This is a genomic window from Neglectibacter caecimuris, assembly GCF_034335015.1.
Lineage (GTDB): Bacteria > Bacillota > Clostridia > Oscillospirales > Acutalibacteraceae > Acutalibacter > Acutalibacter caecimuris_A.
Genome location: NZ_JAWXXK010000008.1, coordinates 113,590 through 170,555, shown reverse-complemented (window position 1 = coordinate 170,555; position 56,966 = coordinate 113,590). Strand labels below are relative to the sequence as shown.

Annotated in this window: 54 protein-coding genes, 1 tRNA gene and 1 pseudogene (2 of these 56 only partly in view); 37 read left to right on the top strand and 19 right to left on the bottom strand. The window is 52.9% G+C overall.

Annotation, left to right across the window (positions count from 1 at the left end; all coding sequences use genetic code 11):
• From U8T64_RS12020 to eda, 6 genes are all read left to right on the top strand, one after another.
• Positions 1–701, top strand: partial view of an MATE family efflux transporter gene (locus U8T64_RS12020; RefSeq protein WP_322183769.1) — the 3' portion only. 682 nt of this gene lie to the left of the window's left edge; the window shows 701 of its 1,383 coding nt (coding positions 683–1,383); the start codon falls outside the window, past its left edge; its stop codon occupies positions 699–701.
• 90 nt (positions 702–791) lie between these two features.
• Positions 792–2,204, top strand: coding sequence for a glucuronate isomerase (gene uxaC, locus U8T64_RS12015; protein ID WP_322183767.1), 1,413 nt, complete (start codon positions 792–794; stop codon positions 2,202–2,204).
• Positions 2,201–3,259 carry a mannonate dehydratase gene (gene uxuA / locus U8T64_RS12010; protein WP_322183765.1) on the top strand — a complete coding sequence of 353 codons (1,059 nt, stop codon included), beginning with the start codon at positions 2,201–2,203 and terminating at the stop codon, positions 3,257–3,259. Before uxaC ends, uxuA begins: the two co-directional genes overlap by 4 nt.
• Before the next feature lie 344 nt (positions 3,260–3,603).
• The gene (locus tag U8T64_RS12005; RefSeq protein ID WP_367575422.1) at positions 3,604–3,861 is read left to right on the top strand and encodes a transposase; all 258 of its coding nucleotides are present in this window, start codon (positions 3,604–3,606) and stop codon (positions 3,859–3,861) included.
• 54 nt (positions 3,862–3,915) lie between these two features.
• Complete coding sequence (locus U8T64_RS12000) at positions 3,916–4,767, top strand: SDR family oxidoreductase (protein ID WP_322183761.1); 852 nt, start codon at positions 3,916–3,918, stop codon at positions 4,765–4,767.
• 13 nt (positions 4,768–4,780) lie between these two features.
• Positions 4,781–5,422 carry a bifunctional 4-hydroxy-2-oxoglutarate aldolase/2-dehydro-3-deoxy-phosphogluconate aldolase gene (gene eda, locus U8T64_RS11995; RefSeq protein WP_322183759.1) on the top strand — a complete coding sequence of 214 codons (642 nt, stop codon included), beginning with the start codon at positions 4,781–4,783 and terminating at the stop codon, positions 5,420–5,422.
• Between the two features lie 649 nt (positions 5,423–6,071).
• Here the strand turns inward: eda and proC are convergent.
• The 5 genes from proC to U8T64_RS11970 all read right to left on the bottom strand — a co-directional run bounded on the left by proC (position 6,072) and on the right by U8T64_RS11970 (position 10,954).
• Positions 6,072–6,893: a pyrroline-5-carboxylate reductase gene (gene proC, locus U8T64_RS11990; protein WP_322183757.1), complete on the bottom strand. Its 822-nt coding sequence runs from the start codon at positions 6,891–6,893 to the stop codon at positions 6,072–6,074.
• 97 nt (positions 6,894–6,990) lie between these two features.
• Complete coding sequence (locus U8T64_RS11985) at positions 6,991–8,241, bottom strand: glutamate-5-semialdehyde dehydrogenase (RefSeq protein WP_322183755.1); 1,251 nt, start codon at positions 8,239–8,241, stop codon at positions 6,991–6,993.
• Positions 8,238–9,062, bottom strand: a complete 825-nt coding sequence (proB, locus tag U8T64_RS11980; protein WP_322183753.1) for a glutamate 5-kinase — start codon at positions 9,060–9,062, stop codon at positions 8,238–8,240. The genes U8T64_RS11985 and proB overlap by 4 nt, the downstream gene beginning before the upstream one ends.
• A gap of 181 nt (positions 9,063–9,243) precedes the next feature.
• The gene (locus U8T64_RS11975; RefSeq protein WP_322183751.1) at positions 9,244–10,077 is read right to left on the bottom strand and encodes an alpha/beta hydrolase; all 834 of its coding nucleotides are present in this window, start codon (positions 10,075–10,077) and stop codon (positions 9,244–9,246) included.
• Positions 10,078–10,123: 46 nt separating this feature from the next.
• Positions 10,124–10,954: an alpha/beta hydrolase gene (locus U8T64_RS11970; protein WP_322183750.1), complete on the bottom strand. Its 831-nt coding sequence runs from the start codon at positions 10,952–10,954 to the stop codon at positions 10,124–10,126.
• Positions 10,955–11,152: 198 nt separating this feature from the next.
• Here U8T64_RS11970 and U8T64_RS11965 point away from each other — a divergent pair, with 198 nt between their 5' ends.
• The 10 genes from U8T64_RS11965 (at position 11,153) to U8T64_RS11920 (ending at position 21,386) form a co-directional block, all read left to right on the top strand.
• Positions 11,153–11,854, top strand: coding sequence for a gamma-glutamyl-gamma-aminobutyrate hydrolase family protein (locus U8T64_RS11965; RefSeq protein WP_322183748.1), 702 nt, complete (start codon positions 11,153–11,155; stop codon positions 11,852–11,854).
• A gap of 96 nt (positions 11,855–11,950) precedes the next feature.
• The gene (locus tag U8T64_RS11960; RefSeq protein ID WP_322183746.1) at positions 11,951–13,021 is read left to right on the top strand and encodes a branched-chain amino acid aminotransferase; all 1,071 of its coding nucleotides are present in this window, start codon (positions 11,951–11,953) and stop codon (positions 13,019–13,021) included.
• Between the two features lie 332 nt (positions 13,022–13,353).
• On the top strand, positions 13,354–14,856 hold the full coding sequence (gene malQ / locus U8T64_RS11955) for a 4-alpha-glucanotransferase (protein ID WP_322183744.1): 1,503 nt from the start codon (positions 13,354–13,356) through the stop codon (positions 14,854–14,856).
• A gap of 16 nt (positions 14,857–14,872) precedes the next feature.
• A complete protein-coding gene (locus tag U8T64_RS11950; protein WP_322183742.1) occupies positions 14,873–17,143 on the top strand; it encodes a glycogen/starch/alpha-glucan phosphorylase in 2,271 nt (756 codons plus the stop codon).
• A 149-nt stretch (positions 17,144–17,292) separates the two neighbouring features.
• Positions 17,293–17,859, top strand: coding sequence for a manganese efflux pump MntP (locus U8T64_RS11945; RefSeq protein WP_322183740.1), 567 nt, complete (start codon positions 17,293–17,295; stop codon positions 17,857–17,859).
• A 162-nt stretch (positions 17,860–18,021) separates the two neighbouring features.
• Positions 18,022–18,768 carry a YebC/PmpR family DNA-binding transcriptional regulator gene (locus tag U8T64_RS11940; RefSeq protein WP_322183738.1) on the top strand — a complete coding sequence of 249 codons (747 nt, stop codon included), beginning with the start codon at positions 18,022–18,024 and terminating at the stop codon, positions 18,766–18,768.
• 112 nt (positions 18,769–18,880) lie between these two features.
• Positions 18,881–19,819, top strand: a complete 939-nt coding sequence (gene pyrB, locus U8T64_RS11935) for an aspartate carbamoyltransferase (protein WP_322183736.1) — start codon at positions 18,881–18,883, stop codon at positions 19,817–19,819.
• A 3-nt stretch (positions 19,820–19,822) separates the two neighbouring features.
• Complete coding sequence (locus U8T64_RS11930; protein ID WP_322183735.1) at positions 19,823–20,242, top strand: aspartate carbamoyltransferase regulatory subunit; 420 nt, start codon at positions 19,823–19,825, stop codon at positions 20,240–20,242.
• A gap of 27 nt (positions 20,243–20,269) precedes the next feature.
• Positions 20,270–21,139 (top strand): NAD-dependent epimerase/dehydratase family protein, encoded by an 870-nt coding sequence (locus U8T64_RS11925; protein ID WP_322183733.1) that lies wholly within the window; start codon positions 20,270–20,272, stop codon positions 21,137–21,139.
• Positions 21,140–21,182: 43 nt separating this feature from the next.
• Positions 21,183–21,386, top strand: coding sequence for a hypothetical protein (locus U8T64_RS11920; RefSeq protein WP_322183731.1), 204 nt, complete (start codon positions 21,183–21,185; stop codon positions 21,384–21,386).
• 57 nt (positions 21,387–21,443) lie between these two features.
• Here the strand turns inward: U8T64_RS11920 and U8T64_RS11915 are convergent, their stop codons facing one another.
• The 5 genes from U8T64_RS11915 to U8T64_RS11895 form a co-directional block, all read right to left on the bottom strand.
• Complete coding sequence (locus U8T64_RS11915) at positions 21,444–22,406, bottom strand: RluA family pseudouridine synthase (RefSeq protein ID WP_322183816.1); 963 nt, start codon at positions 22,404–22,406, stop codon at positions 21,444–21,446.
• A gap of 235 nt (positions 22,407–22,641) precedes the next feature.
• The gene (locus tag U8T64_RS11910; protein ID WP_322183729.1) at positions 22,642–23,103 is read right to left on the bottom strand and encodes a threonine/serine exporter family protein; all 462 of its coding nucleotides are present in this window, start codon (positions 23,101–23,103) and stop codon (positions 22,642–22,644) included.
• Entirely contained in the window at positions 23,100–23,885 is a 786-nt protein-coding gene (locus U8T64_RS11905; RefSeq protein WP_322183727.1) for a threonine/serine exporter family protein, read from the bottom strand. Before U8T64_RS11905 ends, U8T64_RS11910 begins: the two co-directional genes overlap by 4 nt.
• A 67-nt stretch (positions 23,886–23,952) precedes the next feature.
• A complete protein-coding gene (locus U8T64_RS11900; RefSeq protein ID WP_322183725.1) occupies positions 23,953–24,933 on the bottom strand; it encodes an ATP-binding protein in 981 nt (326 codons plus the stop codon).
• A complete protein-coding gene (locus U8T64_RS11895) occupies positions 24,934–25,947 on the bottom strand; it encodes a DnaD domain protein (RefSeq protein ID WP_322183723.1) in 1,014 nt (337 codons plus the stop codon).
• Positions 25,948–26,154: 207 nt separating this feature from the next.
• Between U8T64_RS11895 and U8T64_RS11890 the strand changes: the two genes are divergently transcribed.
• The 3 genes and pseudogenes from U8T64_RS11890 (at position 26,155) to U8T64_RS11880 (ending at position 28,770) form a co-directional block, all read left to right on the top strand.
• Positions 26,155–26,230: transfer RNA gene (locus tag U8T64_RS11890), tRNA-Thr, on the top strand.
• A 202-nt stretch (positions 26,231–26,432) separates the two neighbouring features.
• Positions 26,433–26,854, top strand: a pseudogene (gene tnpA, locus U8T64_RS11885) (IS200/IS605 family transposase).
• A 530-nt stretch (positions 26,855–27,384) separates the two neighbouring features.
• Positions 27,385–28,770 (top strand): MATE family efflux transporter, encoded by a 1,386-nt coding sequence (locus U8T64_RS11880; protein ID WP_322183721.1) that lies wholly within the window; start codon positions 27,385–27,387, stop codon positions 28,768–28,770.
• 300 nt (positions 28,771–29,070) lie between these two features.
• Here U8T64_RS11880 and U8T64_RS11875 read toward each other — a convergent pair whose 3' ends face one another.
• The gene (locus tag U8T64_RS11875; protein WP_322183719.1) at positions 29,071–29,526 is read right to left on the bottom strand and encodes a hypothetical protein; all 456 of its coding nucleotides are present in this window, start codon (positions 29,524–29,526) and stop codon (positions 29,071–29,073) included.
• 109 nt (positions 29,527–29,635) lie between these two features.
• On the opposite strand from U8T64_RS11875, the gene U8T64_RS11870 reads away from it, so the two are divergent.
• From U8T64_RS11870 to U8T64_RS11840, 7 genes are all read left to right on the top strand, one after another.
• Complete coding sequence (locus tag U8T64_RS11870) at positions 29,636–32,176, top strand: transglycosylase domain-containing protein (protein WP_322183717.1); 2,541 nt, start codon at positions 29,636–29,638, stop codon at positions 32,174–32,176.
• Positions 32,177–32,392: 216 nt separating this feature from the next.
• Complete coding sequence (locus U8T64_RS11865; RefSeq protein WP_322183715.1) at positions 32,393–32,833, top strand: ACT domain-containing protein; 441 nt, start codon at positions 32,393–32,395, stop codon at positions 32,831–32,833.
• Between the two features lie 53 nt (positions 32,834–32,886).
• Positions 32,887–34,134, top strand: coding sequence for a homoserine dehydrogenase (locus U8T64_RS11860; RefSeq protein ID WP_322183713.1), 1,248 nt, complete (start codon positions 32,887–32,889; stop codon positions 34,132–34,134).
• Between the two features lie 62 nt (positions 34,135–34,196).
• Complete coding sequence (gene thrB, locus U8T64_RS11855) at positions 34,197–35,093, top strand: homoserine kinase (RefSeq protein ID WP_322183711.1); 897 nt, start codon at positions 34,197–34,199, stop codon at positions 35,091–35,093.
• 15 nt (positions 35,094–35,108) lie between these two features.
• Positions 35,109–35,645 carry a dihydrofolate reductase family protein gene (locus tag U8T64_RS11850; protein WP_322183710.1) on the top strand — a complete coding sequence of 179 codons (537 nt, stop codon included), beginning with the start codon at positions 35,109–35,111 and terminating at the stop codon, positions 35,643–35,645.
• 99 nt (positions 35,646–35,744) lie between these two features.
• Positions 35,745–36,956: an aspartate kinase gene (locus U8T64_RS11845; protein WP_322183708.1), complete on the top strand. Its 1,212-nt coding sequence runs from the start codon at positions 35,745–35,747 to the stop codon at positions 36,954–36,956.
• 245 nt (positions 36,957–37,201) lie between these two features.
• Positions 37,202–37,396, top strand: a complete 195-nt coding sequence (locus U8T64_RS11840; protein WP_322183706.1) for a hypothetical protein — start codon at positions 37,202–37,204, stop codon at positions 37,394–37,396.
• A gap of 842 nt (positions 37,397–38,238) precedes the next feature.
• Here the strand turns inward: U8T64_RS11840 and U8T64_RS11835 are convergent.
• A complete protein-coding gene (locus U8T64_RS11835; RefSeq protein WP_322183704.1) occupies positions 38,239–38,712 on the bottom strand; it encodes a P-loop nucleotide/nucleoside kinase family protein in 474 nt (157 codons plus the stop codon).
• A 67-nt stretch (positions 38,713–38,779) separates the two neighbouring features.
• A complete protein-coding gene (locus U8T64_RS11830) occupies positions 38,780–39,634 on the bottom strand; it encodes a patatin-like phospholipase family protein (protein ID WP_322183702.1) in 855 nt (284 codons plus the stop codon).
• Positions 39,635–39,797: 163 nt separating this feature from the next.
• Here U8T64_RS11830 and trmB point away from each other — a divergent pair, with 163 nt between their 5' ends.
• On the top strand, positions 39,798–40,448 hold the full coding sequence (trmB, locus tag U8T64_RS11825; protein WP_322183700.1) for a tRNA (guanosine(46)-N7)-methyltransferase TrmB: 651 nt from the start codon (positions 39,798–39,800) through the stop codon (positions 40,446–40,448).
• A gap of 71 nt (positions 40,449–40,519) precedes the next feature.
• On the opposite strand, the gene U8T64_RS11820 is transcribed toward trmB, so the two are convergent.
• Entirely contained in the window at positions 40,520–42,064 is a 1,545-nt protein-coding gene (locus tag U8T64_RS11820; protein WP_322183698.1) for a response regulator, read from the bottom strand.
• Positions 42,064–43,875: a sensor histidine kinase gene (locus U8T64_RS11815; RefSeq protein ID WP_322183696.1), complete on the bottom strand. Its 1,812-nt coding sequence runs from the start codon at positions 43,873–43,875 to the stop codon at positions 42,064–42,066. Before U8T64_RS11815 ends, U8T64_RS11820 begins: the two co-directional genes overlap by 1 nt.
• Before the next feature lie 201 nt (positions 43,876–44,076).
• On the opposite strand from U8T64_RS11815, the gene U8T64_RS11810 reads away from it, so the two are divergent.
• The 4 genes from U8T64_RS11810 (at position 44,077) to U8T64_RS11795 (ending at position 49,189) form a co-directional block, all read left to right on the top strand.
• The gene (locus tag U8T64_RS11810) at positions 44,077–45,486 is read left to right on the top strand and encodes a carbohydrate ABC transporter substrate-binding protein (RefSeq protein ID WP_322183695.1); all 1,410 of its coding nucleotides are present in this window, start codon (positions 44,077–44,079) and stop codon (positions 45,484–45,486) included.
• Between the two features lie 81 nt (positions 45,487–45,567).
• Positions 45,568–46,503, top strand: coding sequence for a carbohydrate ABC transporter permease (locus U8T64_RS11805; protein WP_322183693.1), 936 nt, complete (start codon positions 45,568–45,570; stop codon positions 46,501–46,503).
• Positions 46,503–47,360: a carbohydrate ABC transporter permease gene (locus U8T64_RS11800; protein ID WP_322183691.1), complete on the top strand. Its 858-nt coding sequence runs from the start codon at positions 46,503–46,505 to the stop codon at positions 47,358–47,360. The genes U8T64_RS11805 and U8T64_RS11800 overlap by 1 nt, the downstream gene beginning before the upstream one ends.
• Positions 47,357–49,189 (top strand): glycoside hydrolase family 2 protein, encoded by a 1,833-nt coding sequence (locus U8T64_RS11795; RefSeq protein ID WP_322183689.1) that lies wholly within the window; start codon positions 47,357–47,359, stop codon positions 49,187–49,189. The genes U8T64_RS11800 and U8T64_RS11795 overlap by 4 nt, the downstream gene beginning before the upstream one ends.
• Before the next feature lie 270 nt (positions 49,190–49,459).
• Here U8T64_RS11795 and U8T64_RS11790 read toward each other — a convergent pair whose 3' ends face one another.
• From U8T64_RS11790 to U8T64_RS11775, 4 genes are all read right to left on the bottom strand, one after another.
• Positions 49,460–50,143, bottom strand: a complete 684-nt coding sequence (locus U8T64_RS11790; RefSeq protein ID WP_322183687.1) for a DUF2461 domain-containing protein — start codon at positions 50,141–50,143, stop codon at positions 49,460–49,462.
• Positions 50,144–50,160: 17 nt separating this feature from the next.
• Positions 50,161–51,012: an RNA polymerase sigma factor gene (locus U8T64_RS11785; protein ID WP_322183685.1), complete on the bottom strand. Its 852-nt coding sequence runs from the start codon at positions 51,010–51,012 to the stop codon at positions 50,161–50,163.
• 269 nt (positions 51,013–51,281) lie between these two features.
• Positions 51,282–51,422, bottom strand: coding sequence for a hypothetical protein (locus U8T64_RS11780; protein ID WP_322183683.1), 141 nt, complete (start codon positions 51,420–51,422; stop codon positions 51,282–51,284).
• Between the two features lie 74 nt (positions 51,423–51,496).
• Entirely contained in the window at positions 51,497–52,660 is a 1,164-nt protein-coding gene (locus U8T64_RS11775) for a hypothetical protein (RefSeq protein WP_322183682.1), read from the bottom strand.
• 88 nt (positions 52,661–52,748) lie between these two features.
• Here U8T64_RS11775 and U8T64_RS11770 point away from each other — a divergent pair, with 88 nt between their 5' ends.
• The 6 genes from U8T64_RS11770 to era all read left to right on the top strand — a co-directional run.
• Positions 52,749–52,979, top strand: a complete 231-nt coding sequence (locus U8T64_RS11770) for a YabP/YqfC family sporulation protein (RefSeq protein WP_322183680.1) — start codon at positions 52,749–52,751, stop codon at positions 52,977–52,979.
• A gap of 59 nt (positions 52,980–53,038) precedes the next feature.
• A complete protein-coding gene (locus U8T64_RS11765) occupies positions 53,039–54,265 on the top strand; it encodes a sporulation protein YqfD (RefSeq protein ID WP_322183679.1) in 1,227 nt (408 codons plus the stop codon).
• A gap of 113 nt (positions 54,266–54,378) precedes the next feature.
• Complete coding sequence (locus U8T64_RS11760) at positions 54,379–55,356, top strand: PhoH family protein (protein ID WP_437126005.1); 978 nt, start codon at positions 54,379–54,381, stop codon at positions 55,354–55,356.
• 40 nt (positions 55,357–55,396) lie between these two features.
• On the top strand, positions 55,397–55,897 hold the full coding sequence (gene ybeY / locus U8T64_RS11755) for an rRNA maturation RNase YbeY (RefSeq protein WP_322183677.1): 501 nt from the start codon (positions 55,397–55,399) through the stop codon (positions 55,895–55,897).
• Positions 55,890–56,405, top strand: a complete 516-nt coding sequence (locus U8T64_RS11750; RefSeq protein ID WP_322183675.1) for a diacylglycerol kinase family protein — start codon at positions 55,890–55,892, stop codon at positions 56,403–56,405. Before ybeY ends, U8T64_RS11750 begins: the two co-directional genes overlap by 8 nt.
• Before the next feature lie 89 nt (positions 56,406–56,494).
• On the top strand, positions 56,495–56,966 hold the 5' portion of the coding sequence (gene era, locus U8T64_RS11745) for a GTPase Era (protein WP_322183673.1). 449 nt of this gene lie beyond the right edge of the window; the window shows 472 of its 921 coding nt (coding positions 1–472); its start codon is at positions 56,495–56,497; the stop codon falls past the right edge of the window.

The following is a 56,966-nucleotide window of genomic DNA, read 5'->3' as shown; positions in this document are numbered from 1 at the left end:
ATGTGTGTATTTCCCCCAAAGAATTCACGCTGCGCAAGGGGATCGTAAAAGGCGTGTGTGTGGTGGGGGTGCCCGCTTCTATCCAAAACCTTCTGAATGTAGTGAGCCATATGCTGCTCAATAACCTGGCAGCACCCTACGGGGCGGCGGCGCTGGCCGCCATGGGGATCGCTTCCAAGGTGAGCATGGTTCCCTGGTATATCGGAAACGGAATTTCTCAGGGCGTTATGCCCCTGATCGGCTATACCTATGCGGCAAAGCTCCATGAGCGCATGAAAAAGACCCTGCGGTTTACCGCTCTGCTTTCCGGCTCTGTGCTGTCCGTGATGGCCCTGGTCTGCTGCCTTTGCTCTCAGCCCATCGTGCGGGCCTTTATGCAAGACCTCCAAACAGTGGAATACGGCAGCTGGTTTTTGCGGGGTATGGCGATCTCCGTCCCCTTTCTCGCCATGGATTTTCTGGCGGTGGGGGTATTCCAGGCCGTGGGGAAGGGGCCCCTTTCCCTGCTGATGGCCCTGCTGCGCAAAGCCGTGCTGGAGATCCCGGCCCTGTATCTCTTAAACTGGCTCCTCCCGCTTTACGGTCTTTCCCTGGCCCAGCTGGTTTCCGAGGTCTGCATGTCGCTGGTGGGAGTCGTTCTGTTGCTGCGGTTCCTGAAAAAGCTTCCCGCTGTTCCAAACAGCGGGAAGCTTTTGGAATAAAAGGTTTCCAAACAGAAGCGTTTTATAGTACAATAGCCCCGGAGCCTGTTTTAGAACAGACTACGGCAAACAGGGAAGGAGCCGATCGAAATGGATCGCTTTTTAGGAGAAAACTTTCTGCTGCCCACTGCGGCGGCGCAAAGGCTGTATCACGAGTACGCGGCGGAAATGCCCATTGTAGATTACCACTGCCATGTGAGCCCAAAGGAAATTTGGGAAAACAAGCGCTTTGAGAATCTTGCTCAGGTCTGGCTTTCCGGCGACCACTACAAATGGCGGCTGATGCGGGCCAACGGTGTCAGCGAGGAATACATTACGGGGAACGCGCCGGACCGGGAAAAATTCCAGAAATTCGCGGAACTTCTGCCAAAGGCCATGGGAAACCCTATGGTTCCCTGGTGCCACCTGGAGTTGAAAAATTATTTTGGCTATACCGGGGCGCTTACCGGAGAAACCGCCCAGGAGGTGTGGGAGCTTTCCGAAGCTAAGCTCCGGCAGGAGGAGCTGCGTGTCCGGGGCCTGATCCGCCAAAGCAAGGTAGCCTTTATCGGCACTACGGATGACCCTGCCGATTCCTTGAAATACCACGAAAAGCTGCAAGGGGATCCTTCCTTTAGCACCGTGGTCGCGCCCTCCTTTCGTCCCGATCAGGCCCTGAAGCCGGAAAAGGAGGAATGGCGGGAGTATCTCACCCGGTTGTCCGCTGCGGCGGGGCTTGGTATTACCGACCTTGCTTCCCTGGAGGAGGCCCTGAAGCGGCGAATGGATCGCTTCGATGCCTGCGGCTGCCGGGCCAGCGACCATGGGCTGGATAAGATGATTTTTGTCCCGGCGGAGCGCTCCGCAGTAGACGCCGCCATCAAAAAGCGGCTTGCCGGGGAAGCGCTTACGGAAGCGGAGGGCGGAGCCGTGAAAACGGCGCTGCTGCTTTTCTGCGCTGGGGAATACGCAAAACGGGGCTGGGTGATGCAGCTCCACTATAACTGCATGCGGAACCCGAACTCCACCATGCTGCGGGCAGTGGGCCCGGATACCGGCTTTGATTGCATCGGCCCCCACAACGGCACGGAAGCCCTGCGGCAGCTGCTGAACGCCATGTATGCCGGCGGATATCTGCCTCGCACCGTGTTCTATAGCCTGGACGGCAACGACAACGCCTTTTTGGACGCCCTGGCCGGCTCCTTCCAGGACGGCACGATCCCCGGAAAGCTCCAGCACGGCTGCGCCTGGTGGTTCAACGATACCAGACAGGGGATCACGGAGCATTTAACAAGCCTTGCCAGCACTGGCCTGCTGGGAAATTTTATCGGCATGCTCACCGATTCCCGCAGCTTTTTGAGCTATACCCGCCACGAGTATTTCCGCCGGATCCTCTGCGGCCTCATCGGCAGCTGGGTGGAAAGCGGGGAATGCCCCAATGATATCCCCCTGCTGGGCGGCCTGGTGCGGGATATCTGCTATTACAACGCGGTTCGCTATTTTGGATTGGAGGGAAAGCTGTGAAGGAAAAGCTGTCTTTTCGGTGGTACGGCGCGGAAGACCCCGTTTCTCTGGAATCTATCTCCCAGATCCCCGGTATGCGCTCCATCGTTTCCGCCGTGTATGACGTGAAGCCCGGGGAGGTCTGGCCGGAGGAAAGCCTGGCGTGGATCAAAAGCTCTTGTGAGGAGCACGGTCTGGTGTTTGATGTGGTGGAATCCATTCCCGTCCACGAGGATATCAAGCTGGGCAGGGGAGAAGTGGATACTTTACTGGAAAACTATTGTGAAAATGTCCGGCGCTGTGCCAAATACGGTGTAAAATGCATCACATATAACTTTATGCCGGTGTTCGACTGGACCCGTACCCAGCTGGATAAAAAAGCCGCCGACGGCTCCACCAGCCTTGTCATGTATTGGGAGCAGCTGAAGGGCCTGGATCCCCTTCACGATGATATCCATCTTCCCGGCTGGGACGCAAGCTACACCCAGGAGCAGGTGCGGGAGCTGATTTCCGCCTACAGTGAGCTGGGGGAAGAGGGGCTCTGGAAAAACCTGGAACGCTTTCTAAAAGCAGTGATCCCGGTGGCGGAAGCCTGTGGTGTAAAAATGGCCATTCACCCGGACGACCCGCCCTATCCCATTTTCGGCCTGCCCCGGATCATTACCTGCGAGGAAAACCTGGATCGTTTTCTCGGACTGGCGAACAGCCCCAGCAACTGCCTTTGCCTCTGTACCGGCAGCCTGGGCTGCGCGAAAAGCAACGATGTCCCGGCCATGGTGAGAAAATACGCCCAAATGGAGCGGATCGCTTTCATGCATATCCGAAATGTCAAAATTTTGGAGGACGGCTCCTTTGAAGAGCGGGCCCACCTTTCCTCCTGCGGCAGCCTGGATCTGTACGAGATCGTAAAAGCTCTAGCGGACGCGGGCTATGAAGGATATGTCCGCCCGGATCACGGCAGAATGATTTGGGGCGAAACCGGCAAGCCCGGCTACGGCCTTTTCGACCGCGCCCTGGGCGCCGCCTACCTAAACGGCCTTTTCGAAGCCTGTGAAAAAGTGCAAAAGAATGGGTAATGAAAAGCGGAAGGATTTAGTAAAAAGAAAATCAGCTCGCCTTCCGAACTGTGACTATAGCCAACCAGGCGCTTATTTTATAACGATATGCACACGCGAAAAGCAATGTACCCTATCACTTATCGTAGGGGAGGGGCTTAGTCTTCGCTTCGGTTGCTGTGCCCCAGTGGGGCGCGTCCGGCAATGTCTGAGCCGACAGGCGAGTTCGGTTCAGAACGATTGCCACTGACAATCTTCCCCCCTCTCCCGTGAACAGGTTATCGCAATACGGAAAAGTTGCAGAAGAGCAAATGCAAGCCTTGGAACAACGGTTTCCTTCCATAACGGTTGATAAGTATGTTATCATGCCAAATCATATCCATTTCCTTCTTCAAATCAGAAGAGAGGCGGGAGAAGCAAGCTCCTCCCCTACAGTGCCAAATGTGATAGGCGCTTATAAATCACTTACTACCCGTGTGTGTGGGCAGGACGCAAATTTGTTTCAACGCTCTTTTCACGACCATGTTATTCGCAATGAAAAGGAATATCAGAAAATATGGAAGTACATTGATGAAAATCCCATCAAGTGGACGATGGATTGCTTTTATCAGGAAGATCAGTAAACGCCCTTGTGAAATGTGCATCCATTAGAATGTCTCAAAAAGGAGTGAACGCAAATGAAACAAAATGTTCTGAATACCGATCTCTCCGGCAAGGTGGCGGTGGTCACCGGGGCGGGCGGCGTGCTTTGCAGCCATTTTTCCAGGGTGCTGGCCCGGGCCGGAGCCAGGGTAGCCCTGCTGGACCTAAATGTGGAAGCGGCCGAAGCTGTGGCGGCGGAGCTCCGGGCGGAGGGAGGCACGGCAAAGGCCTACTCCTGCAACGTGCTGAAAAAAGAAGAATGCCTTTCCGCGGCAGAGCAGGTGAAAACAGACCTTGGCCCCTGCGATATTCTGATAAACGGCGCGGGGGGCAATAATCCCCAGGCCACCACGGATAAAGAATATTATGAGCCGGGGGATCTGGACGGAGACACCAAAAGCTTTTTCGACCTGGAAGCAGAGGGCGTGGGCTTTGTGTTTGACCTGAACTTTCTGGGAACCCTGCTTCCCACCCAGGCCTTTGCCCGGCAGATGCTGGGAAGAGCCGGGTGCAGTATTCTCAATATTTCGTCCATGAACGCCTACACGCCTTTGACGAAGATCCCCGCTTATTCCGGGGCCAAGGCGGCGGTTTCCAATTTTACCCAGTGGCTGGCCGTCCATTTCTCAAAGGCCGGGATCCGGGTCAACGCCATTGCGCCCGGCTTTTTTTCCACAAAGCAAAACGCGAAGCTCCTTTGGAACGAGGACGGCTCTCCCACAGACCGTACCGGAAAGATTCTGGCGGCCACGCCCATGGGTCGGTTTGGGGAAGCGGAGGAGCTGGAGGGCGGCCTGCTGTTTTTGCTGAACGAAAAGGCCGCGGGCTTTATCACCGGTGTGGTGCTGCCCATAGACGGCGGATTTTCCGCTTATTCCGGCGTATAGGAGGAGAAGAAAAATGAATGCGTTAGATAAGAAGATCGAAGAACTGGGGATCGTTCCGGTCATTAAGCTGAACCACCCGGAGCGGGACGCTGCGGCGCTTGCCCAGGCTCTTTGCGCCGGAGATGTTCCTGTGGCGGAAGTCACCTTCCGTGCCGCCGGAGCGGATCAGGCCATTCGCCTGATGAAGGAAGCCTGCCCGGAAATGCTGGTGGGGGCCGGTACCGTGCTGACAGAATCACAGGTGGACGCGGCCCAGGCCGCCGGCGCGGAGTTCATTGTAACGCCCGGCTTTGACGGCAGCCTGGTAGAATACTGCCAAAAGAGGAGCCTTCCTATTTATCCCGGCTGCACCACGCCCACCGATTATCACGCGGCGCTGAAATACGGCCTGGAGGTGCTGAAATTTTTCCCGGCAGAGCAGTCCGGCGGGCTCCCCAAGATCAAAGCTATGAGCGCGCCCTTTTCCATGTTCCGCATCATGCCCACTGGCGGGATCTCCCTTCAGAATTTGAAGGAGTACCTCTCCTGCCCGGTGATCCTCGCCTGCGGCGGCTCCTACATGGTCACAGAAAGCCTGATCGAAGGGCAAAGCTGGGAAGAAATCACCCAGCTATGCAGGAACTCCAGAAGGCTGGTCAAAGAGGCCAGGGGGTAGGAAGAATCGGGTAAAAACGCCAAGGGACTGTTACTTTGTAACAGTCCCTTGGCGTTTTTAGATGCTGGATAGTAGATGCTAGAGAATGCAGAAAGCTATAGACAATGAGCAATTAGCAATGAAGAGGGGGGAAGAACAATAAATCGTGATGCGATAAATTGTAGTTTATCGCACACCCTTGGCTTTCTCGCCTGTCGGCTCGGTCGGGTCAGAGCGGTCTCCACTGGAGACCTTCCCCCCACCGGGACGCGCTCACCCTATCGGCGGTCCCCGCAGACTGCGAAGCAGTCTGTTTCCCCTATTCAGGGGAGGCAAGGGTTTCTGCTATTCGTTAGCCCTGCAAATTCCAGTTTACCGAACAGTCCCCTTCTCTGTCATTCTGAGGAACGCAGAAAGCTATAGCTTTCTTGACGAAGAATCTCGACCTTAATTCCAGAGCAAAAGGACAAAGGACGAGATTCTTCACTTCGTTCAGAATGACAGGTGGGAAGTGAGCGGATAATTGCTAAATTCCAATTTATTGTACGAACTGCCCTCTTGTCATTCTGAGGAACACAGAAAGCTATAGCTTTCTTGACGAAGAATCTTGCCCTTAATTGCTCATTGCTCATTTCATTCCGCTTTTCTTTTCCACATGGAGAAACCCGGCCTAGTGGTTCCGGCTGACTTCCTCCGCCGCGATCACCGCGTTTATCACCGCGCCCCGGAAGCCTGCTTCCTCCAGCTTTCGCACTCCTTGAATGGTGGAGCCGGCGGGGGAGCACACCGCGTCCTTCAGCGCGCCGGGGTGCTCTTTGGTTTCCAGCAGTAATCGGGCGGCGCCCACGGTCATTTGCGCGGCGAATTCCAGCGCTTGCTTTCGGGAAAGGCCGCAGGCTACGCCGCCGTCTGCCAGAGCCTCCAAAAAGAGATCCACAAAGGCGGGGCCGCACCCGGCCACAGCGCCTCCCGCGGCCATCAGTGATTCCGCCAGGGGAGAAAGCAGCCCCGCTTTCGACATCATTTCACGGAAGTCCGCCAGTTCCTCCGGTGTTACAGATTCGCTGCAGGCATATAAAATCATGCCTTCCCCAATGGAAACAGGGGTGTTAGGCATAATGCGGATCACAGGGTAATCTCCGCCCGCAAGCTCCTGAATCCGCTCGATGGAAAGCCCCGCCGCCATGGAGACCAGCAAAAAGCGGCCCTGCCTGGCATGGAGCGCTGGGGCGATCTCTTCCAGAAGCTCCGCCATCATTTGGGGCTTTACCCCCAGAAACAGATAGTCCGCCGTTTTGGCAACGGTCAGATTGTCGGCAGCGGCGCAGTGCAGCTCCGCTGCCAAGGTCTCCGCCTTTGCGGGGGTGCGGTTGCTCAGAAAAATGCGATCCGGGGAAACCACCTTTGCGGCTGCCCTTGCCAGCGCCCCGCCCATGTTTCCAACGCCTAGAAATCCCAGTGTTGTCTTATTCCTGTTCAAACGCTCGCCCATAACAAGCCCTCTTTTCTAAAAAAATGAATGGCAGATTGCCGTTTTGGATAAAGCAAAGGGACCAAATGCCCTTAAGCCCTTTTCCAGCATTCGGCCTCTAGCCTCTGATCTGCCCGTTCCCGTAAACCACATATTTCCAGGAGGTGAGCTCCTCCAGGCCCATGGGGCCCCGGGCGTGCATTTTTTGGGTTGAAATGCCGATCTCCGCGCCCAGGCCGAATTCCCCGCCGTCGGTAAAGCGGGTGGAGGCGTTTACATAGACCGCCGCCGCGTCCACTGCGTCCAGAAAATGCTGGGCGGCCCGGTAGCTGTCTGTTACAATACATTCGGAATGGCCTGTGCCGTGTTGGTGGATAAATTCTATGGCCTCCTCCAGATCGCCAACCAGGCGAACGGCCAGGATCTGCTCGCCATACTCCGCGTCCCAATCGCTTTCCGAGGCAGGTGCGCCCCGTTCCTTCAGAAGCGCCAGCGCCTCCGGGTCACACCGAAGCTCCACCTTGCGGCGATTCAGCAGGGGAAGAGCCTTTTCCAGAAATTCCGCCGCCCGCTCCCTGTGGATCAACACGCATTCCGCCGCGTTGCACACCGAAGGCCGGGAGCATTTTGCGTTGTAGAGGATCTCGGCTCCCATTTCCAGGTCGGCGTCTTTGTCGATATACACATGGCAAACGCCTTCTCCGGTGCGGATCACAGGCACGCTTGCCTCCTTTGCCACCGCGCGGATCAGTCCCGCGCCGCCCCGGGGGATCAGCACATCGATGAATTCATTCAGGTGCATCAGCTCTACGGCGGTCTCCCGACCGGTATCCTGCACCAGGGAAACGCAGTCTGCGGGCAGCCCGGAGTTTTCCAGCGCTTCCCGGATCAAAGCGGTTACGGCCCGATTGCTGTGAATGGCCTCGCTGCCGCCCCGCAAAATGCAGGCGTTGCCGGATTTCAGGCAAAGGGCCGCCGCGTCTACCGTAACATTGGGCCTTGCCTCGAAAATAATGCCGATCACACCCAGGGGAACCCTGCGCCGCCCAATGATAAGGCCGTTGGGCCTTGTTTCCATGCGGTCTGTTTTGCCAATGGGGTCCGGCAGGGCCGCCACCTCCCGCAAAGCGGAAACAATGCCGGAAACGCGCTCCGGCGTCAGAGTCAGGCGGTCTAAAAGGGAGGCGCTCATACCGGAAGCCTTGGCCGCGGCAATATCCTCGGCGTTGGCTTTCAGCCATTCCTCCTGCCGGGCGGTGAGCAGCTGGGCCATGGCCTCCAGGGCCCGGTTCTTTTGCTCTGTTCCGGCCAGGGCCAAAAGGCGGGAAGCAGCCTTTGCCGCCGCGCCCTGGGAATACAGGGAATTCATAGGGAAGCCTCCTTTTCTTCGGGCCGGCGCTTTGAAAACCGGGTCCCGATCTCCTTGCCCTCCACAATATCATACAATTCCTCTATCCGCGCGCCGTTGGTGATCACCATGTCGCAGCCGGCTTCCATGGCGATGCGGGCGGCGGAAAGCTTGGTGGCCATGCCGCCCGTTCCCCGCCAGGTGCCTGCGCCTCCGGCCATTTCCAGAATATCCGGGGTCAGCTCCGAAACGTGGTGGAGCAGGGTCGCCTCCGGGTGCTGCCGGGGGTCGGCGCTGTAAAGGCCGTCAATATCGCTGAACAGTACCAAAAGGCCGGCGCCGCAGAGGGCCGCCACCATGGCGGAAAGGGTGTCGTTATCTCCCAGCACCTTCTGCTGCCCGGTTTCGATCTCGGCGGAGGAAACGGAATCGTTTTCATTTACCACCGGGATCACTCCCAGTTCCAGCAGGGCGGAAAAGGTGCTTTGCAGGTGCTCTCTCCGCTCCGGAATCTCCACGTCCTCTCCGGTCAGCAGAATCTGGGCCATGGAGCGGTTATATTCCGAAAAAAGCTTGTCATAAAGGTGCATCATGCGGCATTGGCCCACCGCTGCTGCCGCCTGCTTGAACCGCAGCTCCCGGGGGCGCTCCGCAAAGCCCAAACGGGCCGTTCCCACGGCAATGGCGCCGGAGGTCACCAAAATCACCTCATACCCGCTGCCGCTGAGATCGGAAAGCACCCGCACCAGCCGCTCCATGCCCCGCAGATCCAGGCTGCCGGAGCTGTGGGTAAGGGTAGAGGTGCCCACCTTGATCACAAGCCGTTTCTTTTCTGTTTTCATAAAGTACCCCCGGCAAAATAAAAAGTTGAATCCAGTATACCGCTTTTAGAGAAAAAAGAAAAGAAAAAATCTGAAATTTTCGGGAAAAGGGAAAATTTGTGCCGGCAAAACAAACCGGCAGCTAAAAATTCAGCTGCCGGTTTCGAGCCATTTACGGAGTTCAGTTTGACAATTTCCCGCGTCAAAACGGATTTCCCTGACCGCTTTCCTCCAGCCCGAAGAACACCAGGGCCTTTTGGATAAAGAGATCCCAGAACCGCCATTCGTGGGTGTAACCCTCCGCCTCCTCAAAGGTGGCCTGAAGGCCGATCTCCCGGGCGTAGTCCTTGAATTTCTGGTAGCGGTCATACAAAAAGTCGTTTTTCCCGCAGCAGAAGTAGAGTCTGGGCAGAACGCCCGCCTTGCTGAGCTCCGGCAGACGATCCCACACATTGACAGGAGAATTCAGATATCCTTCCATGCCGCCGAAATTTTCCACCGCGTTTTTCAGGCGGCGGTCAAAGGCCGGCGTGCCGCTGGAGGCGTTCAGATCCAGCTCGTGAAGGTTTGAGGGGGCGGAGGAGAGGATCGCGGCGGCGGCAAATTTTTCCGGGCGCCCCGCGGCGTACTGCATAGCGCCGCCTCCGCCCATGGAAAGCCCGGCAATGAAATTGTCCTCCCGGCGGTCGGAAACCGGGAACCAGCCGTAGATCAGCGGCATCAGCTCTTCAAACAGATAATCCCAGGCGTTGTAGCCGGTGGCAAAGGAGGGCCAGTTTACATAATTCGCATTCAAACCACTGGGCATGACAACCACCAGATCCTTCTCGCAGGCGTACAGTTCAATATTGCTTTTTCGGAGCCAGTCGGTGTGGTCGCCGAAGGTGCCGTGAAGCAGCCAAAGCACCTTGTATCGCTTGCCATTGCCGTAAAACTCAGCGGGAGTTAAGGTACGGGGCTTATCCGGCAGGATCACGGAGATCTCGGTATTGTTTCCCAGACATTCACTTTCAAAATTAAAATGTACTAAAGCCATTGTATTCGTCCCTTTCGTCAGAGTTTATGGAAGGAAAAGCCCGGCGTTATTCCGTAACGTGTCCGGAGCTCACGCCCTGTACGGCGTTGTCTAAAGGCAGCCATTCCATGGCCCGCAGAATGTACGTGTCCCAGAATACCCAGTCATGGCCGCCGGGGCCTTCCTCCCAGGTAACGTCATAACCCAGCTCCTGCAAATGATCCCGGAAGGCGCGGTTTGGGTGGAGTAAGCCGTCCTCCGTGCCGCAGGCCATGTAGAAGCGGGGCTTTCTTTCTGCCTTCGCCACCTGCTCCGCCAGAAAATCATAGTCGTTCCGGCTTCCCCGGATCTGGTCAAGCTCTCCGAAAACAGATTCGTAATAGCCCCGGTTGGTCATGAGGAAATCGGTATATTCCTTGTGGCTCGGCACTTCATCCAAAATCAAGGCGGCGGAAAAGGCGCATACCGCGCCGAAGGTTTCCGGGTGCTGAAGGCAGTTTACGATAGCGCCGAAGCCGCCCATGGAGAGGCCGCCGATAAAAGTATCCTCTCGCTTGCGGGACAGGGGAAAGCTTTTGCGGGTAAATTCCACCAGATCCTCGGAAATAAAGGAGCCGTATAAGGCGTTCGATTTTTCGTTATTCACATAAAAGCTGTTGTCCCCGGAGGGCATTACCACCGCCAGGTTCCTGTCCTGGGCCCAGGCCTGCAGCCGGGTACCGGAGACCCAGTCCGTATAATTGCCGAAAACGCCGTGAAGCAGATACAGAGTCTTGAAGGGCTTTTCCTCCGGCTGCGGCTGGCCCGGGAACACCATTTTGTCCGTGGGCAGCACCACCTGAATGGGGACTGTGCGCATCAAGGATTCGGAAAAGAAATTGCATTGGATCAGTGCCATAAAGGTTGCCTCCTACTATAGATTACCTTAAATTATACAGAAAACCTTTGAAAATGTAAATGAAAATCGGCAAAAAGCATTGGGAACTCGTGCGAAGATCCCATTGTGGATCATCGGTTCTTGCGAAAACAGGAAAACCATGCTATGCTGAATACCGAAAATTTCATTTTGAAGCAGGAAAAAGGAAGGATCGTTATCATGAAGCCTTTGATCGGTATTGTTTCACTTTATGATGAAAACAAGGAAAGCTATTGGATGCTGCCGGGGTATCCGCAGGCGCTGGAGGAGGCGGGGGCCGCTTCTGTGATCCTGCCGCTGACGGAGGAGAAGGAGGCGCTTTTCCGCTTTGCTTCTCTGTGCGATGGCTTTTTATTCCCCGGCGGCCATGATTTGGAGCCCGCCCTGTACGGCGCTGAAAGCTCCGGGCGGTGCGGGGTGATCTGTCCGGAAAGAGATCGCATGGAGCGCCTGTTTTTCCCCCTGGCGCTGGAAACCGGAAAGCCCCTTTTTGATATTTGCCGGGGCTTGCAATTATTTAACGTAATGTTGGGGGGCGATCTGTATCAGGATATCCCAGCCGAATGCCCCAGCGAGGTGAACCATCACGAGACACCGCCCTATGATAAGCCGGCACACCGGGTAAAGGTGCTTCCCGGCACCCCCTTGTTTCAGGCGGTGGGCACGGAAGAAATGGCGGTGAACAGCTATCACCATCAGGCTGTCAAAACGCTGGGGCGGGGATTGAAAATTGCCGCCTCTGCACCGGATAGCGTCACGGAAGCGGTATACCTGCCGGAGCATCGGTTTGCCATGGCGGTACAATGGCACCCGGAATTTTCCTACCGAAGCGAGGAAAACAGCAGAAAGCTTTTCCGCGCTTTTGTAAGGGCCTGTCAATAAGCTTTTGAAAGAAAGGGAAGCCCCACTTGCATTTTTAGAGCAAAGTGCTATAATGGGAAAACAGAAAAGATTTGGAAGAAAGAGAGGTCGAGCAGGATGCAGGAAATCAAGATCACATTGACAAAGCAGCCAAAAGCAAAGCCCGCGGACCAGTCCAGGCTGGGCTTTGGAAAAATATTTACAGACCATATGTATATCATGGACTACAGCCCGGAGCTGGGCTGGCATGATCCCAGAATAGAGCCCTATCATGCCATTGAGCTGGAGCCTTCCGCCATGGTGTTCCATTACGGGCAGGAGATGTTCGAGGGCTTAAAGGCCTACCGCACGGAGGACGGGCGCACGCTGCTGTTCCGTCCCACCAAAAATATTGAGCGGGCCAACAACTCCAACCGCCGCCTCTGCATTCCCGAGATCCCGGAGGAGGATTTCCTGAACGCCCTCAAAACCCTTGTCAGCGTGGAAAAAGACTGGATCCCCACCGCGCCCGGTACCTCTCTGTACATTCGTCCCTTTGTGATCGCTACCGATCCCTTTCTGGGGGTGCGTCCCGCCGATCATTATCTGTTTATGATCATTCTGTCTCCTTCCGGAGCTTACTATGAAAGCGGTCTTGACCCGGTGAAGATCTGGATCGAGGACGATTATGTGCGGGCTGTTCGGGGCGGCATTGGCGAGGCGAAAACAGGCGGCAACTATGTGGCCAGCCTGAAGGCCCAGATGAAAGCCCACGACGAGGGCTATTCTCAGGTGCTCTGGTTGGACGGCGTGGAGCGGAAATACATTGAAGAGGTGGGCGCTATGAACATCTTCTTCAAAATCTCCGGCAAGGTGGTCACGCCCATGCTGAACGGCAGTATTTTGCCCGGCGTTACCCGCGCTTCCTGTATTGATCTGTGCAAAAGCTGGGGCATGGAGGTAGAGGAGCGCCGCGTGTCCGTAGAGGAGCTGGTGGAGGCAGCCAAAACCGGCGCCCTGGAGGAATGCTGGGGCAGCGGCACCGCTGCGGTGATCTCCCCGGTAGGCGCCCTGCGTTTTGAAGATACCGTCATGGAAATTTCAGGCGGCGGCATCGGGCCGGTCAGCCAGAAGTTGTACGATACCGTGACCGGGCTTCAAACCGGAAAAATACCGGACGACCTGGGCTGGACGGTAGAGGTTCCGTAAAAAAGCCTTATGGCGGCAGGGAATTTCCCTGCCGCTTTTGTGTTGCCCATTTTCGGAGGCTTCGCGTCCCGCATTATTTGACAAAAGACAAGGAACTGCGGCGAAATTTCCAAAAGAGTCTTTTTCTTTTTTTGAAAACTGGAAAATTTATCTAAAAAAGAGTTGCGGCTTTCCCCGGAAAAATGATATACTAAATTCTATCAGGCTGGGGCAGCATCACACAAAGATTGTGCGCTATGACGGAACATCTGCAAGCAAATCGTGTAAAAAGGTCTCTGGCCGGTCTTTGTGCGGTGTTGCCCTGGAAATTTCTGGAAAGGTATGGTCAGCGTATGGCAAAGCAGAATACATGGTTAACAAGGTCGGCGGGAATTTTGCTTCCGGTCAGCAGTCTGCCCTCTAAATACGGCATCGGCACCTTTGGAAAAGCGGCCTATCAGTGGGTGGATTTTCTGGCTCAGGCAAAGCAGAAATATTGGCAGGTGCTGCCCCTGGGTCCCACAAGCTACGGAGACAGCCCCTATCAAAGTTTTTCCGCCTTTGCGGGAAATCCTTATTTTATCGATCTGGAGCTGCTCTGCGAGCAGGGGCTGCTGAAAAAAGGAAAGTGCAAGAAGATCTCCTGGGGGAAAAGCAAGCGCCAGGTAGATTACGATACCGTTTATGAGAACCGGGAAAAGGTGCTGCGCAGGGCTTTTTCCAATTTTACCAACCAGAAGGCGCTGGAAAGCTTCCGCCGGAAAAACAAAGCCTGGGTGGAGGACTATGCCCTTTATATGGCGGTCAAGGCAAAAATGGGGCTGAAACCCTGGAACGAATGGGACGAGGAGATCCGCATGCGCCGCCCGGAAGCGCTGAAAAAATGGCGGGCACAGTGCGCGGAGGATATTTCCTATTACATTTTCGTACAGTATTTATTTTTTGAGCAATGGGGCAAACTGAAAAAGTACGCCAACAAAAAGGGCGTGAAGATCATTGGGGACGCGCCTATCTATGTGGCAATGGACAGCACCGATGTGTGGGCCAGGCCGGAGCTGTTCCAGCTGGACGAAAACAATGTGCCCACCGAGGTGGCAGGCTGCCCGCCGGATGCCTTTTCCGAGGACGGCCAGCTTTGGGGGAATCCCTTGTACCGCTGGGACGAAATGGCAAAGGACGGTTTTTCCTGGTGGCTGAAGCGCCTGAAGGCGAATCTCACCCTGGTAGACGTACTGCGCATCGATCATTTCCGGGGCCTGGAGAGCTACTATGCCATTCCCTACGGAGACGCTACCGCCAAAAACGGGCGCTGGAGAAAGGGACCGGGCAAGGCCTTTGTGGACGCCATCAACCGGGAATTCGGCGGGGCCGCCATCATTGCCGAGGATCTGGGCTATCTGACCCCGGCGGTGCGCCGTCTCTTAAAGAGCAGCGGCTATCCAGGTATGAAGGTGCTGGAATTCGCCTTTGATTCCAGGGAGGAAAGCGATTATCTGCCCCATAACTACCCCAAAAACTGTGTGGTCTATACCGGCACCCACGATAATGAAACGGTGCGGGGCTGGTTTTCCACGGCGGACCCGGCGGATATCGCCACAGCCAGGGACTATTTGGGACTTACCAGCGATAAGGACGGCAACTGGGCGTTTATCCGCGCTGCCTTGGGCAGCGTGGCGGATCTGGCCATTGTTCCCATGCAGGATTATCTGGATCTGCGCAGCGAGGCCCGGATCAATACACCCTCCACGCTGGGTGGGGATAACTGGCGCTGGCGCATGACAAAGGGCCAGGCGGAAGAAGAGCTGGCAAAGAAAATTGCCCGTCTCACAGAGCTCTATGGGCGGGCCAGGCAGTAACACAGGAGGTGCTTTTATGTCAGTCAGAGAAGAACTGGAGCAAAAGGTGAAGGAGCAGGGGGCGGAAAGCCTTTCCGCCGCAGAAGACGCCGCGATCTATCACGGTCTGCTGGCATTTACCAAGGAGCGGCTGAAAAAAGCGTCCCGCATTCAGGGGGATAGAAAGCTTTACTATATTTCCGCCGAATTTCTCATCGGCAAGCTGCTTTCCAATAATTTGATCAATTTGGGGCTCTATGAAGAGGTAAAGGAGGTTCTCCGGGAAGCGGGAAAATCCCTGGCACAGATCGAGGAGCTGGAGCCGGAGCCCTCTTTGGGAAACGGCGGTCTGGGCCGCCTTGCCGCTTGCTTTTTGGATTCCGCTGCCACCCTGGGCCTTTCTGCCGATGGGGTGGGGCTGCTCTATCATTTTGGTCTGTTCCGGCAAAGCTTTCGGGATTATAAGCAGCAGGAAGCGCCGGATCAGTGGCTGACAAAGCAGAGCTGGCTTCTGCCCACAGACGTGCGCTTTACCGTGCCCTTTCCCAGCGGAGAGCTGCGGGCCGTCTTATACGATTTAGATGTTTCCGGCTATGAAAACGGTGTGAACCGCCTGCGTTTATTTGATCTGGAAACGGTGGACGAGGGTCTGGTACGGCAGGGGATCGATTTCGATAAGAAGGATATCGCCCGCAATCTTACCCTGTTTCTTTACCCGGACGACAGCGACCGGGCGGGAAGGCTTTTGCGGGTGTATCAGCAGTATTTCATGGTCAGCTGCGGCGCGCAGCTGATCCTGAAGGAGCTTGCGGAGAAGGGCTATGCCCTGCGGGATCTGCACAAACATGCGGTGATCCAGATCAACGACACCCACCCCTCCATGGTGATCCCGGAGCTTATTCGCCTGCTGCAAAAGGACGGCATTTCCATGGACGAGGCCATTTCTATTGTAAGCCAGACCTGCGCCTACACCAACCATACCATTTTGGCGGAGGCTCTGGAAAAATGGCCGCTGGATTATTTAGAGGAAGCGGTTCCCCAACTGGTTCCCATTATTCGGGAGCTGGATCGCCGGGTGAAGGAAAAGTATCAGGCCCCCGCCCTGGCTATCATCGATGAAAACGACCTGGTACACATGGCGCGCATGGATATCCATTACGGCTTTTCCGTCAACGGCGTTGCCGCCCTGCACACGGAGATCCTGAAAAATGCGGAGCTGAAGGACTTTGCCGCCATTTACCCGGAGAAATTCAACAATAAAACAAACGGCGTTACCTTCCGCCGATGGCTGATGCACTGTGACCCGGAGCTTTCCGGCCTGATCACGGAATTGATTGGCAGCGGTTGGAAAGAGGACGCGGAGGAGCTTCAAAAGCTGTTGGCCTACCGGGAAGACGAAGGGGTGCTTTCCCGCCTGCTTGCCGTAAAGCAGCGGAAAAAAGAACAGCTGAAAACGTATTTGCTGGAAAAGAGCGGCATAGAAATAGACAGCGAGTCCATCTTCGACATTCAGATCAAGCGCCTGCACGAATATAAGCGGCAGCAGATGAACGCCCTGTACCTTATCTGGAAATATCAGCAGATCAAGGCCGGAAACAGGCCCCGGCGGCCCGTTACCCTGCTGTTTGGCGCGAAGGCCGCCCCCGCCTATATCATCGCGAAGGATATCATTCACCTGATCCTGTGCCTGCAAAAGCTCATAGAAAAAGACCCGGAGGTCAGCTCCTGGCTGAAGGTGGTCATGGTGGAAAACTACAATATCACCTGGGCCGAGCACCTGATCCCCGCCTGTGATATTTCCGAGCAGATCTCCCTTGCCTCCAAGGAAGCAAGCGGCACGGGCAATATGAAATTTATGCTGAACGGCGCTGTGACGCTGGGCACCATGGACGGGGCCAACGTGGAGATCTGCGAGCTGGTAGGAAAAGAAAACATCGCCATTTTCGGGCGCTCCAGCGACGAGGTCATTCACCTGTACGAGGAGGGGCCGGACCGCTACACGCCGGCGGCGTTTTATCCTGAAGACCCGGAGATCACGAAGCTTTTGGATTTCCTTATCAGCCCTCAGCTGATGCGGCTGGGCGACCCGGAAAACCTGGGCAGGCTGTACCGGGATATGACCCGGAAGGACTGGTTCATGGCCCTTTTGGACGTGAAGGATTATATCCGAGTGAAGGAACAGCTTTTAGAGGCCTATGAGGACAGAACGGCCTGGGCGAAAAAGATGCTCAGCAATATTGCCAGGGCCGGGTTCTTCTCCTCTGACCGGGCGGTGGCGGAGTACAACAGAGACATTTGGCGTATTTAGTTGTTAGCTTTTAGTTGTTAGATTAGAGCATGATTGCCGGGGCCGGGTTCTTTCCCTCTGACCGGGCGATGGCGAAGTACAACAGAGACATTTAGTGTGTTTAGCGGTTAGTTGTTAGTTAGGTATTTTGAATGGAAGGTTGGGAAGGAATGGGGATTGCGGAGCTTTTTATTTTGGCGGTGGGGCTCTCGATGGACGCTTTCGCCGTGGCTATTTGCAAGGGGCTGGCGCTCAAGAGAGCGCGGCCCTTGCAGATGGCTCTGGTGGGCTTGTGGTTCGGAGGCTTTCAGGCGCTGATGCCGGTGGTGGGCTACGCGGTGGGGGTCCAGTTCAAGGACGCGATCACCGCCATCGATCACTGGGTCGCCTTCGCGCTGCTTGCGGTGATCGGCGGCAATATGGTTCGGGAAGCGTTTTCCAGGGAGGAAGAGGAGGCGGATGCTTCCTTATCCTTCCGAAAAATGCTGCCCCTGGCCATAGCCACCAGTATTGACGCTCTGGCGGTGGGCGTGAGCTTTGCCTTCCTTCAGGTACATATTTGCACAGCAGCCTTCTTTATTGGCGCCATCACCTTTCTGCTTTCCGGCGCGGGCGTCAAGGTTGGAAGCCTGTTCGGCGCAAGGTACAGAAGCAGGGCGGAGCTGGCCGGCGGCGTGATCCTGATCCTGCTGGGCCTGAAGATCCTGCTGGAGCACCTGGGCCTGCTTCCTTTCTGAAAAAGAAGAAAAAAGCAGAAGCCCGCTCTTGAAATCCCACCCGAATTATGCTATGATAAGCTGAAAATCAAAGACAGAGATGGTAGAAAAAGGCAGAAAACGAGCTCCATTGCCCTTGTCTAGCGTCCAGTGTCTAGTATCTAGTATAAGGCGGTTTTAAGTATGTCAGGACATTCCAAATGGAACAACATCAAAAGAAAAAAAGAAAAGGCGGACGGCGCGAAAGCAAAGATCTTTACAAAGATCGGCCGTGAGCTGGCCGTGGCGGTAAAAGAAGGCGGCAGCGCTGACCCGGCGGCAAATTCCCGTTTGCGGGACTGCATCGCCAAGGCAAAGGCCGCCAACGTTCCCAACGACAACATTGAGCGCATTATCAAAAAGGCTGCGGGCGACGGTTCGGGGGATAATTACGAGGACGTTACCTATGAAGGGTACGGCCCCTCCGGCGTGGCCGTGATCGTAGAGGCCCTTACCGATAACCGGAACCGCACGGCGGCCGATGTGCGCCACGCTTTCGATAAATTCGGCGGGAACCTGGGCACCACCGGCTGCGTTTCCTTCATGTTCAACAAGAAAGGCGTGATCGTCATCGAGCGAGAAGGTCTTTCGGAGGATACCGTTATGACCGATGCGCTGGAGGCAGGCGCTTCCGATTTCGCGGCGGATGAGGACGTGTTTGAAATTTCCACAGAACCCGCCGATTTCAGCGGCGTTCGGGAGGATCTGGAAAAGAAGGGGTACGAGTTCGTTTCTGCCGAGGTGGAAATGGTTCCCGATACCTACACCGCCATCGCCGATTCGGAGATCGCGGAAAAAATGCAGAAGCTGCTGGATCTTCTGGAGGACAGCGACGATGTGCAGAACGTTTGGCACAACTGGGACGCCCCCGAAGACGAGGACGAGGAATAAAACAGCAGAGCCTCTCCGGCGTGTCCGGAGGGGCTTTTCTATAGCCAGAGCGTAAAAAGCGGAAGAAACGTGCGCCGCTCGAAACGCCTGGCGGGAAAGGAAGGGAAAAGCAATGCGTCATTTGATCGATCCTCTGGATCTTACCAGGGAGGAAACGGACCGGCTGCTGACCTTGGCGGAAAGCATCATCGCTCGCCCGGAGGAGTATGCCCACAAGTGCGACGGCAGAATTCTTGCCACGCTGTTTTACGAGCCAAGCACCCGTACCCGGCTGAGCTTTGAATCCGCCATGATGCGCCTGGGCGGAAAGGTGCTGGGCTTTGCCTCGGCGGAAAACAGCTCCGCCGCCAAAGGGGAAAGCGTTGCCGATACCATTCGCATGATCTCCGGCTATGCGGATATTGCCGCCATGCGCCATTTTAAGGAGGGCGCGCCTTATGTGGCCTCCCGATATTCCGGGATCCCGGTCATAAACGCCGGGGACGGCGGCCACCAGCACCCCACCCAGACTCTCACTGACCTGCTCACCATTCACCGAAGCAGGGGGAATATCAGCGGCGCGACCATCGGGCTGTGCGGAGACTTGAAGTTCGGCCGCACCGTTCATTCCCTGGTGAAATCCCTGGTGCGGTATGAAGATGTGCGCTTTGTTTTGATCTCCCCGGAGGAGCTCAGAATGCCCGGCTATATTTTGAAGGAGGTCATTGAGCCCTCCGGCCATTCCTACCGTGAGGTGCGGGACATGGAGGAGGTCATGCGGGAGCTTGACATTCTCTATATGACCAGGGTACAGCGGGAACGCTTTTTCAACGAGGAGGACTACGTCCGTCTGAAGGATTCCTATATCCTCACCCCGGAAAAGCTCAGCCTGGGAAAGAAAGAGCTTCGAGTGCTTCACCCACTGCCCAGGGTCAACGAGATCGCCCAGGAGGTGGACGAGGACCCCCGGGCCATGTATTTTCAGCAGGCCAGAAACGGCGTGTTTGTCCGTATGGCGCTGATTTTATCTCTGCTGGGTCTTGCGCCCGGCGTTTTGGAAAAGGAGGAATGAGAAGTGCTGAATATCGACAGCCTGGAAAACGGCATTGTCATCGACCATATCACCGCGGGCCGGGGGATGAGGATCTATGAGCTTCTTGAGCTTGCGAAGCTGGATACCTGTGTGGCCATCATTAAAAACGCCAAAAGCGAAAAATTCGGGAAAAAGGATATTATCAAGATCGAGGGCGTAATGAATATCGACCTGGACGTGCTGGGCTTTATCGACGATAACGCCACGGTTTGCACCATTCGAAACGGCAGGCTTGTGGAAAAGAAAAAGCCTGCCCTGCCGGAAAAGCTTGTCAATATCGTCTCCTGCAAAAATCCCCGGTGCATCACCAGCATTGAGCAGGTAGATCAGGTTTTTGTGCTCTGCGATGAAAAGGCTCACCGCTATCGCTGCAAGTATTGCGAGCAGGAATATAAAAAATGATTTATCTGGAGCAAAAAAGAGGGCTTTATGAAAATTCTGGTTCTCGGCGGCACACGCATGATGGGAAGGCACCTGGTTCAGGCGCTGCTTTCCAGGGGCCATCAGGTGACCCTGGCAAACAGAGGCCTCACGGAAGACAGCTTCGGCGGGGCGGTGGACCGGGTGAAATTGGATCGAACAAACGAAGATTCCCTCAGGAAGGAATTGTCCGGGAAAGCCTTTGATCTGGTTTACGACAGCCTTGCCTATTGCTCCAATGACGTCAGGCGGCTGCTTCCCCAGCTTTCCTGCCGGAAATATCTCTCCATTTCCAGCACGGCGGTATACGAAAAGCATTGGGATACCAGGGAGCCGGAGTTTGACCCTCTGGCGAAGCCGGTGATTTGGGGAGACAGGGCGGATTTTCCCTACGATGAGGGAAAGCGCCAGGCGGAACGGGCTCTGGTCCAGGAATATTCCCGGCAGCCGACCGTGGCAGTGCGGTTTCCCTTTGTGGTGGGGGAAGATGATTACACCCGGCGGCTCCTCTTTTATGTGGAGCATACTATCACGGGAAAGGCGATGCTTCTCGATAACCTTTGCAAGCCGATGGCCTTTGTCCGCTCAGATGAAGCGGGAAAATTTCTGGCCTTTCTGGGAGAAACGGAGTTTCAGGGAGCCATCAACGGAGCAAGCCCCGGGGCGATCTCTCTGCGGGAAATTTTGGAGTATGTCACAGAGAAAACGGGAAAAACTCCTGCTTTAGCGGAAAGCGGCGATCCCGCACCCTACAACGGGGAAACCGGGTATACCATCAATACGGAGCTTGCGGGCAAACTGGGCTTTTCTTTTTCCCCGCTGCGGGAGTGGATCTATCCCCTGCTGGATCACCTGATAGAGGCTGTATACAGAGATTGACCGGACAGCGCAAAAAACAGAGCTGCCGGGAAGGAGGCGCGATATGAAGAAAACCGGCGCGGGGCGGAAGGCCCCGGCAAAACGGAAAAGCGGCAGGGCGGGAAAGCTCACCCTCGCCATTGTTACCTGCTGTAATCTGATCCTCTCCGTCACGCTGCATCTGCTGCGCAGGCAGGAGGTGCTCCACGCCGTGGAAGGCGATGAAGGAGTAAAGCTTTTGCTCACAGAGAAAAAGCGGACAAAATAGTACAGATCAAAAAGTCCCGGAGCGTTTTGTTCGCGCTCCGGGACTTTTGCATTTGGATCATTTGGGAAATCGCTGGAATTCCGGCAGAAACCAGATGTTTTCGGCGGTGAATTCCCGGCCGCTCAAGTTCTTTAAAATACCGGCGTCTGTGGAAAAATCAAACCGGAGCTTATAGGAGTATAGGGCCTGGTAGGGAAACCCTGTCTGCTTATTGAGGGAGTTTCTGCCGTATTTTCCGTCCCCGGCTAAAGGGTGGCCGATAGACGCGAAATGTGCCCTGATCTGATGGGTGCGGCCGGTCAGCAGCTCCACCTCCAGCAGGGAAAAATCCCGGCGCTCCTCCAACACCCGGTATCTGGTGCGAATGCTTTTTGAGTTCTCTGTGGCCTTTTTGGAGATGTAGACCCGGTTCTGGGCTTCGTTTTTTTCCAGAAACCCCGTGAGTAACCCCTCTTTTTCCGAAAGCCGCCCGCACACGACACAGAGGTACAGCTTGTGCATTTCCCGATCCTTCACCTTTTGGTTCATGATCCGCAGCGCCTCGGCATTTTTGGCGGCCATTACAATGCCGCCGGTGTTGCGGTCGATCCGGTTCACAAGCGCCGGCGCGAAAGCATTTTCCGTTTCCGGGCGGTATTCTCCTTTTTCATAGAGATAGTGCTGTACCCGTGCAATCAGGGAATCAAAATGATAATTCTGATCCGGGTGAACGATCAGTCCCGGCTTTTTATCCAGCAGCAGAATGTTTTCGTCCTCGTATAGCACGGAAAGGGAAAGGGGAGCCTTCAAAAAATCGTATTCCCGCTCCTCCTTCTGGAAAAATTCCTCCTGCCAGTAAAGGGAAAGCACATCTCCCGCCTGAAGCCTGTCGGAAATCTGGCAGCGCTTTCCATTTCGCTTCACGTCCTTTGTGCGGATACATTTATAGAGAACGGCTTGCGGCAGATTGGGATAAGCTTTGGTCAAAAACTTATCCAGCCGCTGCCCTTCATCATTTTTCGCGATCACGACCCTGCGCAGAGGCATACGCTTCCCCCTTTTAGTTATTAGTTGTTAGATGTTAGTTGTTAGAATAAGGAAAAGGTTTTCCAGTTGTCGTTGCTAAACAGAAAGCAAGGCAAGCTTTGCTTTCTCGGTGAAGAATCTCGTCCTTTTGGCCTTTTACCCAGGAATGAAGGACGAGATCCTTCGTCACTACGCTCCTCAGGATGACCAAAATGGAAGCTTCCCTTCTCTAACTACTAATAACTAACAACTAACGACTTCCCTTCCGCCAAGTGAAGAAAAACCGTGGCAAGGACAGTACAATGCCGATGCCCAGGGCAATGGCAATGGCGATCTTTATGGTTTCCAGCCCTTTGCTGAGGGCCAGGGCGTTATCACTCATGAAGAAATGGTAGCCGGTGTAGTAAATACCCGCGCCGGGAACCAGCGGGAAAATGCCGCAGATCAGATAGACCGTAACAGGCGCCTTGTGGGCAAAGGAAAAAATACGGGAAAGCCAGGCAAGTGCCACGGTGGCAAAAAAGGAGGCGGCTACCGTGCCGCAGCCGAAATGCATGGCAATGAGGTAGATAAGCCAGCCCACGCCACCGGTGATCCCGGTCAGCAGATATTCTTTTCTGGGAGTGTGAAAAATGACGGAAAAAGCAATAGTGGCCAAAAAAGCGACCAGCGTTTGAAACAGCCAGTTTAACAGCAGGGGAAAATCAGTCACAGCAGCGCACCTCCCAGCAGGGGAGAAAGCAGGCGTACCACAACACCCACGCCCACGGCGATACAGCCGCCTACCAGAACGGCGTCGATCATGCGGATCGTGCCGCTGAGATAGTCCCCGTTAAAGAAATCCCGAATGGAGGTGGTCAGCGCCACACCGGGTACCAGCCGGATAATGGAGCCGATGATGATCTTATCCAGATTTTGGCCCAGCCCCAAAAGCAGCAGCACAGCGCCACACAGTGTGACCAGAGCGCTGGCGGAAAGATTTGTTAAAAACTTGGAGAATTTGTGCTTTCCTGTCCAGTGAAGAAAGGGTTCCAGCACCAGACCGCAGCAAAAGGCGGTAAGGGCGTCCCACCCGCTGCCGCCAAACAGATAGCTGAAGGCTGCGCTGCCAACGGCGCAGGCGAAGATCGCCAGAGGCAGAGAGGAATAGGGAAGGGAACGTATTTTTTCCAGAATGGCAAAAGCCTCTTCCACGCTGTGCTTTCCCTCGGCGATCTCCCTGGAAAGCTGGTTTACCGCACAGATCCGTCCAAAATGAATGCTGCTGGAGGGAACGTGCTTTAACTCCATTCGCTTTTCCACGCCGTTTTCTTTTCCACCGGCAAACACGGCGTTAGTCAACACATAGACGTTGAATTCCTCCGCATGATATGCCTTCGCTACACGCTCCATAGTTTCCTGTACCCGGGAAATTTCCGCGCCGTTTTCCAGAAGCGTTTCTCCCATCTGGAAGGAGAGCTCTAAAACACTGGCGGCAGCGCCTGCCTCGCTCATATTGTAACCACCTTACTGAATGTTGAATCTTGAGAAGGGAGACCCCCTGTGCTCTCCCATATTCGCATCAGGAATTTTTCTGTTTCCGCTTTTCGATTCGGATATCGTTTCCCAAGAAGCCCAGCATTCCGTAATACCCGGCAATGCGTGAAGCAAAGCGTTCGCTGTACCGTTCCTCCAGCTCCTTCATGGAAAGGTTCGTGCTGATGATGGTGGGCTTCTCCGCCAGCATGCGGCTGTTTATGATATCATACAAAGCGGCGTTGACATAGGCGGAGGGGAATTCCGTTCCCAGGTCGTCCAGAATCAGCAGATCACAGGAAAGCAGCTGGGAATGGGTGTCGCCGGGTTCCCCGTCCTCCCGGCGGTCAAACCGCTCCTTTTCCAGAGAGACGGCAAAGCTTTGGGCCGAGCCGTAGATCACGCCAAAGCCCTTTTCGATCACCGCCCCGGCGATCGCCAGAGAAAGATGGGTCTTTCCCAGGCCCGTTCCTCCCTTAAAAAGCAGACTGGGGGAGTTTTTGCGGAATTTCTCCGCATAGCCCTTGCAGGCGGCAAAAATATTTTCCATCTGCCGGTAGGCCCGGGGATCCTCCTGATAATAGGAGAGAGAAAAGGAGGAAAAGGTGCATTTTTCCAAGGGAACGTTCATGCTCAGCTTCTCATAAGCAAGACTGCGCTGCAGCTCAAGAAAGCACCGGCACATTCTGCCGTCTGTAAAACCGGTGTCTTTACAGAGGGGGCAGGTATACCGGGGGGAGATCTCCTCTCTGGAAAGCCCCGCCTCCCGCAGCAGACGGTCATACTCCGCGTTCAGCGTTCCGGCCCGTTCCTGAAGCCGCTGAAGCTCCGCCCGCACATCGCCGCCCCGCACCACCGCCTTTGCGGCCCCGGCGGCGTTTTTTGCCATGGCTTCCCGCAGCTCTCCGGCCTGAGGGTACCGCAGATAGAAGACGGAGCGCCTTTCCTCAGCTTCGCTTTCCGCCCTCTGCCTGCGGCGCTCCAGCTCCGCTCTGGCCTCTTCAAAGATCTTTTTCCCGTATCCCATTTACAATTCCTCCGGCAAATCAAAAAAGCTCAATCGCTCTACCTCGTCAATATCATAGCTTGCGGGCTTTGCTTTTTCTTCCTGATTTTTCTGTTCCTCTTGTGCCAGCTGCTCCAGGTTTTTGATCCCCTTCTTGTGCCAGCTTTCCAAAACGCGGTTCATGTAGGCGGCGCTGAATTTTCCCGTGTTGTCCACACAGCGCTCATAGGCGGCGGAAAGCAGGTCGGGAATGAGCTTCCATTCGTATACCCACCGGTAAGCCGCTTCCTCTTCTTTTTTGGAGGGAGAGCGTTTCGGCAGCCCGGCGGCGGAGGCTACCTTCCCCCAGGCAAGCCGCTTCTCGCTGAGCTCCTGCAGCTTGCCTTCGGCGGCCTCCAATGTGAAGATACCGCTTTCCGCCCAGTCTCTGGCTACAGAATCGATATAGGCGGCGCCCGTTTTGCCGATCTCCTTGGCATAGTGCAGGAGCATGGCCACCACCTCCACCGGCAGGCCGTAATCGTCACAGCTGGCAAGCAGCACGCTGGTCATGGCGGGGGAAAGGATCCCCAAGGTGGCCTCCGCTTCCTGAAGAAGGGAGCGGATATCGGCGGATTCCTTCGCTCTTGCCGCAAGGTAGGCTGCGTCCGGCTTCGTGAGGCGTTTTTTCGGAGGCAGAGCGGGAGCGGCTTTTTCTGCGGCAGGAGGCTGAGACGCTTCCTGCGCCGCACCTTCGCCGGACTCCTGCTTTTGATCCTGTCCGGCGGTGTTTTGCGGAACAGGATAAAGCGCGCCCGCCTTTTCCGCCAGCAGGCCCCGGTCTACCCAATATTCCAGCGCGTCCAGAGCACTGTCCGCGGAAATCCCTAAAGCCCCCGCCAGATCATCAGGGGAAAAGCTTTTTCCACCGTGCCGGAGAAACCACAGCAGTACCTGCAGCTGTTCTTTCCCGGCAAGCTTGATATGCTGATCCACCAAAGCGCAAGGCACCGCGAATACGGAATTCCATGCCCCGATATCTAAACTGTATTCCATTCCCATCTCATCGTTTCCTTACTGAAAAATATACTTCCAAGCCTCTGAAATCAAAGATATACTCTAGTATAGCATACAATTCCACCAGAGAAAAGAAGCAGTTTTTGAGAAAAGAAAATTCGGGAAAAGAGACAGAATGAGGATTGACAAATCTTTTTCGCTTGGCTATAATAAAAAAGCGCTTGAAAGAGGCGTTTCTTTTTCTTTGCTACTGTAGCTCAGCCGGTAGAGCAGCTGATTCGTAATCAGCAGGTCGTGTGTTCGAGTCACATCAGTAGCTCCAAAAACCGGCAAGTCTCGGAAGAGGCTTGCCGGTTTTTTGTATAAACAACCACCAGCTAAGGCGGTGGGGAACGAAAAAAGCGGTAGCGTCGATTAGGAAAGAAAAGACCTCCATTGATATAAATAAGAGCAGGTAACGCCAATCGCACAAAAAATCAAAGGAGGTCAGTCCAAATGGACGAGCAAAGTCTGCCGCAAGGTACTTGCGGTTGCACATTACGAAATGGAAGTGTCAATATCACATAGTGCTGGTACTGAAGTACCGCAGGAAAGCAGTGTATGGGAAACTACGAGCGCACGTAGGAAAAATTTTAAGAAAGCTGTGTGAGTATAAACATGTAGAAATCATAGAGGCCCATGGCATGCCGGATCACGTTCACAATGCTGCTATCAATACCGCCCAAGCTGAGCGTGGGAGAATTCATGGGATAGAGTACCTTGATGATATTTGAACGGCACGCAAACTTAAAGTACAAGTATGGAAGGAGAGTGTTTTGGGAAAAAGGGTACTATGTGAGCACGGTAGGAGGAAACAAAAAAGCTATTCAGAAATATATCCAGGATCAGGAGAGAAGATCGGATCATGGACCAGATGAGCTTTAAGGAGTACGAAGATCCATTTTAAAGATTTAGAAGAGATGTAAGAAAGAAACGCCTAACCCAAAGTGCGGTTGGCTTTTCTCATTGCGCGCCTTTAGGCGCTGCTGGCATGATGCCCTTTTAGGGCGTATCATTCATCCCATGTCCTTTGGGCGTGGGATTGATTAGAGGAATTAAAATTTTTAGCCGGTAGTTCGAGACTGTATCAACCGCTTAAGAGTGAGCTTTCACTAAATAACAAATCTTATCGAGAAAGAAAATATTGCGCCATGATAGTTTTTGCAGAGAGTGAAACCGCTATAAGAGATATTTTATTTTTGTCAAAATTTACCCAGCACATTTGAACTATAATTTGTGAAAAAACGCTACTTGAAAACTCCAAACCAAGATATTATACTGGTACTATAAATTTCATAGGCAATCAACGACACATGCGGCGCATTTGCGCGTAAGTCTGATTACGGTACAGATGTGCAGCGTGTGTTGGTAGTCGATGTTTTTTCAGCACATGCGTTAGCATGTGCTGTTTTTTTGCCCTAAATCAAGGAGGTCACTATGGAAAACTCAAATTATCTTGGCACCGAAAAGGTGGGGACACTGCTTCGAAAGTTCGCTATCCCCTGCATCTGTTCCCTGATCATTTCCTGCCTGTACAACATCGTAGACCAGATTTTCGTCGGCAATGGCGTAGGCTATCTGGGTAACGCTGCCACTGGCGTTATTTTCCCGATTACGGTTGTAGGCTGGGGGTTGAGCCTGTTCTTTGGTGACGGAGCCGCCGCCGCGTTGAGCGTTTCTTTGGGGCGGGGGGAAACGAAAGACATTCACAGGAGCATAGGGAGCGCGGTTCTGGGCTCTTTTCTCTCTGGCGTGGTTGTTATCGTTATTGCCTACTTATGGGGCGACAGTCTGCTTCGGCTTATTGGAGCGACAGACGCAAATATCCAGATGGCGCATGATTACGGCGTGATTATCTTCGCCATGATGCCCCTTGCCATGACGCAGAACACATTAGCGTCCATCATTCGCGCAGACGGCAGTCCCAAATACGCGATGGCGGCAATGCTGACTGGTGCAATCATCAACATCATTGGCGACCCGGTAGCGATTTTCGTACTGAACATGGGCATTAAGGGTGCGGCATGGGCTACCATTTTGGGACAGTTTGTCAGCTTCGTTATTTGCGCCGCCTATTTAGGCCGCTCCAAGACCTTCCGGGTAAAGGCCAGCAGTTTCAAGCCAAGCGCGGCCCTTTTGAAATCTGTTATGGCTTTGGGAACTTCCAGCCTGTTGACACAGCTTTCCATTGTAATCATCACCGTAGTCAATAATATCCTGCTGGTAAAATATGGCGCACAGTCGCTTTACGGCGCGGACATTTCTTTGGCGGCGTTTGTCGTGATCATGAAGCTCTTTCAAATTGTCCTCAATATTGCTATTGGTATCGCCGCCGGCGCACAGCCTATTGCGGGCTACAATTACGGCGCAAAGAACTATGATCGGGTGCGGGAGTTGCTGAAACTGATGATGAAGTGGACGGTCATCGTTGGCTTGATCTGCATGGTTCTCTTTGAAGCTGTTCCCGGTGTATTTATCCGTATGTTCGGCTCGGCTGACGACCCGATTTACTTTGATTTCGCCGTACTGTGCCTGCGGATTTACCTTGCTCTTATCTTTGTTACCTGTGTTCAGAAGGTTTGCGCTATCTTCTTGCAGTCTATCGGCAAGGCAAAGGCCGCTGCCCCATTGTCGATTTTGCGGGACGCGCTATTGATTGTTTTCTCCCTGCTGATTCCTGTTTTCTTAGGCGTTACTGGAATTTTCTGGGCCGCACCGATTGCGGACATTTTAGCCATCGTGATTACCGCTGCGGTTATGATTCGGGTGTGGAAAGAATTGAGCCAAGGAAACAAAGACCAGGAGCTGCAAGGGAAAGCGTAACAGAGAAAGCTGCATTGAGGCTTCTGTGGAAAAGGATACTGTTTTGAGTTTGATTTGCGATGAGGGACTAAGAAGCCGCAGAAATGGAATTTATGGAAAAAGAGAGCCCGTTCTGAAACAACAAAAACAGGCTCTCTTTTGTGCGATTTCTTAAATTTGCAAAAGCAGAAAGCGGCATTTTCCATGATATTTCCAAGGAGAAGCGCTGCTAAATTTTCTTTTGCCGGGGAAACTAAAGGGAATCGGTCAGCTTTCAGCAGGATCAAGGATCTTGGCGAATAACGCAGATCAGCGTTGGCGCTATTCGTAGTCCTCCAGGATCGATCTTGCCTCGGAAAAGCTTTTTGCCGGGATCCCCTGTTCCAAAAGGCTGAGATCTTCTTTGGGAAGCTGAGAAGCATCGATCTCGGCGGTGAGAAGGGGCTCTTCTTTCCCTTTTTGATAAATGCCGATCTTACCGTTTTTCAGCGTGACCCAATAACTTTCCTGCCGGACGGAAGGCGTTGGGGAAGGGGAGGGCCGTGGCAGGGTGGGGATCACCTGGCTGGGAAGGGCTTTGCCGCCGCTTTCTTGACTTGCCGAGGCCTTTGGGATATAATGGGAGCTATAGGTCTGCTCCGGGGTTCCCTGTACAGCCAGCGTGGAATTGCGCTTTAAGGAAAAGGCGGCTGCGCAGATCACCAGGGCGGCTATGGTAACGATCAAAAGAATCAGTGTGTATTTTTTGTAGCTTTGAGAACTTCTGCCTGTCATCATCAAGTCACCTCCCGTTTAGTATGTACCGCTTTTTCAGCTGTTATACCGGATAGGGGGCGGGCGGCGTAAAAGCTTGAAGCCGCAGGCAGAAAAAAGGAGGAGCTCTTTTATGCGAGAGGATATGAACAAATATAACACCAGCATGAACCGGATCCCCGCGCAGAGAACCGAGGGCGAGTTTTCCAAGTCCGCCGGGGCCACTGCGAAAACGGTGGGCGGTATGGTCTGGAAAGCGGTAAAAACCCTGTTCTGGGTGGGGGCCATCAGCGGCGTGCTGGTGTTTTTATCGGTGCTGTCTTTTGTATTGAGCTTCCGCAATGTGGAGCCTCCCAATATTTCCGCCATGAAGCTGAATTATTCCAGCTTTGTTTATCTGGATGACGAAAACGGGCAGTCCACGGAATACATGCCTCTTTACAGCAACGAGAACCGGGTGTGGGTCTACTTGAGCGAGATCCCGCAGCACATGAAGACCGCCCAGATCGCCATTGAGGATCATCGCTTCAGCGAGCACAAGGGCGTGGACTGGAAAGGCACCCTGGGGGCGGTGTACAAGCTCTTTACCCACACGGGGGGAGGCGGCGGCTCTACCCTGACCCAGCAGCTGATCAAAAATATCACGAAGGAAAACCAGGTCAGCATTCTTCGAAAGGTAAAGGAAATTTTTACCGCCCTGAATCTGGAGGGCGGCTATACCACCAGCGACGGCACCAAGCGGGTGGGCTACAGCAAGGAGGAAATTCTGGAAGCTTACCTGAATGTGGTAAACTACGGCGGCCAGTGCCAGGGCGTGGAAGCGGCGGCAAACTATTATTTCGATAAGAATATCGGGCAGTGCAGCCTGGCGGAATGCGCTCTCATCGCCGGTATCACGCAGAACCCCTATCAGTTTAATCCCATGATCTTCCCGGAGGATTCCAAGGACAGGGCTCGGGTGGTTTTGGATCGTATGATAAAACTTTCCGAAGAAGGAGAGCTGGTTTCCGAGCTGACCACGCCCATTACCAGAAGCGAGTATAACGATGCACTGGCAGAGCTGGAAACCATGGACTTTATCGGCGCGGAGCAGGAGGACACCAGCGCGGCCAACGAGGAAGCCCAGGATCAGGAAAAGTGGAACTGGTATATCGATGTAATGTTTGAGGACATCGTGCAGGATCTGATGGCAAAGGGCTACTCCTATGAGGTTGCGGAAAGCATGATGTACAACGCGGGTCTTGAGATCCATTCAGCTATGGATCTCAAACTGCAAAGCGATATTGAAAACTATTTTTTGACCAACCAGGAAATGCTGCCGGAGGATCAGGCCATTAAGCTTGGTTTCTTTATGATGGATCCCTATACCGGAAAGGTGATGGCAGTGGTGGGAGACCGGGGAGAACGAAAGGGTACCCGCCTTGGAAATAACGTCACCGGCGCCGGCGGCACCAGCCGGCAGTCCGGCTCCGCCATCAAGCCTATCAGTCCGTATATCGTAGGCTTAAACGAGGGAAAAATCAATTTCGGTACCGTGATCAAGGACGAACCTATTCCCAACTATTTCGGCGAGGGAGACCCCGACGAGGGCCCCCAGAACTTTGACCGGCAATATACTGGCACCATGAATGTGGATAGAGCCATTGAGGTTTCTCAGAACGCTCCGGCGGCCTGGATATGCCGTGATGTTACCCCGGAGGCTTGTTATGATTGGCTGGTAAACAGCCTGCATTTTACCACCTTGACGGAAGAGGACTCTCACAATATTTCCGGCATGGCTCTGGGCGGCCAGCAGTACGGCGTGACCGTTCGGGATATGGTGGCGGCCTATCAGATCTTCGCCAACGGCGGCATTTATCACAAGCCTATTACCTATTATTACGTAAAGGATCATGAGGGTAATGTGCTCCTGGATAACCGCCCGGAGGTAAACCCCGGCGAGCGGGTGACCAGCGAGGAAAACGCCACCATTATGAATAAGCTTCTGCACGGCCCCATCTACAATTCCAACGGTACGGCAGTGGGCTGGATGGCCGATATCAATACGGAAATTATCGGAAAGACCGGCACCACCGACGACGGCTATGATCTCTGGTTCATCGGCGCCACCCCTTTCTGTGTGGCGGGCATCTGGAACGGCTATGAGCTTCCCGATGTTTTGGAGGATTCCGGTATCGCGAAGGATACCTGGAAGGCTGTGATCCAGCATCTTTTAGACAATTACGACTGGTCCGGCAAAAGCTGGGTGATCAGCGATAACGTGGTAGAGCGCCGTTTCTGCCGCGACAGCGGAAAGCTGGCGGGGAAGAATTGCTTTGATACCGCCACAGGCTGGTACGATCAGGAGAAAGTGCCCGGCACCTGTAACGGGGGAACTGACCATATTTCGGGAAAGAATACCATGTCTCCTTCTCCGTCTCCGTCCCCGTCTCCCTCGCCATCGCCCTCTCCGTCGCCCTCTCCGTCGCCTTCGCCCTCTGTGGAGCCCAGCATAGATCCTTCCTTCTCACCCCCTCCCACGGAGAGCCCCATGCCGGATCCCCCGCCTGGTCCTATTGATTCTCCTGTACCGTCACCCAGTGACTTGCCTACCTTGCCGCCTGATGTGCCTACTCCGCCCCCGGAATCTGGTTCGGATATTCCGCCCTTTGACATTTGGGGGCCGGTTGGTTAAGTAGTTGTTAGTCGTTAGAAAAGGGCTGAGGGCCGGAAGCTTTCTCCGTTTTACTGGCGGCCGTTCTTGTGGATCAATTTTCAGGTTTCCCTAAAAATTGCCGGGAAGAGCTGTCTCTTTTCGGCAATTTTTTGATGCCTCTTTGGCTTGACTTTTTTGGGGCCGGTATGATAAACTGTTCACTGTAACAAGACAATCGTGTTTAACAGGTGGACAATGAAAAAAGATTCTTATCTCGTTGTGAACAGCAGCGTACTGCCGGAAATCTACCAGAAGGTAGTGCAGGCCAATGCTCTTTTGGAAAGCGGAGAGGCGGCAAGCACTTCAGAAGCGGTACGTATGGCGGGCATCTCCCGCAGCGTTTATTACAAATACCGGGGTTCAGTGTTTCCCTACACCAAGCAGAACCCCGCCGGGATCCTCACCGTGCAGGCCATGCTGACAGATCGTACTGGCGTGCTGGTGAGCCTTCTCACGGTGTTTTACCGGGCGGGGGCTAATATCCTTACGGTAAATCAAAATATTCCGGTCATGGGTCGGGCGTTTGTTTCTGTTTCAGCCCGCATTGCCCACATGGAAATTTCCGCCGATGAGCTGCTGGAAAATTTGAAGCAGGTAGATGGCGTGATCAAAATCGAAAGCATTATGGATCGTTGAGCGAAGGCTGTTTTTTTACAGACTTTTCGCGGGAAAGGAAGGAAAAATCGTTTATGGCGTTTATTGCGGTCATGGGTCACGGCGTGGTAGGCTCCGGTGTGCTGGAGGTGCTGACAGAGCACAGCGAAAGCATCGCCCGCCGGGCCAAGGAAGAAATACAGGTAAAATATATTTTGGATCTGCGTGATTTTCCCGATCTGCCTTATGCGGACCGCTTTACAAAGGATTTTGACCTGATCCTGAACGACCCCGAGGTAAAGATCGTGGTGGAGGTCATGGGCGGTCTGCACCCTGCTTTTGAGTATGTTAAGGCATGCCTGCAAAACGGAAAAAGCGTGGTGACCTCCAATAAAGAGCTGGTGGCTGCCAAGGGCGCGGAGCTTCTTTCCATCGCCCAGAAAAACAATCTGAATTTTCTCTTTGAAGCAAGCGTGGGCGGCGGAATTCCTATTATTCGTCCCATCAGTCAGTGCCTGGCCGCCAACGAGGTCAGCGAGATTGCCGGTATCTTGAACGGCACCACCAATTTTATTCTGACGAAAATGATCCGGGATCATATGGATTTTGAAGAAGCGCTGAAGCTGGCTCAGCAGCTGGGCTATGCGGAGCGTGACCCCTCTGCCGATGTGGAGGGAGCCGACGCCTGCCGAAAGATCTGCATTCTGGCCTCTTTGGCCTTCGGTACCCACGTGTACCCGGAAAGCGTTCACACCGAGGGCATTACGAAAATCAGCTTGTCGGATGTGGGCTATGCCAGGGCCTGGGGCGGTGTGATCAAGCTCATCGGCGAAGTGAAAATGTTGGAAAACGGAAAAATACATATTGCGGTGGCTCCCATGTTTGTCAGCCGGGAGAGCCAGCTTGCCAATGTGGACGATGTGTTCAACGGCATTCTGGTGCGCGGCGACGCCACAGGCGACGTGGTATTTTACGGCAAGGGAGCGGGAAAGCTCCCCACCGCCAGCGCGGTGGTGGCGGACGTGATCGACTGCGTCAAGCATTTTAAGGCCCGGAAATATCTGTTCTGGGAGGACGCGAAGGAAGGCTATGTGGCTTCCTTTGAGGAGCTTCCGCAAGCAGTGTTTCTCCGCGTGCGGGGAGAAAGGGATTCCGACGCCGCGTTCCATCAGGCGGAGGCTGTCGCCGTTTCTCCGGTACGCCTGATCCGAAAGGACGAGGAGCCGGGGGAGATCGGCTTTACGGTAAAGGATATTATGCCCCGGCAGCTTCGGGGACTGATCCAACAGCTGGAAGCAGCAGGCCTGACGGTGGAAAACCATATCGCGATCTCTGATTATTGAGAAGCCCGAAGGCCCCGCGGCCCTTTCCGGTTCTATTGTCCCGCATCTAGGAGGTGCAAGCCATGATTCGAATTGATGTGCCCGCTACCAGTGCCAACTTAGGCTCCGGTTTTGATTCTCTGGGGATCGCCCTGACCATGAAAAACAGGGTGTGGATGGAGGAATCGGATTCCCTGGAGATCACCTGTACCGATGAGGTACAGGTGCCTACCGGCAGCAGCAACCTGATCTTCTGGGCGGCCAGCCACCTGTATGAGATCTGCGGCAAGAAGCTGCCGGGCCTGAGGATCATACAGGAAAACAATATTCCCCTGGCCCGGGGGTTGGGCAGCAGCTCCGCCTGTATTGTGGCGGGCATTTTGGGGGCCAACCGCTTTATGGGGAACCCCTTGTCTCAAACCGACCTGATCCATCTGGCGGCGAAGATCGAGGGCCACCCCGACAATACCAGCCCGGCGCTTTCCGGGGGTCTGGTAGCCTCCGCCATGGAGGGGGAGAGGGTCTACAGCGTCAGCGTGCCGGTTTCCGATAAGATCCGCTTTGCCGTGATGATCCCGCCCTTTGAGCTGAAGACTGAGCAGGCCCGCGCCGCCCTGCCTAAGGAATATTCCAGGGAGGATGCGGTCTACAATCTTTCCCGTTCCGGCCTGATGACGGCGTCTCTCTTTTCCGGAGAGCTGCATAATCTGAGAGTGGCGGTTCAGGACCGAATCCATCAGCCCTACCGCTCCGGCCTGATTGAAAACTATGACAACGTATTTCGCATGAGCTATGAGCTGGGGTCGCTGGGCACCTATGTCAGTGGTGCGGGGCCCACCATTATTGCCATGGTGGATGCCGGGGGTGCGGAAGCATTTGGGAAAAACTGTATGACCCACCTGGCGGAAAAGGGTATTACCGGCTGGCGGGTAGAAATTTTAAGCGCCGACCCCAACGGCGCGCAAATTGTGATAGAATAAGGGAAAACTGGAAAAATGAGAAGTGTTGCGCTATTCATTGCCATGAGTCTGGACGGTTATATCGCCGATACAAATGGCGGCGTTGCTTGGCTGGAGGGGCAGGAAGCCGCCGGAGAAGACGGGGAAGACGCATACGCTCAATTTATAAAAGATGTGGACACTGTGGTGATGGGCCGGAAAACCTATGATCAGATCATTACAGAACTGTCTCCGAAGCAGTGGCCTTATGACGGGCTCCTGTGCTATGTGATAACACACAAAAAGGAATCCTCTACAGAAGAAATTCATTTTACGGGGGAAGATCCCTGCGCACTGATCCGGCGGTTGCTTCGGGAAGAGGGGAAAACGATTTGGATTTGCGGCGGCGCTTCCATTGTGCAGTCTCTTTTGCGGGAAGACCTGGTCGATCAGTTTTCCATTTCCGTGATCCCAATAATTTTAGGCGGTGGGATCCGTCTGTTTGAAGATGTGGGGAAGGAAGCCAGGCTTCGCTTTGTGAAAAGCGAAGGCAGAGGCGGCATTCTTACGTTGACGTATAAACGGCAAACCTGATTTTATCAGCTGTTAGGCTCCGGCTGCGAATAACCGGAGGTCTGCTGTGTGGAACAGAAAAACATTCCACCCGGCAAAGAAAGGAAGGTGGTCATAATTATGGCACTGATCGTGCAAAAGTTCGGCGGCACTTCGGTTCGGGACGCCGAGCGTATCAACAATGTGGCGGATATTGTCACCTCCGCCTACCGGCAGGACAACGACGTAGTGGTTGTTGTTTCCGCTCAGGGCGATACGACAGATGACCTGATCGCAAAGGCGGCGGAGATCAATGAAAGGGCTTCTAAGCGGGAACTGGATATGCTGCTTTCCGCGGGAGAACAGATCTCTGCGTCCCTGCTGGCCATGGCCATTGAAAGAATGGGATATCCGGTAGTTTCCCTTTTGGGTTGGCAGGCGGGTTTTGATACCACCTCAGACTATGGAAACGCCCGCATCAAAAAGGTGGACGCTTCTCGTATCCGTAAAGAGCTGGATAAGCGGCGGATCGTGGTGGTAACAGGCTTTCAGGGCGTGAACCGCTACGGTGATATGACCACCCTGGGCCGGGGCGGCTCAGATACCAGCGCGGTAGCCATTGCCGCTACCATGCACGCTGACCTGTGCCAGATCTACACCGATGTGGACGGCGTGTATACGGCGGATCCCAGAAAAATTCCCGGAGCCATCAAGCTCGATTCTATTTCCTATGATGAAATGCTGGAGCTTGCTACCCTGGGAGCTCAGGTGCTTCATAACCGTTCGGTGGAGATGGCAAAAAAATACAACATTGAATTGGAGGTTCTTTCCAGCCTGACCAGGGAAAGAGGCACCATTGTAAAGGAGAAGAGCAACGTGGAGAAAATGCTGATCAGCGGTGTAGCCAAGGACGACAATATTGCCCGTATCTCTATTATCGGCGTGCCGGATCGTCCCGGCCTGGCCTTTAAGATCTTTTCCAAGCTGGCCTCAAAGGGCATCAACGTGGATATCATTTTGCAGTCTATCGGGCGCAACGGCACGAAGGATATCAGCTTTACCGTGGAGAAGAATAAGATGGAGGACACCATTGAACTGCTGAAAACCTATGAAGAAACCTGGGGTGCTTCCGGTATTGTTTCCGATGATAACGTATCCAAGGTCTCCATTGTGGGCGCGGGCATGGAAACACACCCCGGCGTAGCTGCGGAAATGTTTGAGGCGCTGTTCAGCAGAAATGTGAATATTCAAATGATCTCCACCAGTGAGATCAAGATCTCCGTGCTGATCAATAAGGCGGACAGCGAGCGGGCAGTGGAAGCCATACATGATAAATTTTTTGAAGCGGTATAACTTGGGATTGTTTGAAAAATCGGAAGCACCGTCCTTTTGCCTGATGCGGACAGATTTCTGTATCGGAAACCGTCTCGCCTTGTACAAAAATCCGTCACTCTCTCCATTTTCAAACAAGCCCTAAAGAAAATCTGAAATAAGCTTTTGCAGGGAAATCCTGCTGTTCCTGACAGAACTTGCATGGAGCAAGCAACGGTTAAATCACCTTCACGGAGCCAGAATAAGCTCTTGGGGGTGATTTTTTTATGTTTCCTTATTATTGGGGAAGTCTCCCCATTGGTACGCCGAACAGTATGCCGGCAGGCATGATTCCTTTCCTCGACACCGACCTGCGGGAGCTGCCGGAAGAGGTTCGGGAAGCGCTGGAATATCACCGTGATGAAATTCACAGCGCCTCAGACCTGCACGACCTGGTAGAAGAACTGAAGCTGAGAAGATGAACAAAGCAAAGGAACTGCTGCAAAACAACGTTTTGCAGCAGTTCCTTGCGGTATTAGCGGTTAGTCGTTAGTTATTAGTTGTTAGAGAAGGGCAAGCCGCCTTTTTTATTCTGAACAGCGCCTTCTGTTGTCATTCCGAGGAACCTTTCTTCTGTCACTCTGAGGAGCTATTCTTCTGTCATTCTGAGGAACGTAGTGACGAAGAATCTCGTCCTTAAATTCCTGGGGAAAGGACAAAAAGGCGAGATTCTTCGCTCCGCGCAGAATGACAAGAGTAAAGTGTGGGTCTCACCACTAAATTCCAATTTAATGAACGAACTACTACCTGTCATTGGTGAGAAGAAAGTTCCGAGAAGCTATAGCTTCTTGGAACTTTCTTGAAGGATCTCGCCTTTATGCCCTTGCTAATGATTAACTACTGATTCTTCACCGAGAAAGCAAGGCGAGCCTTGCTTTCTGTTCAGTAATGACAGATGTGAAGCAAGCGGATAAACGGTAAACTATAGTTTAGCACTTACCCTTGGCTCCCCCGAAAGGGGAGCAGTCACGGCAAAGCCGTGACTGAGAAGTTCTGCTCGAATAGCTTGTAAAATGTAGGATTTATCGAAGTTTTAGCCTAGCTGAAACCCCTTCGACGAGTCTCGCCTGTCGGCTCGGTCGGTTCGCACCAGCGTCCCACCGGGACGCGCTCACCCTATCGGCCGCCATCGAAATCTGCTCGAAGAGCAGATTTTCCCCTTCTCAGGGAAGGCAAGGGCCTCTGCTATTTATCAGCCCTACAAAATCCAATTTATCAAGCGTAGGTTACAATGTTTGTGTCTTAGACTTTAATTGATCATTCCTCATAATCCGGCAACCCAATGATCTATTTCCTCAGGACCAGGCGCTTCAAAAAGCTCCTCGCATTTTTTCATGAGGTTTTCATCCACGAAATAACCGCCGCCGGTCTCATTGCGTTTTTGAATATTTCTGCGCCAGGCCTCTTCTGAAATATCCAGGTAGTGCCATTCTGTTTCAAAGCCCTGCTCTCGGAAAAAGCGGGAGGCGCTTTTTCGGCTTTCCTTTGTCCAAAAGCCCCACTCCAGAATGACAGGAACGCCCAGCTTCAAAAGCTCCCTCGCCCTTTGCAGCAAATAGCTCTGGGCCTTTTGGGTAACGCGTTCGTGGTCATTTCCCAAATGCTCGTCAAAAAGCGCCAGGGTCAGATCGTCGCAGGAAAGCACGGCGGCATGTCTTTCCCGGCGCAGGGTTTCCGTATAGGTGCTCTTTCCGCAGCAGATCTTTCCGCAGATCAAAATTGCCTTTGCCTGTTCCATAAAAATTTCCTTTCTTCGCCCCGTAACGGTTCCCAAAACGCGTTCTAACCGCCACACCCTGGCAGCATTACTTTTCCCAGTATGCCTTCAGAGCCTCCAGCTGTCGGCGGCAGGTTTCCTGCCCCTCGTCATAAAGGGCCTGTAGCTTTGCAAGATTCTTTTCAGTGCGGGAAACGGTGACGGGCTTCGGCGGGCGCAGTACGAAAGCGCGGCCCTTCGCCTCCAGTCTGTCAAGCTCATTTAATTCCTTTGCATATCGCCGGGGCACATTCAAAATAGCCCGAACCAGTTGGGGATAATTTCGATAATGCCGGGCATAAAGCTGGGCCGCTGCCCGCGGAACGGCCTGCTTCCGGTAGCCGTGTTCCCGGGTGGTGATCACCAGAAGCTTTTCATAGCCCTCTTCAATGGCTTTTTGGTAGGGGATAGAAACCGATACACCGCCGTCCAGGCAGGGAACGCCTTCCACCTGTACCACGGGGGCCATCAGGGGAAGGCTGGCGCTGGCCCGAATCGCGGCATAGATGTCAGAGCAGGAGCTTTTCTCAAAGTAGGCCGGCTGACCGGTCAGGCAGTTGGTGGCAACGGCGGTAAATTCACAGGAAGAGCCGTGAAAGGTTTCCCTGTCTAAAGGAACCAGGGTGTCGCACACCTCTCCGAACAGAAAATCAAAATTGAAAATGCTTTTGTGCAGCAACAGGTTCCGCAGGCCTAAATAGCGCTTGTCGTTTACATAATCCAGATTGATTTTCGCGGTTCTTCCCGGTTGGCGGGAGACTACATTCACGCCGGTCAAAGCCCCGGCGGACACACCGAACAGGCCGTCCGCTTCCATGCCCTCTTCCATAAAGATATCCAGAGCTCCGGCAGTAAACATACACCGCAGGGAGCCGCCTTCCAGTACAATCGCTCTTTTCTTCAAAAAAATCATCACCTTTCGGTCTGTACCCTTGTATTTTACAGGAATCCGGCCATTCTTGCAAGGCTTGATTTCGGTGGAAAAATCTGATAGAATAGCCAAGATAAATTACGGTGGAGCTCGCGGAGCAAGGCCGCATTTCGGGAAGCGGGGAGAAAACAGCGGTATGAGAATGAGGACAAAAACCTGGGCAAAGCCAGAGCTTTCTGCCTGCCCTTATTATATTCCGGAGCCCGAAGCCCTGCGGGGGAATTGGCAGAAAAGCTTTGGAGCAAAGCGCCCGATCCATCTTGATCTGGGCTGCGGGAAATGTGTGTTTCTGGCGGAAACAGCAAAGCGGCACGGAAACATAAACTATGTGGGGATCGACCTGAGCTACGATATCCTGGGCGTGGGGCGCAGAAAGATCCAGTCCGTTTTTGGGGATTCGGACCCCGATAATGTACTACTCTGCTATTACAATATTGAAAAGCTTCCCCGGCTGTTCACGCCGGAAGAAGGGATCGAGCGGCTGTATATCAATTTCTGCAATCCCTGGCCCGCCGCCAAGCACCACAAGCGCCGCCTGACCCACACAAGGCAACTGGAAGCCTATCTTCCCCTTTTGGAAAGCGGGGGAGAGATCTGGTTCAAAACAGATAACGACGATCTTTACCTCGCCACCAAGCGCTATTTCGCGGAAGCCGGCCTGAAGATTTTTTTCGATACCCAGGATCTTCACGGTACACACGACCCGGAAAATATCCTGACCGAGCACGAGATCCTGTTCACAGGCCAAGGCATCAAAACCAAGGCCCTGCGGGCCAGAAAGGCTTAATCAATGCTTTTTAATAACAAAGCCGGCATTTTCTGGAAAGAATTTGCCGGCTTTGCTGCGAAATGCAGTATTTAATTGATTTGCTTTGCTTTGAATTCACTGGGAGAAATACCATAGTACTTTTTGAACAGCCGCGCAAAGTAAAAGGGATCCTCAATTCCAACGGCGGCGGAGACCTCGTTTACATAGGTGTTGCCTTCGGTAAGCATAGCCGCGGCTTGTTTCATGCGCTTTTCATTCAAATACTGAAAAATGCTTTGCCCGGTTTCCTTTTTGAAAAGCCTGCAAAGATAGCTTTTGTCCAGGCTTACGTAGGAGGCTATTTCATCGAGGGAAAGCTTTAGCATGTAATGGTATTGAAGATACAGCAGCACGGCTTTAACATCCGGGTGGCACCTTTGGTAATGGGAAGGAAGGCTATTTTCCATCAAAGAAGGCAGAAGCTGCAGCAGGATCGATTTGAATTCTGCCGCACTGGCACAGTTTAGCAATGCGGCGTGTTGGGAAAAAATGGAGGCGCCCGCTGGAATAGAGTTGGAAAGTATCAGCACCTGTACCACGTGATAGGCATAATTGCAGGCTTCGCTTGGGGAAATAAAATGGGAAGAGCAGTCCTCCAGGAAGCGGTCGATATCAAGTTCCAGCTCTTTTATGCCTCCCTCAAAAAAATGCTCTGTGAGATATTGAGCGGCATCCTTCGGGGGCATGGGCTCTACAAAAGAGGAATGAGGAAAGCTTTGCGCACCAAGAGAAACAGGAAAAGAAGAATAGAATAGGGCTGGCTCCATTTCTCTGCAGCGATCATATTCTTCCTTTAATGCTTCGAGGGTTCGGATGGGCTTGGAAAAAACAACGGCGCACCGCCGGTTTAAGTACATTTGGAGCTGACGAAGGATCTGCGTTGCGCGTAATTGTATCGATTCCTCTACAGTGTTTTCCGGAAACGGCGAGAGGCAGAAGTATTCATCGGTGGGAAATTTCAGAACATCCGATTTTCCCAAAATAGAATGCAGGATACTCTTTACGCTGTTTTCAGGCAGCGGCCTCCCGGAGGATATTTTTTCAGCTGTGATAAAAAATAAAACATATGGCGGAGTGGTAAGAAATTTTTCCTCTGCGGCGGGGGCAGTCGGCTCGGGATCTCCTAAGAGGTAGGTGTAAAAAAACGCATTCCGGTATTTTTCCAAGGAATGGTTGTCAGAAGCCGCTTCCTGATGATTGTGAAACGTTCTGCTCTGTTGCTCCAGCTTTTGTGTGGCGCGCTTTAATTGAGCCAGCAGTGATTTTTGGTCCATATTGACCTTGAGCATATAGTCCTGCGCTCCGGAAAGCAGCGCTTCCCGCACAAGATCAAAGTCAGAATAATTACTCATCACAAGGATAACGCCTGGGAAATTTTCCGCAGTGAGCCGATGGATCAATTCCAGCCCATCCATGTGAGGCATTTTGAGATCAGTGATGAGAATATCCACCTTGTTTTTTTGCAGGAAAGCAAGGGCCTCATTCCCATTGCCGGCAGTGCCGACCACAGTATAGGGAGTTGTTTCCTGGTCTAAAAGGCTTAAAAAAGCCATTTTTGCTGCAGGCTCGTCATCTACAAGCAGAATATGATACATCAGTGCTCCTCTCCTTCCGGCATATTGTTTTGAACCAGCGGAAGCTCTATTTTGCACGTTGTTCCTATGCCTGGCTGGCTTTCAACGACCAATCCGTATTCGTTGCCGTAGTACAGACGAAGCCGCTCGTCTACATTGGAAAGCCCTATCCCGGAAAAGCTTTCACGAGAAGCGGTTCCGTTCTGAACGCAAAAGCCTTTTCCATTATCCTGTACCGTAATAACCACAGATACCGCATTCTGAATATGAGCTGAAATGAGGATCTCGATGATCTGTTCACCGCCATCCGTACCGTGCAAAACGGCATTTTCCGCCAGAGGCTGAAGGATGAACCTCGGTACAAAATAGCTCTTTAGCGGTTCCTCGATTTGATAGACCACATCAAAGCAATCGCCGTAACGAATTTTTTGAATGGAAAAGTAGTGAGAAAGATTTTGTATTTCTTCTTCCAGCGTGATAAATTCATCATTTTTGATCAGCGTGCTTTGCAGGAGTACGCTGAGAGATTCAATGCCTTGATACAAAACCGGTACTTCATTTAACGAGGCTACCCATTTCAGCGAGTTCAATGTATTAAACAAGAAGTGAGGATTGATTTGATAGTGTAAGGATTCTAATTCCAGCTCGCGCTTTCGAATTTGATCTTTTTGCCACTGGAGAGCCATTCCCTTTAGCTCCTCTATCAAATGATCCAGTGTGCGCGCCAAAAAGCCGATCTCATCCGGGCTGGTATCATCAATAGTTTGCTCCAGATCTTCATCTGATATGATATTGCAGCAGGAAACAATGTGCTTGATGGGAAGAACGATACTGTAGTAAACAAGCAGTGTGGCGGCAAAGCCAATCACAAATAAGGCCATGGCCAAAAGGGCTAGATTTGTGGTGATCTCCCGCGTCTCGTTGTGAATATAGCTGTTGGGAACCGTGACTACAAAATAACAATCATAAACAGGGTTGTAATTGTACACAGCCAGGTAATGTTTTCCGTTTTCATCCACAGTAAAGCTGTTTTCGCGCTCTGCGTGGTTTTCCAGCAGCCGTGCATATAAAAGCTCGTCCACAGTGCTTCCGCCGGTAATTTGGCTGTCGTCGTTTGAGGCGAGCACTGTCCCCTTTGAGCTCATTAAAAATGCGGTGCTCTCTAAGCCAAAATCAATTCCGCTGAAAATCTGGTCGCTCAACAGCCGTGCGTTGATGTACACGAGAATATATCCCAGCGGCTTGATCGCTGTTGTGGAACGATATATTTTCCGCCCGAGAACCAGGTTGTTAGAGGTAAGGCGGCTGGCGGCGTATTGAAGGCTGTCGTTGGAAGAAACGCGGTCGATATCAGAAAGAAGCTGGTCGTACGGCGTGCTGGCGGCACTCTCAAAGCCCCAGCTATAGAGGAGCTCAGAATCCAAGCTTATGATCTGAATTTCACGCAGATAAGGTCCGGCCAAAGCCTTGCTTCTGTTTTCCTGCATAATAGAGTGGATCTGCTCAGTTGTTTGCCGCTCGTGCTCTCCGGAAGAAGTAAACAAGCTTTGTACACTGTCCATAACGGAAAGGGAATCAATATAATAACCGTATTTCTCTAATTCGAGCTGCAAATTCTTATTTAACAGCTTTGCGGATTGCTCCGCATATTCTCCCACCTTGGAGCGCACTGAATCCGTATAGACCTGGTATGCGTAAAGCCCGATAGCCACAACAGGGATCAAAGAAATAGCCAAAAATGTGATCAAAAGACGGGACTGAAGCTTGATTTTCCGCAAAAGCGTAATGATTTTACGGAGAAAGTGGGGAATGGGGAAACCTTTCTGCTGCATGCGCAACTCCTCATTTCTTTGATATGCTGTGGTGCCGTAGACTTTAGCACGTTTTTTACTAAAACGCAAGTGGATTTTACAAAGGAAAATGCGCAATGTCAATATAATCCATGCTTTTGTCAACACTTATCATTTCTTTCGCGATATTTCGAAAGTATAATGGAAACATCGACAAGCACTGTTAGAAAAGGAGGAAAAGTTATGAAAAAGGTTATTAGCATGCTGGTCGTAGTCCTGTTGCTTCTAATGGCTTTTGCCGGATGCGGATCTGCACCTGCTTCCAAAGGGGAGTCCGGCAATTCGCAAAATTCGTCCGCTGTCTCTTCAAAGGTCAGCTCCGCTGCCACGGATCAGTTTGAGAACAAAGAGCTGAATATCGCGGTATTCGAAGGCGGGTTCGGATCGGATTACTGGTATGGTATTGTGGAAGCCTTTGAAGCCGCTTATGAGGGCGTAAAGGTAAATATGCAGATCAGCCCGACCATAGGGGATACCATCCGCCCACAGATCGCCGCGGGGGATATTCCTGACTTTCTGGTTTTGAATGGAGCCAGCTACGAGGTCATCACCAGCTTGATTCTGGAACATGGCCTGCTTGACATTACAGATGTTTTCGAAGGAAAAGCTCTGGAATCAGACGAAGCGTTGAAAGACAAAATTCTGGACGGGCTGCTGGATTCCAGCGTTTGCAGCCCCTATGGAGATGGAAAAATTTATCAGGCCCCGCTGAACGGCGCGCCGGGGGGATTGGTCTACAACGCAACGCTGTTTAAGGAAAACGGATGGGAGGTACCCGCTACCTGGGACGAGTTTTTTGAGCTTGGCGAAAAGGCGAAGGAAAAAGGAATTTCTCTGTTGACGTGGCCGGGCATTTATCCGGGGTATCTTCAGAATGCGTTTTTACCGGCGATGAAGAGCGCTGTTGGGGAAGCGGGCTTTGCGAAGATCACCAGCTATCAGGAGGGTTCTGTAATTGATACAGAAGCCTTGGAGGTTTTGAAGCTGTTTGAACGCATGACTGAAGAGGATTATATTTTCCCGGGAACGGTTGCCTTGAATCATACTCAGTCCCAGCAGGAGCTGCTGATGGATCATGTGCTGTTTATTCCTAACGGAACATGGATTGAGTCTGAAATGGCCGATGCGCCCCGTGCGGATGGATTTACCTTCGCGATGGCTCCGGCGCCTGCCATGAAGGCTGGTGATACCCGCTATGTACAGGTCGCCATGGAAACCATGTCCATACCGGTGGCTGCGAAAAATCCTGAGCTGGCGAAGGAATTCCTGCGCTTCCTGTATACCGATCAGTCGGTGCTGATGTTTGCAGAAAAGGCCAATGCCGTCGGCGCTACAAAGGATTCTATCGAAATGGCAAAGAGCTACATTTCCGAAAGCATGTACAATATGTACAGCATTTTTAACGAAGAGAACGTGAAGTCCGCTGTTCTTTCCTTTGACACACAGGCGCAAGGGAGCAAGGTATCTCTGGACGATGAGCTTTGGGGCCCGGTGGCGGATGTCGTAAATGGAGCAATGACTGCCGATGTGTGGGCCGAAAACATCGAGAATGCTTTTGCGCAGATCAGAAGTGAATTGGAAGCGGCTCAATAAAGCGGAATCCCAGACGCGAATGATCCTGCAGGAAAAATTCCCGCGGGATTATTCTTTTATGAAGAAGGAGTTGATACAGATATGAAATCTGCTGTTCGCTCATTGGGTGGAAAAAGAAAAAATCCGAATCGTGTGCCGGTGATTTTTTTGCTGGTCTGTACTGTTCCCAGCCTTTTGTTAACATTATATTTCACGGTTTACCCGGCAATTCGGGCCTTTCTGCTTTCTTTTACAGATTCTACCATGCTCAGTATGAATCGTGTAAACTTTATTGGTTTGGAAAACTATTTTTATATGTTCAGCGATCAGCGGTTTTTGCAGGCGTTGGGAAATACGGCAAAGCTGCTTTTGGTCGTGCCGGTTTTTTCGTTATCGATCAGCCTGATTTTAGCGTTTACTATAGTGCAGTGCAACTTGAAAGAAAAATCTCTGTATCGCACCTTGTTCTTTTTTCCGAGCATTCTGTCTCTTACAGTGGATGGCATCATTTGGGCGTTTGTTTTTCATCCCACGATGGGAATTCTGAACGGGTTCCTGAAGCAGATCGGATTAGAATCTCTGGCAAGACCCTGGACAGGGGATGCAAGCACAGCGCTCTGGTGCATTGCCATAACGCTGGTATGGCAGGCTGCCGGATATTACATGGTAATGCATATCGCGGCGATGGACGGAATCTCTGCTGAAATATATGAAGCGGCTACGATCGATGGGGCGGGAAGCGTTGCTAAATTTTTCCACATCACCCTTCCGCTTATCAAAAATATTATCGGCATTACCTATGTGCTTTCCTTGTCCGGCACGCTGTCTTTAAGCTATATTTTAGTGCGTGTCATGACAGGAGGAGGACCCAACGGAGCCTCCAGTGTCGTACTGGAGTACATTTACAATATGGGTATGAAGAACGGCTCGTTTGGGTATGCCATGGCACTTACTGTGGTTACCAGTATTTTTACAATAGGATTGTCCGTGATCTCACAGGTGCTGACCAATAAGAAATCGGAAGGGGAGGAAGCGTAATGCGGCCGAAGCTGGGCTTGAAAAAGAAGAGAAGCCATCTGACAAACGGCTTGATGCGTCTGTTTCTGATTGCTGTTGCCGTTGTGTTTTTGTACCCTCTTTTTTGGAATGTGTACTCCTCCTTCAAAACGAATGTAGAATTTTTGGGAGATCCCTTTGCGCTGCCTTCTTCTGTTCAATGGAGCAACTATGCCCGGGCGCTGGAGAAAACAAATATCGGTGGCAATTTTAAAAACTCGCTGTACGTTGTGCTGCTGTCTTTGGTGTTGATTGTAATTTTGGTTGTCCCCTGCTCCTATTGCCTGGCCAGATTTCGCTTTCTGGGACAAGGACTGATGCGAAATCTGTATATGGCTTTGATTTTTATTCAGGCCCCCTGTATCATGATCCCACTATTTATGCAGCTGAGTGAATTGGGGTGGTTGAATAAGCTGACTCCCTTGAGCCTGCTTTATGCCGTAGGGCAAATTCCGTTTTCTGTATTTCTGCTCAGCGGATTTATGAAAGGGATCCCACGGGAGTATGAAGAGGCGGCGATGATCGATGGATGCGGGTACTTTCGGATATTGCCACAAATTATTGTGCCGCTGGCAAAGCCCGGGATCGTAACAGTATTGATGCTGTCGGCAATGGGGATTTGGAACGAATATGTATTGGCTTTGGTGCTGCTTACAGATCCCGCAAAGCAAACGGTTCCCGTTGGAGTATCTGTGATGTATGAGGTGCAGCGCTATGCGACAGATTGGGGAGCGTTATTTGCGGCGCTGGTAATGGTGCTGATCCCTACGGCGTTAGTTTATGCGTTCGGTCAAAAATACTTGATTGAAGGAATTAATGTAGGTGGTGTAAAAGGATGAAACAACAAGATTCAATTTTTGAAGTGAAGCCGGGAAAAGAATTTGCGGATATGGGGAAGCGCCCAAGGCCAGAGCACCCCAGGCCTCAGCTGATGCGCGATTCCTGGGAATCGCTGAACGGAATATGGGAGTTTGCCTTTGACTTCTCAAACAGCGGTATCGAAAACGGATTTCCGGAAACGGAAGAAGCTCCTCTGCGGATCATAGTACCGTTTTGTCCGGAAAGCCCTCTTTCGGGTATCGGCTATACTGATTTTATTCCTGCCGTCTGGTATCGCCGCAGCTTTCAGATCACACCTGAAAAAATCAGAGGGTGTATTTTGCTGCATTTTGGAGCGGTGGATTATGAATGCAGCGTATGGATAAACGGAAAATCGGCCGGAACCCACAAAGGCGGGTATACCTCCTTCAGCTTTGATATCAGCGAGCTTGTGACAGAAGGCGAAAATACGGTTGTGGTATATGCGGAAGACGACATTCAAAGCGGAAAGCAGTGCAGCGGAAAACAGAGCGCCCAGCGCGATTCTTATGGTTGCTATTACACGCGCACAACAGGTATTTGGCAAAGCGTGTGGCTGGAATATCTACCCCACGCCTATATTAAGGCTCTCCGCATGACGCCGGACGCCTTTAACGGAAGTATTGAAATAGAAGCGGAGCTTGTACAGGGCGCCGGAGCAGAGCTGACCTTCACGATACTGGAAAACGGCGGAATAACAGCGCAGAAAAAGGTTTGCTGCACAGAGCGCCTTGCCGCATGCAGATTTGATTTGGCGTCGCCGCATTTATGGAGCCCGTCCGACCCGTATCTGTACGATGTAAAAGCGGTGCTGCGGCAAGGCGAGAGCGTGGATACGGTATATAGCTATTTTGGCCTTCGAACGGTGGAGTGCCATGACCACAAATTCTATTTGAACGGAAAGCCCATTTTCCAACGCCTGGTTTTGGATCAGGGCTTTTACCCGGATGGCATTTATACAGCGCCCAGTGACGATGCGCTTATACAGGATATCAAATTGGCTAAAAGGCTCGGTTTCAACGGGGCGCGGCTGCATGAAAAAGTATTTGAGGAACGTTACCTCTATCATGCGGATCGGCTGGGATATATGGTGTGGGGCGAATATGCCAGTTGGGGGTTGGATATCACGGAGGCGGAGGGGCTTGAGATATTTCTTCCGGAATGGTTGGAGGTGGTTATGAGAGACTATAGCCATCCCTCGATTATCGGTTGGTGTCCCTTTAACGAAACAGACGAGCTCCCGGCCTGTGCGGCTGGAAATGCTCCGGATCAGGAAATTGTGCGCACGGTATATCAGGTTACCAAGGCGGTAGATCCAACCCGCCCGGTAATCGATACTAGTGGGTATTGCCACACAGCTACAGATATCTATGACCTGCATGACTACGAGCAGGAGCCGGCGGTATTTCAAAACCGTTATGGAAAGCTGGAAGCAGGAGGGGAAAGCTACGACGAAAAAGGGGACCGCCAGAGGTACGATGGAAGCTCCCCTCTGCTGATGAGCGAGTTTGGGGGGACCTTTTGGTCTTCCGATCCTTCTGTTATGGAAGAACTGCAGCCAGAGGGAGGATGGTTAAAATGGGAAAAACCGCAAAGCGAGAAAGAAGTGTGCAGACGCATTGTGGGGTTGAGCAAGGTGCTTCTGTCCGGCAAGGCTTTCTGCGGCTTTTGCTACACCCAGCTTACAGACGTTGAGCAGGAGTTTAACGGTCTGTATACTTATGAAAGAAATAAGCAATTTTCAGATGCCGTATATGAAGAAATTCGCGGAACAAATTTGCGGATCGCGGCTGTGGAAGAAGGTGATTAGCGTTTTCAAAACAGCAGGATGCCTTTCGTACGGAGCTGCTGTACGTCGATTTTTGTAGCCTCTAGCCAGCCCCCAGACGTTATTTCACAGAAGCCGGGCTGGAGATCTTCTTTGATACCCGGGATCTTCACGGAGAACACGATCCGGAAAATATCCTGACCGAGCACGAGCTTCTGTTTACGGAGCAGGGAATCAAAACCAAGGCTTTGCGTGTCAGGAAAAAGTAAAAAAGCGCCCTGCCGGGGCGCTTTTTCCGTGCGATATAATTTTTTATCGTCTCGGCATTTCAAAATTTGTCAAAGCCAGGTTTAAGTAGTCGTTGAAAGGCTTCATGGATTCAAAAACACTGGCGGCGCGGTGTATAAATTGTTTTGTGTCCCGCAGCTCCTCGTCCTTCAGAATGTATTCCAGATACCAGCTTTTGAATTTCAAAAATTCCGCCTGAGGGTGTTCCTTATCGTATTCCTTGGGAACATTTTTCAGGGCGGTTCCCCGCACGGTAAAGAGGCGTTGGAACTCCGGCGTGTGAATGATCTTTTCCCATTCCTTCGGATGCGCAGCAAGATAAGAGCGCACCATGTCCGTGGCGTTCTTGAACATATCCGCGAACAGGCCGCCGCCTAAAAACGACTGATCTCCGGGCTTTATCATCAGGTAGTAGCCCACCGGGACCGGCAGCTTTCCCCGGGAAGAAATATGAGCGCGAAAAGCGGGGAGATAAGGCGATTTGTCGTGGCTGAAGCGGGTATCGCGCATCAGCTTAAAGGTGAGCTCCTTCGGCGTGTTATGCAGAACGCTGCTGTCAAATGCGCCGATTTCCGCAATCAGCTCTCCCAGCAGCTCCTCAAAAGCCGCACAGGCTTCCTGATATTCTTTTTTGTGGGCGTGAAACCAATCCCGGTCATTGTGGCTTTCCAGCTGCCGCAGATAATTTAGGATCATCTCTAATTCCATTTTTAGGGTTCCTCCTTTTATGAATTCTTAACCACGGAAAGCTGCGGGGAATCCAAAAATTCCCGAATGAGCTGCCGGGCGCGTTCGCTGGATTGATAGGGCTTACAGAAGGCAAAGTATTGAGAGAGGTCGTCGATTTCCTCCATAGCCTCTTTTACACTGAGCATGGTTTGCCACGGAATTTCCCCGGCATTGGTGTATTCCAGCCGCGTGGGATCCAACCTGTGATTTTGAATGGCATAATTGAGCCTTTCCTTGCATCTGCATTTTCCACAGCCGTATTCTCCGCAGTACTGCTGAAGAAAATCCGCCATTTTTCTGCGGATCCTGGAAAGCCGCTGCCGGTAAGTCTCCGGGGTGATTCCCAAAATTTCTCCGGCAGCCCGGCTATCCGCCTGAAACATGGTGCCCAGAATGAAAATGCACCGGCTTTCTGGATCCAGGCATTGCAGCATGACATTGGTGCAGGAAAGCTTCAGCTCTTCTGCCAAAAGCCCTTTTTCCACATTCTGTGTCAGGTCTGGAATATCCCAGGATCTTCCATTTTCAATATCGTCTCCGTAATATTCAAAGCTCAAAGGGCGTTGGGCGAACATGTGCTTTTTATAATTTGTGAGATGGTTGACAGCAATGCGGAACAGCCAGGTGGAAAAGGCGCTTTCTCCCCGGAAGGAAGATAGATGTGTGAGCATCTTCAGCAGAATATCCTGTGTGGCGTCCTCCGCGTCCACAAAGGTGCCCAGCATGCGAAGGGATAAATTGAACACAGTATCCCGCACGCTTTCCAAAAGAGCCTCCAGAGCGGCTTTGTCGCCTGCGGTGGCTTTGCTGACAAGCTCCGCCAGTTTTTCTTGTGACAGTTGGTTCATTTTTTCCACAGCCTCCTGTTTGTTTGATCACGCCCCGGCAATTACAGAGCGCTTTTATAACACTTCTCTATTTTATTTAGAGCGAGTTTTTTCGCCTGTGTGACAGCTTTCTACAAAAATTTTTCTTTTTTTACCAAAAAAAGCCCAGGCCGCTTTCTGATGGAAAAACGCCCTGGACTTTGTTTTGTCACAACTTGAAATCCTCTTCGTCATAAGAACCGGAGTGAAGGGGGGGCGCGCAACGTGGCTCCCGCATCAAAGGATCGTATTCATATTTTTTGCACTTGCCGTTTTTCAACGTCAGCCGAAGCGTGCACAAAGGCGCCTCCCCATGCTTTGCGCCGTTGTGCAGACAATAAGAGCAGCTGAGCTCCACCCCAGCCCCAAATAAACTCTTTTTCCTTTTCCAAAACATAATATCTCCCCACAAAAAATCTAGCATCTAGCGTCTAGTATACCATAGCTCCGTCTCCGGCGCAATCCGTCAACCACTTTTTTCCTCCTGGGTGGAGATCAACAAAAACGCAAGGCACATCAGGAAAAGGGAAAGGCCGCCTGCCAGGGTACCGGACAAGGCTGTAACGCTCTGCACTGCCCCCACTGGGGCCAAAGCCTCCACTGAGCTGCCCGGAATCAGTTTTACCAGTAAAAGATAAAGAGAGGCGGCGATCCCGCCGTGAAGAAAGCGGTAACAATAGAATTTCCACTTTTTTGCAGGGAATGCGGTGAAAAAGGAAAATACCTGCAAATGAACACAGAGCCCGCCGAAAGCCAGCCCGAAAGCAAAAAACTGAGGCCCTGTCCGCAGGGATGAAGCCGCCCCGACCCCTTCGGTCACTTCGATGAGAAAGGAGAGAAGCGCGGCGGCTTCCATGGGTGTGAACAACTTAAGGGCTGCCAGCATACGGCTGAGAAGCTGATAGAGCCCACAGCCGTGAAGAAGTGTGGTCAGCCCGGAAAACAGCACGATACAGGCACACATCTTCAAAACGGCGGAGGCGGCGTCAAAGGCGGAACGGGTCACCGCGCCGCCGTGAAGGGGGGCGGGGGCCATGGATTCTCTGGGGGGAACCGGGGTCCCGAGGCCCGAAAGGATCCCCAAAAGGATCCCGGCGGCGGTCACTGAGAAAAACAGCAGCCAGCCGGTACGGAAGCTGCCCAGGACCGTGCCGCCTAAAAAGGTAACCACAAAGGCGATCCCTGGGTTCACGCAGAACAGCATCATGCGCCCGGCCTGTTCCTTTGTGAGCTTTCCCTGCTCCAGCAGCAGAGAGGCCCCTTTTGCCCCGGCGGGATATCCGCCGAGAAAGCTCAGTAAGATCGGAACGGCGCAGGAGGCGGGCAGCCGGAAAACATAGCGGGAAAGAAAGCTCAGCGCACCGCCCAAATGCTCTCCCGCCCCGGAATTGACGGCGAAGCTGGTCAACGCCATAAAAGGGAAGAGCGAAGGTGTAAGCACGGTGAGGCAGTAAAGAATACTGTTCTTCACGCTCTGCTGTACCTCTCTGGGAAAGGCCAGCAAAGCGGCGGTCAGGCAGAGAAGGGCAAGGGCGGAAAATTTGGCGGAAAGCCATTGGCTTTTTTGCCCCTGAATTTTTTTCCACCATAGCCCGTCGGCACGGTTACAAAAGGCAGTTTTCAGATCCATTGCGAGATCCCTCCTTCTCTGCAAGGAATATGAAGCTGTACCGTTATACATTCAGAAAGCGGCACATAATATTTTTGAAAAGGGAGGGATGGCGGTGGAGCAAAAGGGAAGGGGAAGCTCGGTGATCGAGCTGACCGGAAATAGGTCTGCCGTGGTGGACGGCTGCGATGGCATCGTGGATTATGACAAGGAAAAGGTGATCCTTCGCACAGGAAGGCTGACGGTGCGTTTTTCAGGCAGAAATCTCAGGCTGAAGCGGCTGACGGAAAGCTCCGCCGTGGTAGAGGGCTTTATCAGCAGTGTGGAATACAGCTATTAAAGTGGAATGGCTTATAGCCAAACGTGCCTTGCAGGCACTGGAAAGGGGAATGCGGAGCGATGCTGGAGAAAATATTTCATTTGCTCACGGGGTACGCGCAGTTCGAAATCACAGGGGATTCCGCCCGGTTTTTGAATATGGCGGCAAAAAGCGGCTTTGGCTTTTGGGACTTCTCCCGGCGGGGAGAAAAGGCCTGTGTGCGGTGCCGGGCAAAGGAATACCGGCGGCTGCTGCCCCTCGTCAGGCGGTGCGGAGTGCGCCTGCGCTGCGTCAGAAAAAGAGGGCTTCCCTTTCAGGTCAGAAGACTGTGGCTGAGAAAGGGGCTCTTTGCAGGGATCTTTTGTGGGATCGGTCTGTACTGCTTTCTCAACTGCTTTGTCTGGGGCGTCAGCGTCAGCGGGACAGACCGGCTCAGCGACAGGCAAGTGCTGGAAGCGGCAAGGAACAACGGTGTGTTTCTGGGGGCCTGGAAAAGGGACTTTACCCCCAAGCTGGCGGCCCACAGCATCATTTCCGATCTGCCGGAGCTGAAATGGGCCGCTGTAAATACCAACGGCTGCTTTGTAGAGGTAGCCGTTGGCGAAAGCGAGAAAAAACCAGAGATCACAGATGATCTGCGCTGGTCCAACATGGTGGCCGCCAGAGAGGGGAAAATTCTTGCCATAGAAGCGGAGCATGGCAGGCCAGAGGTGGAGCTGGGAGATACTGTGGAAAAAGGGGATCTTTTGATTTCCGGCCTATATCAGGAGCGGCTGGACCCCTACAGCCCGCCGCCGGAAAAGCCTTTGGAAACCCTGGGGGCTGCCAGGGGAAGCGTGCGCGCGGAAACCTACCGGGAATTTACCGTTCAGGTTTCCGCGGAGAAAAAGGAGCTGCTCCCCAGCGGAAAAAAGCAAACAAAATCAGCTTTTCGTCTCTTTGGATTTCGGATCCCGCTGGGGTGGCAGGAAGAGCCCTCTGAAAGCTGCCGCACCTACAAAGATGATTCTATGCTGACCGCCTTGGGGGTGGAGCTTCCCGTGGGAATAGAGCGGGAGGTTTCTGTGATTTTGGAAGAGCACAGCCGTCCGATGGAAAGAGGGGAATTAAAAGAGGCGGCGCTCCTGAAGCTGCGGGAAGCGCAAAAGGCAGCCCTGCCCGCTGGAAGTAAAATTTTGAAAGAGGAATTGACCTATAGCTTTCCCGACGGCATGTGCATCGTAAGCGCAAGCTGCCGCTGTGAGGAAGAAATTGGGGAGATTCGAGAAGTTTTAGTTAATCAGACGGAAACAGATGGAAAATTTTAGGTATTTCTCATATGTTTTTTTCTTGAAGAAAGGTCGAAGAATGTGATATACTAGATACCAGATGTTAGATGCTGGAAAAGGTCAAGGGCCAGGTCAGGGGATCGGGCTTTTGGATGTGGAATAAGGAGATTTCTTTGGAACAGAGATTGAGTTTGGATCGAATGGAACAGGCTGCGGAGCTTTTTGGCAGCTTTGATGAAAACAGAAAGCTGATCGAGCAGGAATACGGGGTAAATTTGCTTTTCCGGGATTCTGAGCTGAAGATCACCGGGGAAGATCCCCTGGCGGTGGACAAGGCCGTCAGGGCGGTGCGCAGTTTAATCACGCTGGTGGGCAGCGGAGAAAGCCTCACGGAGCAGAATGTGCGCTACTGCATGCGCATGGTGGCGGAGGACAGCGAGGAAAAGGTGGTAAAGCTTGCCGGGGACTGCATCTGCATCACCAGCAAGGGAAAGCCCATCAAGCCGAAAACCGTAGGCCAGCGCACTTATTGCGACAATATCAAGGACAATACCGTCACCATCGGCGTGGGCCCTGCCGGAACCGGCAAAACCTATCTTGCGGTGGCGATGGCGGTTTCCGCCTTCCGGGCTCAGCAGGTCAACCGCATCATTCTCACCCGTCCCGCCGTAGAGGCCGGGGAAAAGTTGGGTTTTCTGCCCGGCGACCTGCAGCAAAAGGTGGATCCCTATCTGCGCCCTTTATATGACGCTCTGTTTGATATGCTGGGGGCCGAGACCTACCAGCGCTATGTGGAGCGGGGCAATATCGAGGTGGCCCCCCTTGCCTATATGCGGGGCCGCACCCTGGACGACAGCTTTATTATTCTGGACGAGGCCCAGAATACCACCAACGAGCAGATGAAAATGTTTTTGACCCGCCTGGGCTTTAATTCCAAAATGGTGATCACCGGCGATGTAACGCAGATCGACCTGCCGGATGGAAAGCGTTCCGGCCTGAAGGACGCGGTACGGATCCTCCGGGGCGTGAAGGATATCGCGATCTTCCGCTTTACCGAGAAGGATGTTGTGCGCCACAGGCTGGTACAGGATATTATCAAGGCCTATGAAAAGGCTGACCGCCCCAAATGACCCGACAGAGCATGTGCCAAGAAAGGAATGGGAAAAAGTCATGGAGAAAATCAGAGTCATCATTTCCAATCAGCAGAAGCAGGTGAAAATTCCCACCGGCCTGCGAATGCTCATTCGCCGTTGCTGCCATGCCGTGCTTCAAATGGAGGAGTTTCCCTATTCCGCCGAGATCAGCGTTTCCTTTGTGGATAACGAGCAGATCCGGGAGATGAACCATCAATATCGGGATAAGGATTCCGCTACCGATGTGCTTTCCTTCCCTCTGGGGGAAAACGGCCGGTATGATGAAAACCACGAAACCGGGGCGAAGATCCTGGGAGATATCGTTCTTTCCATGCCGAAGGCGGTAGAGCAGGCAAAGAGCTATGGCCACAGCCTGGAACGGGAGGTGGGCTATCTCACGGCCCATTCCATGCTCCACCTTTTGGGATACGACCACGAAAAAGGCGGTATGGATCGGGTGAGAATGCGGGAAAAGGAAGAACTGGTCATGCAGCAGCTTGGCCTGCCCGCCAGCAGCAGCTATACGTCCGATGTTTAAGGATTCCGGGCGGGGGAAAAAGCGCACGCTGAGAAACAGCTTTGCCGATGCGTTCCGGGGGATCTGGGGCTGCGTTCGCAGTGAACGGAATATGCGCATCCATTTGACTCTGTGCTGCTATGTGCTTTTCTTCGGTTTCCGCATGGGGCTGAGCAGGGGAGAGTTGGCTTGCCTGGTTTTGACTATTGGTGTGGTCATGGGGGCGGAAGCCATGAATACCTCGGTGGAAAAGCTGTGTGATTTTACGGAAAAGCACTGGAATCCCCGTATTCGTGTCATTAAGGACATCGCCGCGGGGGCCGTGCTTTTGTGCGCGCTGGCGGCAGTGCTGGTAGGCGGCGTGCTTTTCCTGCGCCCAGCTTTGTGGCAGACAGTATTGGAGATCTGCTCCGCGCCTCTTTCTCTTTGTCTCTTTTTCCTGTCGGCTGTTCTGGCGTGGAGCTTCATTTTCATCGGTCCTACAAAAATAAAAGAATCTCTTTTCAGCAAGAAAAAAGGACGCCGCTGAAAAAAGAGGCGGAAAGCTTATTTCCACTCTTGCCCTTTCTCTAGCGTCCAGTATCCAGAATCTAGCATCTAGTTTGGAGTAACCGTAACATGGATTTTGACAATATGCCCCAGGGCCTTTCCGCGTTTTTTGCCATTGTAGGCAGGCCGAATGTGGGAAAGTCCTCCCTTTTGAATCGTCTGATCGGCCAGAAAATCGCCATTGTTTCTAAAAAGCCGCAAACCACCCGCACTCGCATCATGGGGGTGCTGACCGATGAGGAATGTCAGCTGGTCTTTCTGGATACGCCCGGGCTTCTGAAGCCCAGGAATTCCCTGGGAGATTACATGGTGAAATCGGTGGTTTCCGCCGTGGAGGGCGTGGACGCCTGCCTTCTGGTGGCGGAAGCCGGAACTGGGATCTCCAAGGCGGACGAAGAGCTGATCGGGCGGTTCCGGGCCGGTCATATCCCGGCGATCCTGGCAATCAATAAAATAGATCTTCTGCCCGATAAAACAAAGCTGATGGAGCAGATCGCCGCCTTTTCCGCCCTGTATGATTTTCGCGCGGTGGTGCCCGTTT

Coding starts and splice junctions, on each gene's coding strand:
- U8T64_RS11920 (WP_322183731.1), top strand. CDS start 21,183: ATGAAGAAAACCGGCGCGGGGCGGAAGGCCCCGGCAAAACGGAAAAGC.
- proB (WP_322183753.1), bottom strand. CDS start 9,062: ATGAAAACAGAAAAGAAACGGCTTGTGATCAAGGTGGGCACCTCTACC.
- U8T64_RS11970 (WP_322183750.1), bottom strand. CDS start 10,954: ATGGCACTGATCCAATGCAATTTCTTTTCCGAATCCTTGATGCGCACA.
- U8T64_RS11750 (WP_322183675.1), top strand. CDS start 55,890: ATGTTTAAGGATTCCGGGCGGGGGAAAAAGCGCACGCTGAGAAACAGC.
- U8T64_RS11845 (WP_322183708.1), top strand. CDS start 35,745: ATGGCACTGATCGTGCAAAAGTTCGGCGGCACTTCGGTTCGGGACGCC.
- U8T64_RS11865 (WP_322183715.1), top strand. CDS start 32,393: ATGAAAAAAGATTCTTATCTCGTTGTGAACAGCAGCGTACTGCCGGAA.
- U8T64_RS11760 (WP_437126005.1), top strand. CDS start 54,379: ATGTGGAATAAGGAGATTTCTTTGGAACAGAGATTGAGTTTGGATCGA.
- U8T64_RS12000 (WP_322183761.1), top strand. CDS start 3,916: ATGAAACAAAATGTTCTGAATACCGATCTCTCCGGCAAGGTGGCGGTG.
- malQ (WP_322183744.1), top strand. CDS start 13,354: ATGGCAAAGCAGAATACATGGTTAACAAGGTCGGCGGGAATTTTGCTT.
- U8T64_RS11965 (WP_322183748.1), top strand. CDS start 11,153: ATGAAGCCTTTGATCGGTATTGTTTCACTTTATGATGAAAACAAGGAA.
- U8T64_RS11785 (WP_322183685.1), bottom strand. CDS start 51,012: ATGAACCAACTGTCACAAGAAAAACTGGCGGAGCTTGTCAGCAAAGCC.
- U8T64_RS11880 (WP_322183721.1), top strand. CDS start 27,385: ATGGAAAACTCAAATTATCTTGGCACCGAAAAGGTGGGGACACTGCTT.
- U8T64_RS11810 (WP_322183695.1), top strand. CDS start 44,077: ATGAAAAAGGTTATTAGCATGCTGGTCGTAGTCCTGTTGCTTCTAATG.
- U8T64_RS11840 (WP_322183706.1), top strand. CDS start 37,202: ATGTTTCCTTATTATTGGGGAAGTCTCCCCATTGGTACGCCGAACAGT.
- U8T64_RS11800 (WP_322183691.1), top strand. CDS start 46,503: ATGCGGCCGAAGCTGGGCTTGAAAAAGAAGAGAAGCCATCTGACAAAC.
- U8T64_RS11765 (WP_322183679.1), top strand. CDS start 53,039: ATGCTGGAGAAAATATTTCATTTGCTCACGGGGTACGCGCAGTTCGAA.
- U8T64_RS11850 (WP_322183710.1), top strand. CDS start 35,109: ATGAGAAGTGTTGCGCTATTCATTGCCATGAGTCTGGACGGTTATATC.
- U8T64_RS11860 (WP_322183713.1), top strand. CDS start 32,887: ATGGCGTTTATTGCGGTCATGGGTCACGGCGTGGTAGGCTCCGGTGTG.
- U8T64_RS11975 (WP_322183751.1), bottom strand. CDS start 10,077: ATGGCTTTAGTACATTTTAATTTTGAAAGTGAATGTCTGGGAAACAAT.
- U8T64_RS11820 (WP_322183698.1), bottom strand. CDS start 42,064: ATGTATCATATTCTGCTTGTAGATGACGAGCCTGCAGCAAAAATGGCT.
- U8T64_RS11940 (WP_322183738.1), top strand. CDS start 18,022: ATGTCAGGACATTCCAAATGGAACAACATCAAAAGAAAAAAAGAAAAG.
- U8T64_RS11835 (WP_322183704.1), bottom strand. CDS start 38,712: ATGGAACAGGCAAAGGCAATTTTGATCTGCGGAAAGATCTGCTGCGGA.
- U8T64_RS11770 (WP_322183680.1), top strand. CDS start 52,749: ATGGCGGTGGAGCAAAAGGGAAGGGGAAGCTCGGTGATCGAGCTGACC.
- U8T64_RS11795 (WP_322183689.1), top strand. CDS start 47,357: ATGAAACAACAAGATTCAATTTTTGAAGTGAAGCCGGGAAAAGAATTT.
- U8T64_RS11875 (WP_322183719.1), bottom strand. CDS start 29,526: ATGATGACAGGCAGAAGTTCTCAAAGCTACAAAAAATACACACTGATT.
- U8T64_RS11775 (WP_322183682.1), bottom strand. CDS start 52,660: ATGGATCTGAAAACTGCCTTTTGTAACCGTGCCGACGGGCTATGGTGG.
- proC (WP_322183757.1), bottom strand. CDS start 6,893: ATGGGCGAGCGTTTGAACAGGAATAAGACAACACTGGGATTTCTAGGC.
- U8T64_RS11815 (WP_322183696.1), bottom strand. CDS start 43,875: ATGCAGCAGAAAGGTTTCCCCATTCCCCACTTTCTCCGTAAAATCATT.
- trmB (WP_322183700.1), top strand. CDS start 39,798: ATGAGAATGAGGACAAAAACCTGGGCAAAGCCAGAGCTTTCTGCCTGC.
- U8T64_RS11950 (WP_322183742.1), top strand. CDS start 14,873: ATGTCAGTCAGAGAAGAACTGGAGCAAAAGGTGAAGGAGCAGGGGGCG.
- U8T64_RS11925 (WP_322183733.1), top strand. CDS start 20,270: ATGAAAATTCTGGTTCTCGGCGGCACACGCATGATGGGAAGGCACCTG.
- U8T64_RS11790 (WP_322183687.1), bottom strand. CDS start 50,143: ATGGAATTAGAGATGATCCTAAATTATCTGCGGCAGCTGGAAAGCCAC.
- U8T64_RS11900 (WP_322183725.1), bottom strand. CDS start 24,933: ATGGGATACGGGAAAAAGATCTTTGAAGAGGCCAGAGCGGAGCTGGAG.
- thrB (WP_322183711.1), top strand. CDS start 34,197: ATGATTCGAATTGATGTGCCCGCTACCAGTGCCAACTTAGGCTCCGGT.
- U8T64_RS11895 (WP_322183723.1), bottom strand. CDS start 25,947: ATGGAATACAGTTTAGATATCGGGGCATGGAATTCCGTATTCGCGGTG.
- U8T64_RS11985 (WP_322183755.1), bottom strand. CDS start 8,241: ATGAATTCCCTGTATTCCCAGGGCGCGGCGGCAAAGGCTGCTTCCCGC.
- uxaC (WP_322183767.1), top strand. CDS start 792: ATGGATCGCTTTTTAGGAGAAAACTTTCTGCTGCCCACTGCGGCGGCG.
- U8T64_RS11870 (WP_322183717.1), top strand. CDS start 29,636: ATGCGAGAGGATATGAACAAATATAACACCAGCATGAACCGGATCCCC.
- U8T64_RS11905 (WP_322183727.1), bottom strand. CDS start 23,885: ATGAGCGAGGCAGGCGCTGCCGCCAGTGTTTTAGAGCTCTCCTTCCAG.
- U8T64_RS11945 (WP_322183740.1), top strand. CDS start 17,293: ATGGGGATTGCGGAGCTTTTTATTTTGGCGGTGGGGCTCTCGATGGAC.
- U8T64_RS11960 (WP_322183746.1), top strand. CDS start 11,951: ATGCAGGAAATCAAGATCACATTGACAAAGCAGCCAAAAGCAAAGCCC.
- ybeY (WP_322183677.1), top strand. CDS start 55,397: ATGGAGAAAATCAGAGTCATCATTTCCAATCAGCAGAAGCAGGTGAAA.
- pyrB (WP_322183736.1), top strand. CDS start 18,881: ATGCGTCATTTGATCGATCCTCTGGATCTTACCAGGGAGGAAACGGAC.
- eda (WP_322183759.1), top strand. CDS start 4,781: ATGAATGCGTTAGATAAGAAGATCGAAGAACTGGGGATCGTTCCGGTC.
- U8T64_RS12005 (WP_367575422.1), top strand. CDS start 3,604: ATGCCAAATCATATCCATTTCCTTCTTCAAATCAGAAGAGAGGCGGGA.
- U8T64_RS11805 (WP_322183693.1), top strand. CDS start 45,568: ATGAAATCTGCTGTTCGCTCATTGGGTGGAAAAAGAAAAAATCCGAAT.